This is a genomic window from Escherichia sp. E10V5 (assembly GCF_004212315.1).
Taxonomy (GTDB): Bacteria; Pseudomonadota; Gammaproteobacteria; order Enterobacterales; family Enterobacteriaceae; genus Escherichia.
The window spans coordinates 230015-287685 of record NZ_RHJM01000015.1 but is presented as its reverse complement, the minus strand read 5'-3'; the positions used below and the strand labels follow the sequence as shown (position 1 = coordinate 287685).

Below are 57671 nucleotides of genomic sequence, written 5' to 3'. Positions count from 1 at the left end.
TTCGTGCTCATCTTGTGCATCTAGCCACGGTTGAATATCGTCCTGTGGCTGTAAGGTGATATTGAGGCTGGCCGTGACGGCTTGCCATTGTTGAGTAAGTGCTTGCTCATCTTGTCGGAGGCTTTGCGCTTCGTTTTCATCACGCTGAAGCTGCTTCGTTAATGCATCCAGTTGCCCGCGCAGCGCCGCGCCTTCTTCGCCGAGCTTTTTCACTTCGTTTTCCAGCGTTAATAGCCGGGCCTGATTAACGCCCGGTTCCAGCGCCTGATACGCCTCGACCGCCGGGTGGCTGGTGGAACCACAAAGTGGACAAGGCTGACCTGCCTGTAACTGCGCGCGCTGGGCTTCCAGCGTTTTAATGCGAGCTTCCTGCTCGCAAATGGTTTTGACATCGGCAAGTTGCTGCGTCTTTTCTTTATAACGCTGGCGCATTTCGTTAAGTGCGGCATTACGTTGCGTCTGTTCCAGAGTGACATTCTGGATAGCGACCTGTAACTGCGCCAGACGTTTTTGTTGGGGAACAATCTGCCCATGCAGCGCAACCAGGCGTTGACGCAGTGGGCGTTGCTCAGCATATTGCGCCTGGGCGCTAGCAACTTCATCGGCGGTTAACGTCAACGTGATCGCCGCAAGCGCATTAAGTTTTTGCTCAGAATGGGTTAACTGTTGCTGCCATTGCCGCAGATGCTCGCGATCGCTGGTTTGTTGGGAGAACTGCGCACGCCAACCTGCCAGTTCGTTGTTCCACTGACGGAAGCGATCGTGTTCCTGTAACCAGGCATTCAGGCTTTGTTGCTGCTGCTGTAATTCTGCTGACTGCTTCGCCGCGTGGTAGCGAATGCTCGCGCGAAGCGCCATTGTGCTCTGTAAGCGAGTATTTACTTCTTCAATCTGCTGGCGAGTATGCGCCAGCGCCGCGCTGTGTTCTGCGATTCGTTCCCAGTGCGGACGAAGATTTCGTGCCGGTTGCGCCAGACTGAGGGCCGCCAGTTGCGGTTGTGCTTTTTCTTCCTCGGCTAACGCCTGTTGCAGTGCCTGCTGACGGCGACTGGCTTCCTGCTGCAACTCGTCCTTACGCGTTAACCAGTTAAGTGATTGTTGTTCTTGCTGCTGCGCACTGAGTAACCGTTTCTCTTCGTCAGTGAGTACCTGCAAACTATCTGTAAGCGATTGCAGCTGTTCTGGCGCTAATAACGCAACGCCGCTGGCCTGCGCTTGCAGTTTCTCCAGCTCAGTACGGGCCGATTTATGCTGTTCAAAAACCATTGCGGAGATTTGCCCGTAGATTTCGGTGCCGGTTAACTCCTCGAGCAATTCCGCGCGTTCTTTTGGTTTGGCATTCAGGAAGGCAGCAAATTGCCCTTGTGAAAGCAGCATCGAACGGGTGAAGCGCCCGTAATCAAGCCCGGTTAACGTCGCCGTCAGTTCCAGCTTATCTTTCACTTTGTCGGCGAGAATTTTGCCGTCTGCGCAGCGCGCCAGCTCTACGCGTGGCACCTGCAAATTACCGTCCGGCTGGTTACGCGCCCGATTCTGGCTCCAGAACGCGCGATACGCTTCACCTTTCACTTCAAATTCCACTTCCGCCAGACATTCGGCGGTATCGCGGGTCATGAGATCATTTTGTGATTGCGAAACGTTAGAGAGGCGCGGGGTTTCGTGATACAGCGCCAGACAAATGGCATCGAGTAGGGTCGTTTTTCCCGCACCTGTTGGGCCGGTAATGGCAAACAGCCCGTTGCTGGCGAACGGCTCGCGGGTGAAATCAATCTTCCATTCGCCTTTTAATGAGTTCAGGTTTTTCAGGCGCAGGCTGAGAATTTTCATGCTTCGTGTTCTCCGGCGAGGGTCTGCAACGTCGTGGCGAAAAGATTCTGTAGACGTTGCTGCTGCGATTCATCCAGTTCTTCCAGTGCCAGACGGCGATTGAACACCTCTTCGACGCTGAGTTCGCTGAGGGTTTCACGCTGTTGGCTGGCTAACACACGCTCGCGTTGTTCACGACTCCGGCGTACCAGCAATACTTCGACAGGTAGTGATTCGGTTAATGCCTGGATTTTGCGCTGAATATCATGCAGATACTCATCGGTAGTGATTTCGATATCCAGCCAGACAGGTGGCTCTTGTGATACATCGCGCCACTGTTCCAGCTGTTCGGTAATCGACGCCAGATCGCCTTTCAGCACCGCCATGGGTTGCGTTACCGGTACGTTCAGATTTTCCACGCTCTCTAATTTGCCGTTTGAAAATGTCACCAGATGGACATATTTACTCTTACCGCATTCATCAAAACTCAGTGGAATGGGGGAGCCGCAATAGCGAACATGTTCCATGCCGCCAATAATCTGCGCGCGGTGAATATGCCCGAGCGCGATGTAGTCGGCTGGCGGAAAGTTTTGTGCCGGAAACGCGTCCAGCGTGCCAATATAGATGTCACGCACGGCGTCACTTTTACTGGCACCCACGGTCGTTAAATGTCCCGTGGCGATGATGGGCAGAGGCTGATCGCCGCGCAGTTTGCAGGCATCGGCATAGTGTTGTTGATAATAATCAGTAATAGCTGCCAGCAAATGCTGCTGTTTTTCAATACCGTTAAGTCCCGCCTGGCTGGTAATAATGTCACGCGGGCGTAAAAAAGGAATGGGGCACAGCACTGCGCCTGGCGTCCCGTCGCGACGAGGCAAGATTTGCGGCGCATGTCCGGCGCTGGCGACCACGGTAGTATTGAGGAACGCCATGATATCGCGCGATTCATTCAGCGTGGCGACCGAATCATGGTTTCCCGCCAGTACCACCAGATGACAGCCAGTTTGCTGTAAATTGACAACAAAACGGTTGTATAACGTGCGGGCGTAACTGGGCGGCGAGCCGGTATCGAAAACATCACCGGCAACAATAATCGCATCCACCTGATGGGTTTGTGCTGTCTCCAGCAGCCAGTCAAGAAAAGCCTGATGCTCAGCTTCGCGGCTTTTACTGTAGAAGTTCTGGCCGAGATGCCAGTCTGAAGTGTGAAGGATGCGCATAACGATTCTCTGGCGAAAAAGCATGGGCGCGATTATACCCAAACAGGTGCGCTATTTGCTTTTTTCTGCACCACAGAAATCAATAACCTGAAAGGATGTGCGGCGTGCTTTTCATAAATCTGTCATAAATCTGACGCATAATGACGTCGCATTAATGATCGCAATCTATTTATTACAACAGGGCAAATCATGGCGAGACGTATTCTGGTCGTAGAAGATGAAGCTCCAATTCGCGAAATGGTCTGCTTCGTGCTCGAGCAAAATGGCTTCCAGCCGGTCGAAGCGGAAGATTATGACAGTGCTGTGAACCAACTGAATGAACCCTGGCCGGATTTAATTCTCCTCGACTGGATGTTACCCGGCGGCTCCGGTATCCAGTTCATCAAACATCTCAAGCGTGAGTCGATGACCCGTGATATTCCGGTTGTGATGTTGACCGCCAGAGGGGAAGAAGAAGATCGCGTGCGCGGCCTTGAAACCGGTGCGGATGACTATATCACCAAGCCGTTTTCGCCGAAGGAGCTGGTGGCGCGAATCAAAGCGGTAATGCGCCGTATATCGCCGATGGCGGTGGAAGAGGTAATTGAGATGCAGGGGCTAAGTCTCGACCCGACATCTCACCGGGTGATGGCGGGCGAAGAACCGCTGGAGATGGGGCCGACTGAATTTAAACTGCTGCACTTTTTTATGACGCATCCCGAGCGCGTGTACAGTCGCGAGCAACTGTTAAACCACGTCTGGGGAACCAACGTGTATGTGGAAGACCGCACGGTCGATGTCCACATTCGCCGCCTGCGTAAAGCACTGGAGCCCGGCGGGCATGACCGTATGGTGCAGACCGTGCGCGGTACAGGATATCGTTTTTCAACCCGCTTTTAACGCCTTGCTCATCGGACGCAGAGCAGGGCTTATGATTTCTTAACTGGAGTATCTTACGTGCTGGAACGGCTGTCGTGGAAAAGGCTGGTGCTGGAGCTGCTACTTTGCTGCCTCCCGGCTTTCATCCTGGGTGCATTTTTTGGTTACCTGCCCTGGTTTTTGCTGGCATCGGTAACAGGACTGCTTATCTGGCATTTCTGGAATTTATTGCGCCTTTCATGGTGGCTGTGGGTGGATCGCAGTATGACCCCGCCACCGGGGCGTGGTAGCTGGGAACCGCTGCTGTACGGTTTACACCAGATGCAACTGCGTAATAAAAAACGCCGCCGCGAGCTGGGTAATCTTATCAAACGCTTTCGTAGCGGCGCGGAGTCGCTACCCGATGCGGTGGTGCTGACCACGGAAGAGGGCGGTATTTTCTGGTGTAACGGTCTGGCGCAACAAATTCTTGGTCTGCGCTGGCCGGAAGATAATGGGCAGAACATCCTTAACCTGCTGCGTTATCCGGAGTTTACGCAATATCTGAAAACGCGTGATTTTTCTCGCCCGCTCAATCTGGTGCTCAACACCGGGCGGCATCTGGAAATTCGTGTCATGCCTTATACCCATAAACAGTTGCTGATGGTGGCGCGAGATGTCACGCAAATGCATCAACTGGAAGGGGCGCGACGCAACTTTTTTGCCAACGTAAGCCATGAGTTACGCACGCCATTGACGGTGTTACAGGGTTACCTGGAGATGATGGATGAGCAGCCGCTGGAGGGCGCGGTACGCGAAAAAGCGTTGCACACCATGCGTGAGCAGACTCAGCGGATGGAAGGGCTGGTGAAGCAGTTACTGACCTTGTCGAAAATTGAAGCCGCGCCGACGCAGTTGCTGAATGAGAAGGTTGATGTGCCGATGATGCTGCGCGTCGTTGAGCGTGAAGCTCAGACGCTGAGCCAGCAAAAACAGACATTTACCTTTGAGATTGATAACGGCCTCAAAGTGTCTGGCAGCGAAGACCAGTTACGCAGTGCGATTTCGAATCTGGTCTATAACGCCGTGAATCATACGCCGGAAGGTACGCATATCACCGTACGCTGGCAGCGAGTGCCGCACGGTGCCGAATTTAGTGTTGAAGATAATGGACCGGGCATCGCACCGGAGCATATTCCGCGCCTGACCGAGCGTTTTTATCGCGTTGATAAAGCGCGTTCCCGACAAACTGGCGGTAGCGGGTTGGGGTTAGCGATCGTGAAGCATGCGGTAAATCATCATGAAAGCCGGCTCAATATTGAAAGTACGGTGGGCAAAGGTACGCGTTTCAGTTTTGTTCTGCCGGAACGTTTAATTGCCAAAAATAGCGATTAATCCGCCTTTGTCATTTTTTGTTGCCATAAGCCAGCCGATGCTGGCTTTTTTTCTTTGCAGTCAAAAAACGGGCGCTGAATTTTACAATGTATGGTGATTTTTTGTTCGCATGATAAGCCATATCTTTTTCACGGAAATAGTGTTTTATACTGGTTTGTGATTTCTTATCGTTATATCCCTCTGGTTTTTAGATCCCTCCTTGCTTTAAAACGTTATAAGCGTTTAAATTGCGCTTCAGGTGCTGTCATACTGACTGCATTCACGCGGTAAATCGAAAAACTATTCTTCGCCGCGCCTGGTTGGGAGTATTTCCCGCTAAAATTGTTTAAATATACCGCTGTATCATCCCCAGGGATTGGCACAAAATTTAACGTTACAACACCACATCCACAGGCAGTATGATTTATGACCCATCAGTTAAGATCGCGCGATATCATCGCTCTGGGCTTTATGACATTTGCGTTGTTCGTTGGCGCAGGTAACATTATTTTCCCTCCTATGGTCGGCTTGCAGGCAGGCGAACACGTCTGGACTGCGGCATTCGGCTTCCTCATTACTGCCGTTGGTCTGCCGGTATTAACGGTAGTGGCGCTGGCGAAAGTTGGCGGCGGCGTTGACAGTCTGAGCACACCAATCGGTAAAGTCGCAGGCGTGCTGTTGGCAACAGTCTGCTACCTGGCGGTAGGGCCGCTGTTTGCAACACCGCGTACGGCAACAGTCTCCTTTGAAGTGGGCATTGCGCCGCTGACGGGTGACTCCGCACTGCCGCTGTTTATCTACAGCCTGGTCTATTTCGCTATCGTTATTCTGGTTTCGCTCTATCCGGGCAAGCTGCTGGATACCGTGGGCAACTTCCTTGCGCCGCTGAAAATTATCGCGCTGGTCATCCTGTCTGTTGCCGCGATTGTCTGGCCTGCGGGTTCTATCAGCACGGCAACTGAGGCTTATCAAAACGCTGCGTTTTCTAACGGCTTCGTTAACGGCTATCTGACCATGGATACGCTGGGCGCGATGGTGTTTGGTATCGTTATTGTTAACGCTGCGCGTTCTCGCGGCGTTACTGAAGCGCGTCTGCTGACCCGTTATACCGTCTGGGCTGGCCTGATGGCGGGCGTTGGTTTGACTCTGCTGTACCTGGCGCTGTTCCGTCTGGGTTCAGACAGCGCGTCGCTGGTTGATCAATCCGCGAACGGTGCGGCAATTCTGCATGCTTACGTTCAGCACACCTTTGGCGGCGGCGGTAGCTTCCTGCTGGCGGCGTTAATCTTCATCGCTTGTCTGGTAACGGCGGTTGGCCTGACCTGCGCTTGTGCGGAATTCTTCGCTCAATACATCCCGCTCTCATACCGTACGCTGGTGTTTATCCTCGGCGGCTTCTCGATGGTGGTCTCTAATCTGGGCTTAAGCCAGCTGATTCAGATCTCTGTACCGGTGCTGACTGCCATTTATCCGCCGTGTATCGCACTGGTTGTATTAAGTTTTACACGCTCATGGTGGCATAATTCGTCCCGCGTGATTGCTCCGCCGATGTTTATCAGCCTGCTTTTTGGTATTCTCGACGGGATCAAAGCATCTGCATTCAGCGATATTTTACCGTCCTGGGCGCAGCGTTTACCGCTGGCCGAACAAGGTCTGGCGTGGTTAATGCCAACGGTGGTGATGGTGGTTCTGGCCATTATCTGGGATCGCGCAGCAGGTCGTCAGGTGACCTCCAGCGCCCACTAAATCACTGTAAATTTGTTTTAACCACGGGGCTGCGATGCCCCGTGGTTTTTTATTGTGTTGATGGGTTAGGAATTGATGGAAAGTAAGAACAAGCTAAAGCGTGGGCTAAGTACCCGACACATACGCTTTATGGCACTGGGTTCAGCAATTGGCACCGGGTTGTTTTACGGTTCGGCGGACGCCATCAAAATGGCCGGACCGAGCGTGTTGTTGGCCTATATTATCGGTGGTGTCGCGGCATATATCATTATGCGTGCGCTGGGAGAAATGTCGGTACATAACCCGGCCGCCAGCTCTTTCTCGCGTTATGCGCAAGAAAACCTTGGCCCGCTGGCAGGTTATATCACCGGCTGGACCTACTGCTTTGAAATCCTTATTGTCGCCATCGCCGATGTGACCGCTTTCGGTATCTATATGGGCGTCTGGTTCCCGACGGTGCCGCACTGGATATGGGTGTTGAGCGTGGTGCTGATTATCTGCGCCATTAACCTGATGAGCGTGAAAGTGTTCGGTGAGCTGGAGTTCTGGTTCTCGTTCTTTAAAGTCGCCACCATTATCATCATGATCGTTGCTGGTTTCGGTATCATCATTTGGGGGATTGGCAACGGCGGGCAACCGACCGGTATCCATAACCTGTGGAGCAACGGCGGCTTCTTCAGTAACGGCTGGCTTGGCATGGTGATGTCGTTGCAAATGGTGATGTTTGCCTACGGTGGTATTGAAATTATTGGTATTACCGCCGGTGAAGCGAAAGAGCCGGAGAAGTCTATTCCGCGCGCGATTAACTCAGTGCCGATGCGTATTCTGGTTTTCTATGTTGGTACGCTGTTCGTCATTATGTCTATCTATCCGTGGAATCAGGTAGGTACTGCAGGTAGCCCGTTCGTGCTGACGTTCCAGCATTTGGGGATTACCTTTGCCGCTAGCATTCTTAACTTCGTTGTGCTGACAGCCTCTTTGTCGGCAATTAACAGCGACGTGTTTGGCGTAGGCCGTATGTTGCACGGCATGGCAGAGCAGGGCAGTGCGCCGAAAATTTTCAGCAAAACGTCGCGTCGCGGTATTCCGTGGGTCACGGTGCTGGTCATGACTACCGCGCTGCTGTTTGCGGTGTATCTGAACTACATCATGCCGGAAAACGTCTTCCTGGTGATTGCCTCGCTGGCGACCTTCGCTACCGTGTGGGTGTGGATTATGATCCTGCTGTCGCAGATTGCCTTCCGTCGCCGCCTGCCGCCAGAAGAAGTTAAAGCGCTGAAATTTAAAGTTCCTGGCGGGGTGGCAACGACCATCACTGGGCTGGTTTTCCTGGTCTTTATCATCGGACTGATCGGTTATCACCCTGAAACGCGTATCTCTCTGTACGTTGGTTTTGCGTGGATTGTGGTGCTGTTGATTGGCTGGATGTTTAAACGCCGCCACGATCGCCAGTTGGCAGAAAACCACTAATTCCTGCCTTTTGTCGCCGGATCAGGAGCAAAACCTGATCCGGCTATTCCGAAAGTTATCCACCCCCATCCTCATCCCCCAAATATCCTTCAGATGATGAGTGATCCTGCATTAGGCTATGGCAAGGTGAACACATTTTCATCACAGGGGAATTATGATGTTAAATGCATGGCACCTGCCGGTGCCCCCGTTTGTTAAGCAAAGCAAAGATCAACTGCTCATTACGTTGTGGCTGACGGGCGAAGAGCCGCCACAGCGCATTATGTTGCGCATGGAAAACGATAACGAAGAAACATCAATACCGATGCATAAACAGCGCAGCCAGCCGCAGCCAGGCGTGACGGCGTGGCGGGGAGCGCTCTCTCTCGCCACCGGGCAACCACGGCGGCGCTACAGTTTCAAATTGCTGTGGCACGATCGCCAGCGTTGGTTTACGCCGCAAGGTTTCAGCCCAATACCACCTTCGCGGCTGGAACAGTTTGCCGTCGATGTGCCGGATATCGGACCACAATGGGCGGCGGATCAGATTTTTTATCAGATCTTCCCGGATCGTTTTGCCCGGAGTCTGCCTCGTAATGCCGATCAGGATCATGTCTATTATCATCACGCCGCCGGGCGGGAAATAATATTGCGTGACTGGGATGAACCGGTCACGGCACAGGCGGGCGGATCAACGTTCTATGGCGGCGATCTGGACGGGATAAGCGAAAAACTGCCGTACCTGAAAAAACTCGGCGTGACGGCGCTGTATCTTAATCCGGTGTTTAAAGCACCCAGCGTGCACAAATACGATACCGAAGATTATCGCCACGTCGATCCGCAGTTTGGCGGCGACGGGGCGTTGCTGCGTTTGAGACACAACACGCAGCAGCAAGGAATGCGCCTGATGCTGGACGGCGTGTTTAACCACAGTGGCGATTCTCATGCCTGGTTTGACAGGCACAATCGCGGGACGGGCGGCGCTTGCCATAACCCCGAATCGCCCTGGCGCGACTGGTACTCGTTTCGCGATGACGGCACGGCGCTCGATTGGCTGGGCTATGCCAGCCTGCCAAAACTGGATTATCAGTCGGAAAGTCTGGTGAATGAAATTTATCGCGGTGAAGACAGCATTGTCCGTCACTGGCTGAAAGCGCCGTGGAATATGGACGGCTGGCGACTGGATGTGGTGCATATGCTGGGGGAAGCGGGTGGGGCGCGCAATAATTTGCAGCATGTCGCTGGCATCACTGAGGCGGCGAAAGAAACCCAGCCAGAAGCGTACATTGTCGGTGAATATTTTGGCGATGCGCGGCAATGGTTACAGGCCGATGTGGAAGATGCATCGATGAACTATCGGGGCTTTACTTTTCCGCTGTGGGGCTTTCTCGCTAATACCGATGTCTCTTACGATCCGCAGCAGATTGACGCTCAAATCTGTATAACCTGGATGGACAATTACCGTGCCGGGCTTTCTCATCAACAGCAACTGCGTATGTTTAACCAGCTCGATAGTCACGATACCGCGCGATTTAAAACGTTACTCGGACGGGATGTTGCGCGTCTGCCACTGGCGGTCGTCTGGCTGTTCACCTGGCCTGGTGTGCCGTGTATTTATTACGGCGATGAAGTGGGGCTGGACGGCAATAACGATCCATTTTGTCGTAAACCGTTTCCCTGGGACCCGGAAAAACAAGATACGGAACTATTCGCGCTGTACCAGCGAATGATTGCGCTGCGTAAGAAGAGCCTGGCATTGCGTCGTGGCGGCAGTCAGGTGTTGTATGCGGAAGATAACGTGGTGGTGTTTGTGCGTGTGCTCAATCAGCAGCGTGTGCTAGTGGCAATCAACCGTGGTGAAGCGTGTGAAGTGGTGCTACCCGCATCGCCGTTGCTTAATGTCGCGCAATGGCAATGCAAAGAAGGGAACGGACAACGGGTCGATGAGATCCTGACGTTGCCCGCGATATCAGCCACGGTGTGGATGAATTAATACCCTACAACGCTTTGCGTGACGCCTGCTCCATCATCCGCGGATAAAATTGCCAGAAGCGGGTTTCAAGGGCGTCGTAATGGGTGTCTAAATCGTACCAGGAGTCACGCAGAGCATCCAGACGTGGGCGACGGCTTGCCATGCCGTTTAACACGCTCTGGATGAAATCCATATCGCGATAGCGCACCAGCCATTGCTCTGACCATAAGTAATTATTCAGATTGATAAAGCGCGGCGGTGAGTCCGGCAAAATCGTCATCACTTGTTCGCGGGCATAACAGACAAATTTCTGTAGCGGAAAGTCCGGCGACAGCTGCGACCAGTGGCGGGAAAGAAAGTGATCCCACATCACATCCAGCGTAATAGGCGCAACGCGGCGAGTTTCGTTGCGAAACCACTCCCGCGCTTCGCGGACTTCCGGCAGATTGTCGGTTAACACATCGATACGCCGATGCATATGAATACCTGCAACCACGTCGGGCGGAAAACTTTCGTCAGGATTTCCGCGAACAAAATCAGCCAGTAAATTGCCGGAAAGCGAACTTTCAGCGAGATGGGCTAAATGCAGGTGAGCTAAAAAATTCATCGATTATATTCTATCCAAAGGGGGGTAAAGGTTGCAGGGAGAGCGCCCCGGCACTAGACTACCCGCCTCTTATTTTAGTCTGAGTCAGTGTCATGCGCGTTACCGATTTCTCCTTTGAATTGCCCGAATCCCTGATTGCCCACTATCCCATGCCTGAACGCAGTAGCTGTCGTTTACTGTCGCTGGACGGGCCGACGGGCGCGCTGACGCACGGTACTTTCACCGATTTACTCGATAAGCTCAACCCCGGCGATCTTCTGGTTTTTAACAATACCCGCGTGATCCCGGCGCGTCTGTTTGGGCGAAAAGCTAGCGGCGGTAAAATTGAAGTGCTGGTTGAGCGGATGCTCGACGACAAACGCATTCTTGCGCATATTCGCGCCTCGAAAGCGCCAAAACCGGGCGCTGAATTGCTGCTGGGCGATGACGAAAGCATCAAAGCAACAATGACCGCTCGTCACGGCGCGCTGTTTGAAGTCGAATTTAACGATGAGCGCTCGGTGCTGGATATTCTCAACAGCATCGGCCATATGCCACTGCCGCCGTACATCGACCGTCCGGACGAAGATGCAGACCGCGAACTTTATCAAACGGTTTATAGCGAAAAACCAGGCGCGGTAGCAGCACCGACCGCCGGACTGCACTTTGACGAACCGCTGCTGGAAAAATTACGCGCCAAAGGCGTGGAGATGGCATTCGTGACCCTGCATGTGGGGGCGGGTACGTTCCAGCCGGTACGCGTCGACACCATTGAAGACCACATCATGCACTCGGAATATGCAGAAGTGCCGCAGGATGTGGTTGACGCAGTGCTGGCTGCGAAAGCGCGTGGTAACCGGGTGATAGCGGTTGGCACCACCTCTGTTCGCTCGCTTGAGAGTGCGGCCCAGGCGGCGAAAAACGATCTGATTGAACCGTTTTTCGATGATACACAAATCTTTATCTATCCCGGCTTCCAGTACAAAGTAGTCGATGCGCTGGTGACTAACTTCCATCTGCCGGAGTCAACGCTGATTATGCTGGTTTCCGCATTTGCCGGTTATCAACACACCATGAACGCCTATAAAGCGGCAGTAGAAGAGAAATATCGCTTTTTTAGTTACGGTGATGCGATGTTTATCACGTACAATCCGCAGGCAATTAATGAGCGCGTCGGGGAGTAATTCCGCGGCGCTGGTTTAAACGTTGGACTGTTTTTCTGACGTAGTGGAGAAAAAATGAAATTTGAACTGGACACCACCGACGGTCGCGCACGCCGTGGCCGCCTGGTCTTCGATCGTGGCGTAGTGGAAACGCCTTGTTTTATGCCTGTTGGCACCTACGGCACCGTAAAAGGGATGACGCCGGAAGAAGTTGAAGCCACTGGCGCGCAAATTATTCTGGGTAACACCTTCCACCTGTGGCTGCGCCCGGGTCAGGAAATCATGAAACTGCATGGCGATCTGCACGATTTCATGCAGTGGAAAGGCCCGATCCTTACCGACTCCGGCGGCTTCCAGGTCTTCAGTCTTGGCGATATCCGTAAAATCACCGAACAGGGCGTGCACTTCCGTAACCCCATCAACGGCGACCCGATTTTCCTCGATCCCGAAAAATCGATGGAGATTCAATACGATCTTGGCTCAGACATCGTCATGATTTTTGACGAGTGTACGCCGTATCCTGCTGACTGGGATTACGCGAAGCGCTCTATGGAGATGTCGCTGCGTTGGGCGAAGCGTAGCCGCGAGCGTTTTGACAGCCTCGGCAACAAAAATGCGCTCTTTGGTATCATTCAGGGCAGCGTTTACGAAGATTTACGTGATATCTCTGTTAAAGGTCTGGTAGATATCGGTTTTGATGGCTACGCTGTCGGCGGTCTGGCAGTGGGTGAGCCGAAAGCAGATATGCACCGTATCCTGGAGCATGTGTGCCCGCAAATTCCGGCAGACAAACCACGTTACCTGATGGGCGTTGGTAAACCGGAAGACCTGGTTGAAGGCGTGCGCCGCGGTATAGATATGTTTGACTGCGTAATGCCAACACGTAATGCGCGTAACGGTCATCTGTTCGTGACCGATGGCGTGGTGAAAATCCGCAATGCGAAGTATAAGAGCGACACTGGCCCGCTCGATCCTGAGTGTGATTGCTACACCTGTCGCAATTATTCACGTGCCTACTTGCATCATCTCGACCGTTGCAACGAAATATTAGGCGCGCGACTCAACACCATTCATAACCTTCGTTACTACCAGCGTTTGATGGCGGGTTTACGCAAGGCTATTGAAGAGGGTAAATTAGAGAGCTTCGTAGCTGATTTTTACCAGCGTCAGGGGCGAGAAGTACCACCTTTGAACGTTGATTAATATTAATAATGAGGGAAATTTAATGAGCTTTTTTATTTCTGATGCGGTAGCGGCAACGGGTGCTCCGGCACAAGGTAGCCCGATGTCTTTGATTTTGATGCTGGTGGTATTCGGTCTGATTTTCTATTTCATGATCCTGCGCCCACAGCAGAAGCGCACCAAAGAACACAAAAAGCTGATGGACTCCATCGCGAAAGGTGATGAAGTGCTGACGAACGGTGGCCTGGTCGGTCGCGTAACCAAAGTAGCAGAAAACGGCTACATTGCTATCGCGCTGAATGACACCACTGAAGTAGTTATTAAACGTGACTTCGTAGCCGCCGTTCTGCCGAAAGGCACCATGAAGGCGCTGTAATTAAAATTTTTCCCTAAGGGAATTGCCGTGTTAAACCGTTATCCTTTGTGGAAGTACGTCATGCTGATCGTGGTGATTGTCATCGGTCTGCTGTATGCGCTTCCCAACCTGTTTGGTGAGGATCCGGCTGTTCAGATCACTGGCGCGCGCGGAGTCGCCGCCAGTGAGCAAACGCTGATCCAGGTCCAGAAAACGTTACAAGAAGAAAAAATAACTGCTAAGTCTGTGGCACTGGAAGAGGGCGCTATTCTTGCGCGCTTCGACTCCACTGACACCCAGCTACGCGCTCGTGAAGCATTAATGGGCATTCTGGGTGACAAATATGTCGTGGCGCTTAACCTTGCCCCGGCCACGCCGCGCTGGCTGGCAGCTATTCACGCTGAGCCGATGAAGCTCGGTCTTGACTTGCGTGGCGGCGTTCACTTCCTGATGGAAGTGGATATGGACACTGCGCTTGGCAAACTCCAGGAACAAAATATCGATAGCCTGCGCAGCGATCTGCGTGAAAAAGGCATCCCGTATACCACTGTTCGTAAAGAAAATAATTACGGTCTGAGCATCACTTTTCGCGATGGCAACGCCCGTGATGAAGCTATTGCATATCTGAGCAAGCGTCATCCCGATCTGGTCATTAGCAGCCAGGGTAGCAACCAGCTGCGTGCGGTCATGAGCGATGCGCGTCTCAGTGAAGCGCGTGAATATGCGGTGCAGCAGAACATTAACATCCTGCGTAACCGTGTAAACCAGCTTGGTGTGGCGGAGCCTGTAGTACAACGTCAGGGCGCAGACCGCATTGTCGTTGAGCTGCCAGGTATTCAGGATACTGCACGTGCGAAAGAAATTCTGGGCGCTACCGCGACGCTGGAATTCCGTCTGGTGAATACCAACGTTGACCAGGCTGCTGCTGCATCTGGACGCGTACCGGGCGACTCTGAAGTGAAACAGACCCGCGAAGGTCAGCCGGTTGTGCTGTACAAACGCGTGATTCTGACCGGTGACCATATCACCGATTCCACTTCCAGCCAGGACGAATACAACCAGCCGCAGGTTAACATCTCGCTCGACAGCGCAGGTGGTAACATCATGTCTAACTTCACTAAGGACAACATCGGCAAACCGATGGCGACCCTGTTTGTGGAGTATAAAGACAGCGGTAAGAAAGATGCTAATGGTCGTGCTGTTCTGGTGAAGCAGGAAGAGGTGATTAACATCGCGAATATCCAGTCTCGTCTGGGTAACAGCTTCCGTATCACTGGTATCAACAACCCGAACGAAGCGCGTCAGCTGTCGCTGCTGCTGCGTGCCGGTGCGTTGATTGCACCGATTCAGATTGTTGAAGAACGTACCATTGGTCCGACCCTGGGTATGCAGAACATTGAACAGGGGCTGGAGGCATGTCTCGCCGGTCTGCTGGTTTCTATTCTGTTCATGATCATCTTCTATAAGAAGTTTGGTCTGATTGCGACCAGTGCTCTGATTGCGAACTTGATCTTGATTGTCGGCATTATGTCGCTGCTGCCTGGCGCGACGCTGAGTATGCCGGGGATCGCGGGTATCGTCTTAACCCTTGCGGTAGCGGTCGATGCGAACGTACTGATCAACGAACGTATTAAAGAAGAGTTAAGCAACGGGCGTACTGTTCAGCAGGCAATTGATGAAGGTTATCGTGGCGCGTTCAGTTCCATCTTCGATGCGAACATCACCACGCTGATTAAAGTCATCATCCTGTACGCAGTGGGTACCGGGGCAATTAAAGGGTTCGCGATTACTACCGGTATCGGTGTGGCGACGTCGATGTTTACCGCGATTGTCGGTACGCGTGCCATCGTAAACCTGCTATATGGCGGCAAGCGCGTCAAGAAGCTGTCAATCTGAGGAGTGCGATGTGGCACAGGAATATACTGTTGAACAACTAAACCACGGCCGTAAAGTCTATGACTTTATGCGCTGGGACTACTGGGCTTTCGGCATCTCTGGTCTGCTGTTAATCGCCGCGATCGTCATTATGGGCGTGCGCGGTTTTAACTGGGGGCTGGATTTCACCGGTGGTACGGTTATTGAAATTACGCTCGAAAAACCGGCTGAAATTGATGTAATGCGTGATGCATTGCAAAAAGCGGGTTTTGAAGAGCCGATGCTGCAAAACTTCGGTAGCAGCCACGACATCATGGTCCGCATGCCGCCAGCTGAAGGCGAAACCGGTGGTCAGGTGCTGGGCAGCAAAGTTCTGAAGGTGATTAACGAAGCTACCAATCAGAACGCGGCGGTGAAGCGTATTGAGTTCGTCGGTCCGAGCGTAGGGGCAGACCTTGCGCAAACCGGTGCGATGGCGCTGATGGCGGCACTGCTGTCTATCCTTGTATATGTCGGTTTCCGCTTTGAGTGGCGACTGGCGGCAGGGGTAGTAATCGCGCTGGCGCACGACGTTATCATTACGCTGGGTATTTTGTCGTTATTCCATATCGAGATTGACCTGACCATTGTGGCATCGTTGATGTCGGTTATCGGTTACTCGCTTAACGACAGTATCGTGGTATCGGACCGTATTCGTGAAAACTTCCGCAAAATCCGTCGCGGTACGCCTTACGAAATCTTTAACGTGTCCTTGACCCAGACGCTGCACCGTACCTTGATCACATCCGGTACCACCTTGATGGTTATCCTGATGCTGTATCTCTTCGGTGGCCCGGTGCTGGAAGGCTTCTCGCTGACCATGCTGATTGGTGTAACCATCGGTACCGCATCTTCCATCTATGTTGCATCTGCGCTGGCCCTGAAACTGGGTATGAAGCGTGAGCATATGCTGCAACAGAAAGTGGAAAAAGAAGGGGCGGACCAGCCGTCAATTCTGCCGTAAGGGTGTTTTTAAATCCGTTCAGTTAAAAAACCGTGGCGTATTTACGCTGCGGTTTTTTTTCGATTGTTGCTTATTGTACTGAATACAGCTTTGGTTGTAGAAAGAGTTCTGACATATACTTTGTATTAATAGTTAATACGTGGAGATCGCTTATGCGCAAAATTACCTCAGTAAGCGTTGGCGAACAATTAGATAGTTTTATTACCCGGATGGTTCAGTCTGGTCGTTATGGCTCGGCCAGTGAAGTGATGCGTTCGGCGCTTCGTCTATTGGAACAACAAGAATCCAGGGATGAAGCTGTCAGAAATGCTGTTATTGAAGGTCTTGAGAGCGGTGAAAGTTCGATGACGCTTCGTGATATCGCAGCAGAAAGGAAGCAAAAACATCGTGTATAAGCTTAGCGGAAAAGCTGTTGAAGATTTCAGAGGGATCTATGACTACACGCTGGGAAAGTTTGGTGAGGAGCAGGCGGATCGCTATACCGACTCTCTCGGCATTTTTCTGGATACACTCTCTCAAATGCCCGAGATAGGGCAAGACTATGATGCGATTCCAGAGGTAAAGAAGATCGCATTCAGGTTTCACACTGTTTATTACGTTATAAGAGTAGATGACATTCTCATTGCGCGTATTCTTCATCAGCAGATGGAACCTCGCCGTCACTGGTAATGTGAGAATTTCTTTACTCAGGATTGCGAAAATCCCCGCATCTTGGGAAACTGCGCGTAACCCTACATTTCATCCAGGTAACTTTTCATGGCTATCATCCCAAAAAACTATGCGCGGTTAGAAAGCGGCTATCGCGAAAAAGCGCTGAAACTCTATCCGTGGGTCTGCGGTCGCTGTTCCCGCGAGTTTGTCTATTCCAACCTGCGTGAACTTACCGTTCACCATATTGATCACGACCATACCAATAATCCGGAAGATGGTAGTAACTGGGAATTGCTTTGTCTCTATTGCCATGATCATGAGCATTCGAAATATACCGAAGCGGATCAGTATGGTACGACGGTTATCGCAGGGGAAGATGCGCAGAAAGATGTCGGTGAAGCGAAATACAACCCGTTTGCTGATTTAAAAGCGATGATGAATAAGAAGAAGTAATAAAAAATGCCGGATATAAAATCCGCTATTTGAGCTTTGTGACAAACGAAAAATTGCCTGATACGCTACGCTTGTCAGGCCTACGTAATCTCAGCAATGTATTGAATTTTCGTGCTTTTGTAGACCAGATAAGGCGTTTACTCCGCATCCGGCATGAACAAAGCGCACGTTGTCGACAATCTGAAATGCCGGGAATAAATCCCGGCATTTTCATAATCAGAAGTTGTAACCTACCACCAGGTAACCACCCCAGCCGGTAGAGCGAACGTTGAAGTTGCCGTTACCGAAGTTCAGCTCTGCATCATCGTTCCACTGACCACCGTCATGCCAGTAACGTGCAACGACAGAGTAGTGCCAGTGATCGTAGTTCAGCGCCAGAATATGGCTGGAAGCGATGGAGTTATTGCTGCGCGTCTTAATACCGTTGATTGCGTTACCGCTGTCATCACCCAGATCGGAACCCCAGTCGAAGTTGGTGAAGCCGATGTAGCTCAGCTGACCGCCCCACAGATCGGTAATCGGCACAAAGTATTTAATTTTGAAACGGTAACCGTCCCACTCGTTTTCGTTCGCTGCGCCGTAGTTCTGCCACTGGTATTTCGCATACACGTTCATGGACAGGCTCATCGGCAGGCCAGTGTCGATGTCAGTACCCAGACCCATATACCAGGTGCTCTGGCGACCATCTTTGTTACGGCCCATGTCGTAAATGTAGTTGTTCGCGAAGTACCACTCTTTGAACGGACCGAAGCTAAGGTCAGTATTGGTCAGCTTATCGATGGAGAAACGCGGTTCGATTTCCATAAACAGCGGAGAACCGTGGTTCCAGATACCTTTGGCATCGGAGTTACCGCCGAAGAATACCGGCGCATCCGCGTAACCATAGAAATCGAACCAGTCTTTTTTAGCGAATGCTTCATACTCCAGGTAAGTATCGTTACGGATCTGCGGTCCGAAACGGGTGTGATAGCTACCAACTACGTTAACGCTCTGGTGCCACCAGTCGGAAAGGTACTGCGGTTTATCGTTTTCAGCTGCGTTGACAGTAAAAGACGAAGAGAGCGCCAGTACCGCACCGGCTGCCAGTAATGTTTTTTTCATATGTATGCCACTGTTTGAAAATCCCTTACGGGAGTGAAAAAGGCGCAAATTGCGTTTCTAAATATTTCCTATACAGAGGAGCCTATTATAAAAATCATTGCTCACAAAAATATGTTGTATTTCACAGTTCTATCATTTACGTAATCGATTGCGTTCACGAATACACATATTCGGGCGGGAATTGTACTGACTTTCACCCTTGTTGCAAACTTTTACTATCAATCTGGGTGATGTAAGCAGAGTAACAAAATGATGGGGGAGGATGTTGCGGGACGCACAAAACGCCCCGAAAAACGTTTACTGCATAACAGGTTGAATGTCGTGGATGCGTACAAAGCCTAACTGATCCACAGAAATGCCCTTTAACTGTAACGGAATGTCAACATCACTGGGCGCGAGGAGGCTGGCCGGCGCGTTAATCAATTGATTCTGCACATTGATTTCCTGAAAGCTGTCGATTGTTCCCTGAATTTGCCCATATTCAACGGTTCCGCTGAAAGCGGGTAAGGGATCATTGGACTCACCCTGAATACGCAGCGTCAGAGTGGTGCCATCTGCAATTGGCGTAATATTCACCAGCGACATACGTAAAGTGCCAATTTGGCTTTCCAGCCGTGCCGGTGTATTTGCACCAGGCAACAGGTAAACCCCACTGCTGGATTTTGCATTCAGCGTATTTTGCTGGGTGATTTTGACGGTTTCTTTGTTGAGCTGAGTCATCTCTTTATTCAACGTGTTGACGCTGTGTTTCATCTGGCGCACTTCGCTTTGCTGTACGCAGGCGCTCAGGCTGAACAGGCTTCCCAGCAGGAATAGTCGAAAACATACTTTAATGTTCATAGGTCGTCCCTTTCTCATCTCAATAAGTCTAATGGTAGAGGCTTAAAGCCGTGAAAGCATCGATCCTTTATCTCAAAAGCGTTGCGCCTTTGTTGTATCGTCAGTTCAGGGTAAAATAGATTTCTATTAACCACCTGGTCAGGACGCCGTATGCATTGCCCATTCTGTTTCGCCGTGGACACTAAGGTAATTGACTCTCGTCTCGTGAGCGAGGGCTCTTCCGTACGCCGCCGTCGGCAGTGTCTGGTGTGTAATGAACGTTTCACTACTTTTGAAGTTGCGGAACTGGTTATGCCGCGTGTCGTGAAAAGCAACGACGTGCGCGAACCGTTTAATGAAGAAAAATTGCGTAGCGGAATGCTGCGGGCGCTGGAAAAACGTCCGGTGAGTTCCGATGACGTCGAAATGGCGATCAACCATATTAAATCGCAACTCCGCGCCACCGGTGAGCGCGAAGTGCCGAGCAAAATGATTGGCAATCTGGTGATGGAGCAATTGAAAAAGCTCGATAAAGTCGCCTATATCCGTTTTGCCTCTGTCTATCGCAGTTTCGAAGATATCAAAGAATTTGGCGAAGAGATTGCGCGCCTGGAGGATTAAACCGTGCAGGACGAGTTATACATGGCGCGGGCGCTAAAGCTGGCGCAACGAGGGCGCTTCACCACTCACCCTAACCCGAATGTCGGTTGCGTCATTGTGAAAGATGGCGAAATTGTCGGTGAAGGTTACCATCACCGCGCGGGCGAACCGCATGCAGAGGTACACGCGTTGCGCATGGCAGGTGAAAAAGCCAAAGGCGCAACGGCGTATGTGACACTCGAACCTTGTAGTCATCATGGTCGTACGCCACCGTGTTGTGACGCATTAATTGCTGCTGGCGTGGTGCGCGTTGTGGCTGCGATGCAGGACCCTAATCCGCAGGTCGCTGGGCGTGGACTTTACCGTTTGCAACAAGCTGGCATTGACGTCAGCCACGGCCTGATGATGAGCGAAGCCGAGCAATTGAATAAAGGCTTCCTCAAGCGCATGCGCACCGGCTTTCCTTATATACAGTTGAAACTCGGCGCGTCGCTAGATGGCCGCACTGCGATGGCCAGCGGTGAAAGCCAGTGGATCACTTCACCTCAGGCTCGACGCGATGTACAACGACTGCGCGCGCAAAGTCATGCCATTTTAACCAGCAGCGCCACGGTGCTGGCGGACGATCCAGCCTTAACGGTGCGTTGGTCTGAACTGGATGAACACACTCAGGCGCTCTATCCGCAACAAAATCTCCGTCAGCCGGTACGTATTGTGATTGATAGCCAAAATCGCGTGACGCCGGAACACCGCATCGTGCAACAGCCGGGCGAAACCTGGTTCGCGCGTACGCAGGAAGATTCTCGTGAATGGCCGGAAACGGTGCGTACTTTGCTGATTCCAGAGCATAAAGGTCATCTGGATCTGGTTGTGCTGATGATGCAACTCGGCAAGCAACAGATTAACAGTATCTGGGTGGAAGCGGGGCCAACGCTCGCTGGCGCATTGCTACAGGCGGGTTTAGTCGATGAGCTGATTGTCTATATCGCACCTAAACTATTAGGCAGCGACGCCCGCGGATTATGTACGCTGCCGGGGCTTGAGAAATTAGCCGACGCGCCCCAATTTAAATTCAAAGAGATACGTCATGTAGGCCCGGATGTTTGCCTGCATTTAGTGGGTGCATGATCTCCCGGCTCGAAAGGGAAGCAGCGCACGAAATATTATGCTAAAATCCGCCCCCCTGCGGGGCCATACTCGAACCCGAAGGAAGAAAATGAACATTATTGAAGCTAACGTTGCTACCCCGGACGCTCGCGTCGCCATCACCATTGCGCGTTTCAACAACTTTATCAATGACAGCCTGCTGGAAGGTGCAATTGACGCACTGAAACGTATCGGTCAGGTAAAAGATGAAAATATTACCGTTGTTTGGGTGCCTGGTGCCTATGAGCTGCCGCTGGCGGCGGGTGCACTGGCTAAAACCGGTAAATACGACGCGGTGATTGCGCTGGGGACGGTTATTCGTGGTGGCACTGCCCACTTTGAATATGTCGCTGGTGGTGCAAGCAACGGCCTGGCGCATGTTGCCCAGGACAGCGAAATTCCGGTTGCTTTTGGGGTTTTGACCACTGAAAGCATTGAACAAGCGATCGAACGTGCTGGCACCAAAGCTGGTAACAAAGGTGCAGAAGCTGCACTGACCGCGCTTGAAATGATTAATGTATTGAAAGCCATCAAGGCCTGAAATTAGTAAGGGGAAATCCGTGAAACCTGCTGCTCGTCGCCGCGCTCGTGAGTGTGCCGTCCAGGCGCTCTACTCCTGGCAGTTGTCCCAGAACGACATCGCTGATGTTGAATACCAGTTCCTGGCTGAACAGGATGTAAAAGACGTTGACATCCTGTACTTCCGTGAGCTGCTGGCCGGGGTGGCGACTAACACCGCATACCTCGACGGACTGATGAAGCCATATCTGTCTCGCCTGCTGGAAGAGCTGGGCCAGGTAGAAAAAGCGGTACTGCGCATTGCGCTGTACGAGCTGTCTAAACGTAGCGATGTGCCGTACAAAGTGGCCATTAACGAAGCGATCGAACTGGCGAAATCGTTCGGCGCAGAAGACAGCCATAAGTTCGTCAATGGCGTACTGGATAAAGCAGCACCTGTGATTCGCCCTAACAAAAAGTGATATCCAGGCCGGCAGAGTAACGGAAAACAGTTCCGCACTCGCCGGCCTTTTCTTTTTTACCTGCTGAGGCATAACGTATGGCATGTGGCGAGTTCTCCCTGATTGCCCGTTATTTTGACCGTGTAAGAAGCTCTCGTCTTGATGTCGAACTTGGCATTGGCGACGATTGCGCACTTCTCAATATCCCCGAGAAACAGACCCTGGCGATCAGCACCGATACGCTGGTGGCGGGCAACCATTTCCTCCCTGATATCGATCCTGCGGATCTGGCATATAAAGCACTGGCGGTAAACCTAAGCGATCTGGCAGCGATGGGCGCCGATCCGGCCTGGCTGACGCTGGCATTAACCTTACCGGACGTAGACGAATCGTGGCTTGAGTCCTTCAGCGACAGTTTGTTTGAGCTCCTCAATTATTACGATATGCAACTCATTGGCGGCGACACCACGCGTGGGCCATTATCAATGACGTTGGGTATCCACGGCTTTGTTCCGATGGGACGAGCCTTAACGCGCTCTGGGGCGAAACCGGGTGACTGGATTTATGTGACCGGTACACCGGGCGATAGCGCCGCCGGGCTGGCGATTTTGCAAAATCGTCTCCACGTGGCGGATGGCAAAGATGCTGACTACTTGGTCAAACGTCACCTCCGTCCGTCGCCGCGTATTTTACAGGGACAGGCATTGCGCGATCTGGCAAATTCAGCCATCGATCTCTCTGACGGTCTGATTTCCGATCTCGGGCATATCGTGAAAGCCAGCGACTGCGGCGCACGCATTGACCTGGCGTTGTTACCATTCTCTGACGCACTTTCACGTCATGTTGAACCGGAACAGGCGCTGCGCTGGGCGCTCTCTGGTGGCGAAGATTACGAGTTGTGTTTCACTGTGCCGGAACTGAACCGTGGTGCGTTGGATGTCGCTTTGGGACATCTGGGCGTACCATTTACCTGTATCGGGCAAATGACCGCCGATATAGAAGGGCTTTGTTTTATTCGTGACGGCGAACCTGTCACGTTAGACTGGAAAGGATATGACCATTTTGCCACGCCATAAAGATGTCGCGAAAAGTCGCCTGAAGATGAGTAATCCGTGGCATTTGCTTGCTGTCGGATTCGGAAGTGGATTAAGCCCGATTGTTCCTGGCACGATGGGATCGCTGGCGGCGATTCCGTTCTGGTATCTGATGACCTTTTTACCCTGGCAGCTTTATTCGCTGGTAGTCATGCTGGGGATCTGTATTGGCGTTTATCTTTGTCATCAGACCGCGAAAGATATGGGCGTGCACGATCATGGCAGCATTGTCTGGGACGAATTTATCGGCATGTGGATCACTCTGATGGCGCTGCCGACCAATGACTGGCAGTGGGTCGCCGCCGGGTTTGTGATTTTCCGTATTCTGGATATGTGGAAACCGTGGCCGATCCGCTGGTTTGATCGCAATGTACATGGCGGCATGGGGATCATGATCGACGATATTGTCGCTGGGGTGATTTCCGCAGGCATCCTGTACTTTATTGGACATCACTGGCCGCTGGGTATTCTGTCGTAGTTGTGCACCGATGCCTGATGTGACGCTTGTCACGTCTCATCAGGCCTGCATACCTATTTAAATCCTACGACCGGATGCGGTTTATACGGCGTTTCCAGCTCGGCGATCTGTTCCGGCTTCAAGGTGATATCCACCGCGTTCAGTAGTTCATCAAGCTGTTCTTCCCGCGAAGTTCCGATAATCGGCGCGGCAATGCCCGGCTTACTCAACAACCAGGCCAACGCAACTTGTGCTCGTGTCGCACCAAGTTCTTCACTGACGCCCGTTAACCGCTCTGCGATCTGCGCGTCATTTTCATCGCTTTCTTGATAGAGATTTTTCCCAACCTCATCAGACACCAGCCGTGCAGTGGTTTCTCCCCACGGACGAGTCAGACGTCCCCGTGCCAGCGGGCTCCACGGAATCACCGCCACGCCCTCCTGATAACACAGCGGCAGCATCTCACGCTCTTCTTCGCGATAAATCAGATTGTAGTGATCCTGCATACTGACAAACTGCGCCCAGCCGTGCTGTTTTTGCAGTTCCAGCGCCTGAGCAAACTGCGAGGCGTGCATTGATGACGCGCCGATATAACGTGCTTTCCCGGCTTTTACCACGTCGTTCAGGGCTTCCAGCGTCTCTTCGATCGGCGTGTTGTAATCCCAGCGATGAATTTGCAGGATATCGACATAATCCATGCCGAGACGGCGCAGGCTGTCGTCGATAGAGCGTAAAATTTGCGCACGGGATAATCCTTCCGGTAAATCACCAACGCGATGGAACACTTTGGTGGCAACGACCACGTCTTCACGACGGGCGAAATCCCGCAGTGCGCGACCGACGATCTCTTCGCTGCTTCCATCGGAATAGCTATTGGCGGTATCAACGAAATTTATGCCGCCTTCCAGCGCGCGTTTAATGATGGGACGGCTGCTCTCTTCCGGCAGTGTCCATGCGTGATTACCGCGATCTGGCTCGCCAAAGGTCATACAGCCGAGGCAAAGTCGGGAAACGCGAAGGTCGGTTTTTCCTAAGGGGTTGTATTGCATGCTGCCACTCCTGCCATGAATAATTTCTTAAGCATAGCAGGAGTGGAGTAGGGATTATGCCAGCCAGACCTTGATTTTGGCTTCCATACCGGCGGCATCGAGGCCGAGTTCGGCGCGCATTTCTTCCTGAGTTCCTTGCGGAATAAAGAAATCCGGCAGGCCAATGTTCAGCACGGGTACTGGTTTACGATGGGCCATTAGCACTTCGTTCACGCCGCTGCCTGCACCACCCATAATGGCGTTTTCTTCAACGGTAACCAGCGCCTCATGGCTGGCGGCCATTTCCAGAATTAACGCTTCATCAAGCGGCTTCACAAAACGCATATCGACCAGCGTAGCGTTCAGCGATTCGGCGACTTTCGCCGCTTCTGGCATCAGCGTACCAAAGTTAAGGATCGCCAGTTTCTCGCCACGACGCTTCACAATGCCTTTGCCAATTGGCAGTTTTTCCAGTGGCGTCAGCTCCACGCCGACCGCGTTGCCGCGCGGGTAGCGCACCGCTGACGGGCCATCGTTATAGTGATAGCCGGTATAGAGCATCTGGCGACATTCGTTTTCATCGCTCGGGGTCATAATGACCATTTCCGGAATGCAGCGCAGGTAAGAGAGATCAAAAGCACCCTGATGGGTTTGACCGTCAGCACCAACAATGCCCGCACGGTCGATGGCGAAAAGGACCGGAAGCTTTTGAATTGCCACGTCATGCAGCACCTGATCATAGGCGCGTTGCAGGAAGGTGGAGTAGATCGCGACAATGGGTTTGTATCCACCAATCGCCAGACCCGCAGCAAAGGTCACCGCGTGTTGCTCGGCAATCGCCACGTCGAAGTAGCGATCCGGGAATTTACGTGAAAACTCGACCATGCCGGAGCCTTCACGCATCGCCGGAGTAATCGCCATCAGCTTGTTGTCTTTCGCTGCCGTTTCGCACAGCCAGTCGCCAAATATTTTTGAATAGCTCGGCAGGCCGCCGCTACTTTTCGGCAAACAACCGCTGGAGGGATCAAATTTAGGCACGGCGTGGAAAGTGATTGGGTCTTTCTCTGCAGGTTCATAACCACGACCTTTTTTGGTCATGATATGCAGGAACTGCGGGCCTTTCAGGTCGCGCATGTTCTTAAGTGTGGTGATAAGCCCCAGCACATCGTGACCGTCAACCGGGCCGATGTAGTTAAAGCCCAGCTCTTCAAACAATGTGCCAGGCACTACCATGCCTTTAATATGTTCTTCGGTACGTTTGAGTAGCTCTTTAATTGGCGGCACGCCAGAGAAAACTTTTTTCCCGCCTTCGCGCAGCGAAGAGTAAAGCTTACCGGAAAGCAGCTGCGCCAGATGGTTGTTGAGCGCGCCAACATTTTCGGAAATCGACATTTCATTGTCGTTGAGGACCACCAGCATATCAGGACGGATATCGCCCGCGTGATTCATCGCTTCAAACGCCATGCCAGCGGTAATCGCGCCATCGCCAATGACACAGACGGTGCGGCGATTTTTGCCTTCTTTCTCGGCAGCAACCGCAATACCAATTCCGGCACTGATGGAGGTTGATGAATGCCCGACGCTTAAAACGTCATATTCGCTTTCGCCGCGCCACGGGAACGGATGCAGGCCACCTTTCTGACGGATGGTGCCGATTTTGTCGCGGCGTCCGGTCAAAATTTTATGCGGATAAGCCTGATGCCCCACATCCCAAATCAATTGGTCAAACGGGGTGTTGTAGACATAGTGCAGCGCCACGGTCAGTTCGACCGTGCCCAGCCCGGAGGCGAAGTGCCCGCTGGAACGGCTCACGCTGTCGAGTAAATAGCGGCGCAGTTCGTCGCAGAGTTTCGGTAAACTCTCTTTTGGCAACAGTCGTAACTCCTGGGTGGAGTCGACCAGTGCCAGGGTCGGGTATTTGGCAATATCAAAACTCATCAGGGGCCTATTAATACTTATTGTTTATTTATTACGCTGGATGATGTAGTCCGCTAGCGCTTCCAGTGCCGAGGTATCGAGTGACTGTTCAGCCAGTTGTTTCAGCGACTGACGGGCATCGTCGATCAGATCCCGGGCTTTCTTCCGGGCTTGCTCAAGACCCAGAAGTGCAGGGTAGGTACTTTTACCAAGTTGCTGGTCGGCACCCTGGCGTTTTCCCAACGTTGCAGTATCTCCCACCACATCCAGGATGTCATCCTGAACCTGGAAGGCAAGGCCGATGCTCTCTGCGTACTTGTCGAGTACTGGCAGAGCATGACGTCCTTTATCTCCGGCGCTTAATGCACCAAGGCGAACGGCGGCGCGAATCAATGCGCCGGTTTTATGACGATGAATACGCTCGAGTGCGTCCAGAGGTACGTGTTTGCCTTCCGCATCTAAATCTAATGCCTGACCACCGCACATTCCGGCAATACCGCTGGCGCTCGCCAGTTCAGAAATCATCGAAATCCTGTCGCGGTCCGACACTTCCGGCATATCGGCATCGCTTAAAATCGAGAACGCCAGCGTTTGTAAAGCGTCGCCAGCGAGAATCGCGTTCGCTTCGCCAAACTTCACATGACAGGTCGGCAAGCCGCGACGCAGATCGTCATCATCCATTGCCGGTAAATCATCATGAATTAATGAGTAAGCGTGGATACACTCTACGGCGGCGGCGGGTGCGTCCAGAGTATTCAGACTTACGCCGAGCATTTGACCGGTGGCATAAACCAGGAAAGGTCGCAGGCGCTTACCACCTAATAATGTGCCATACTGCATGGTTTCTACCACGGGAGTGTTCTGAAAGGGCAGTGGGGCGATAAAACGGCTCAGCGCCTGGTTGGCCTGCTTAACGCAGGCTTCGAGTTGCTGCGGAAAGTCCATTACTCATTGTCCGGTGTAAAAGGGGTTAGAGAGGCGTCTTCATTGTCAGACAGCAGAATTTGTACGCGTTGTTCGGCTTGTTGTAATTTGGCCTGCCCCTGACGTGCCAGCTGCACGCCGCGTTCGAACTCGTTCAGCGCCTCTTCCAGCGGCAGGTCGCCACTTTCCAGACGGGTTACAATCTGTTCCAGCTCGCTCAGCGCCTTTTCAAAGCTGGCGGGCGCCTCATTTTTCTTCGGCATAATGAATGTCTGACTCTCAATATTTTTCGCCCCGTCATGGTAACGGACTCAGGGCAAATAGCAAATAACGCGCAATGGTAAGGTGATGTGCGCAGCAAAGCGATGTTAGTGGTATACTTCCGCGCCTGGATGCAGCCGCAGGTGTGGGCTGCTGTATTTTTCCCTATACAAGTCGCTTAAGACTTGCCAACGAACCATTGCCGCCATGAAGTTTATCATTAAATTGTTCCCGGAAATCACCATCAAAAGCCAATCTGTGCGCTTGCGCTTTATAAAAATCCTTACCGGGAACATTCGTAACGTTTTAAAGCACTATGATGAGACGCTCGCTGTCGTCCGCCACTGGGATAACATCGAAGTTCGCGCGAAAGATGAAAACCAGCGTCTGGCCATTCGCGACGCCCTGACCCGTATTCCGGGTATCCACCATATTCTCGAAGTTGAAGACGTGCCGTTTACCGACATGCACGATATTTTCGAGAAAGCGTTGGTTCAGTATCGCGATCAGTTGGAAGGCAAAACCTTCTGCGTGCGCGTGAAGCGCCGCGGTAAGCATGATTTTAGTTCGATTGATGTGGAACGTTACGTCGGCGGCGGTTTAAATCAGCATATTGAATCCGCGCGCGTGAAGCTGACCAATCCGGAAGTGACTGTCCATCTGGAAGTGGAAGACGATCGTCTCCTGCTGATCAAAGGTCGCTACGAAGGTATTGGTGGTTTCCCGATCGGCACCCAGGAAGATGTACTGTCGCTCATTTCCGGCGGTTTCGACTCCGGTGTATCCAGCTATATGTTGATGCGTCGCGGCTGCCGTGTGCATTACTGCTTCTTTAACCTCGGCGGCGCGGCGCATGAAATCGGCGTTCGCCAGGTGGCGCATTATCTGTGGAACCGCTTTGGCAGCTCCCACCGCGTGCGTTTTGTCGCTATTAATTTCGAACCGGTCGTCGGGGAAATTCTCGAGAAAATCGACGACGGTCAGATGGGTGTTATTCTCAAACGTATGATGGTGCGTGCCGCGTCGAAAGTGGCTGAACGTTACGGCGTACAGGCGCTAGTCACCGGCGAAGCACTGGGTCAGGTGTCCAGCCAGACGCTGACCAATCTGCGCCTGATTGATAACGTCTCCGATACGCTGATCCTGCGTCCGCTGATCTCTTACGACAAAGAGCACATCATCAACCTGGCTCGCCAGATTGGCACCGAAGATTTTGCCCGTACGATGCCGGAATATTGCGGTGTGATCTCCAAAAGCCCGACGGTGAAAGCGGTTAAATCGAAGATTGAAGCGGAAGAAGAGAAGTTCGACTTCAGCATTCTCGATAAAGTGGTTGAGGAAGCGAATAACGTTGATATCCGCGAAATCGCCCAGCAGACCGAGCAGGAAGTGGTGGAAGTGGAAACCGTCAATGGCTTCGGTCCGAACAACGTGATCCTCGATATCCGTTCTATCGATGAACAGGAAGATAAGCCACTGAAAGTCGAAGGGATTGATGTGGTTTCTCTGCCGTTCTATAAACTGAGCACCAAATTTGGCGATCTCGACCAGAACAAAACCTGGCTGCTGTGGTGTGAGCGCGGGGTGATGAGCCGTCTGCAGGCGCTCTATCTGCGCGAGCAGGGCTTTAACAATGTGAAGGTGTATCGCCCGTAATTTGTGGTTTTTACGTCGCATCTGGTCAGATGCGACGTTTACCGCATCCGACACTACTCGTAATAATTATAAATCCCTGCCGCCATCACCAGTTGTGATGCCACTTCATGGGCTTTCTCGCGCCCAACCAGCAGGTCGATAATTTTCAGACCAAAGTCGATAGCTGTACCCGGCCCCTGGCTGGTCAGCAATTTTACCCGTGCATCCCAGACGACGCGCTTGTCCTGCCATTGTTCGGCGGGAATTTTATCTTTCAGCGTCGGGAAGCCGGTCATATTGCCAATCGGGAAGATATCGTGCGGCACCAGCACGGTGGCTGGCGCGGCGCAAATAGCCGCGACGATACGCCCGGAACGGTGGAACTGTTTAACAGTTTCAACCAGCAGGGTGCTATCGCGAAAACATTCCGCGCCTTTAATGCCACCAGGCAGCACAATCACATCATATTCGCCATCGGCAACTTCGACCAGCGGCGCATCCGCCAGCAGCTTCACGCCGCGCGAGCAGGTAATTGCCAGGTTGCCATCGCTGGCGACGCTGGCAGTGGTGACTTTGATCCCGCCGCGAACCAGCAGATCGATAGTGGTGACGGCTTCAGTCTCTTCACTACCAGGGGCGAGGCAAACCAGTGCCGATGCGCTCATATTCACTCTCCTTTCTTTTTACCATTTCAAACAGGCGGGTGTTTTCCGGTACGGCAATCCCATGCGCGCGGGCGCGACGTAAGAGAAAACCATTGATATAGTCGATTTCAGTGTGGCGCAGCGCGTGGATATCCTGCAACATCGACGAGATATTTTCCGCTGTGGCATCAATCACCTGCATCACGTAATCACGCAAATCTTCTGCTGAAGTATGATGCCCTTCGCGTTCAATCACTGCCGCGACTTCTTCGCATATCTGCATAATTTCTTGCGGATGATGACGTAATTCACCGTTCGGGCAATTCCAGATGGCGGTTAGTGGATTAATCACACAGTTGACTGCCAGCTTGCGCCACAGCTCGGCGCGAATATTGTTATGCCAGGCAACGTCAGGTAATACGGTTTGTAAAATATCCGCCAGATAACTGTAATCGCCGTCCTGTTGCCGTGCCGGACCAATATGCGTGATACCGTTTGCCACATGAATAATGACATTTCCGTCGCGGCGCGCCGCATGGGTGGTAGTGCCCATCAGTAACGGCTGCTCAATGCTTTGCAACTCTTCGATGGTACCCATGCCGTTGTGAATTAACAGTATTGGCGTGGTTACAGGCAGTGTGGACGCGAGGCTTTTGACGGCATCGGAAACCTGCCAGGCTTTCAGCGTCACCAGTAACAGGTCGCTGGTGGCTAGAAAATCGGGATCGTTAGCGGTCAGAGACTCGTTAAATATCGAACCGTCAGTCTCAACCAGATTCACGCTACAATAAGGTTGCGGTACGCGCAGCCAGCCCTGAACTTCGTGACCCTGTTTGCAAAGTGCTGTAAGCCATAATTGCCCTAAGGCACCGCATCCCAATACGGTAATTTTCATTGTTCCTCCTCACCCGCAACCACTCCGGGTGTTCAATAAGGCTATCCCTTAATTGTGCATGCTGTTGCGACTATGCACAATTAAGGGATACGTCCTGGTGCAGGACTGTTGGTTATTTAACTTTGCAGGTATTATGCTTCGCATCAAAAATGAAGGGAGAGGAAAAGATGCCATCTTTCGATATTGTTTCTGAAGTTGATCTTCAGGAAGCGCGTAACGCGGTCGATAACGCGAGCCGCGAAGTGGAGTCCCGTTTTGACTTCCGTAACGTTGAAGCCTCATTTGAGCTGAACGACGCCAGCAAAACCATCAAAGTGTTGAGCGAGTCCGATTTCCAGGTCAATCAGTTGCTGGATATTCTGCGTGCCAAGCTGCTGAAGCGCGGCATTGAAGGCAGTTCGCTGGATGTACCGGAAAATATCGTTCATAGCGGTAAAACCTGGTTTGTGGAAGCGAAACTGAAACAGGGCATTGAGAGCGCGACCCAGAAGAAAATCGTCAAGATGATCAAAGACAGCAAACTGAAAGTGCAGGCGCAAATTCAGGGCGATGAGATCCGCGTAACGGGTAAATCTCGTGATGATTTGCAGGCTGTCATGGCGATGGTACGCGGTGGCGATCTCGGTCAGCCGTTCCAGTTCAAAAACTTCCGCGATTAATCGCGACAACATGCGCTTTGTTCATGTCAGATGCGGCATGAACGCCTAATTCGGCCTACAAAGGTTTGTAACTCAGAAGCTTTGTAGGCCTGATAAGCGTAGCGCAGCAGGCAATTCGCCTCGTTTTTTATGCCTGACGAATTGCCTGTTCAACCTCAAAGCGATTCGTCACTTTGCTGTCGATTTTCACATAAGCTGAATGTTCTTCTTCTGCAATCAACACTTCTTTGACGCCTGCGGTTTCCAGTAAACGCACTTTTAACGCCTCGTTTGCGGCAATGTCCGCCGGGATTTCAATGCGCAAACTGCTAACATACGGCGGTTCTTTCATGGTACCGGCGACTGCCAGCCACACTGCTGCCAGCATTGCGCCAGCGAGAAATACGCCCTGACCGTCAAACATGCCGTCAATCCAGCCGCCCAGCGCACCGCCAATCGCCACGCCAAGAAACTGGCTGGTGGAGTAAACACCCATCGCCGTACCTTTGTAACCAGCTGGCGACTCTTTACTGATAAGTGAGGGCAGAAGGGCTTCCATCAAATTAAACGCCACAAAGAAAAGCTGCACGCCGACCACCAGTTGCCAGAACTGCGTTTGTGCGCTCCACAACACAAATTCCGCAACCACGATCAACCCGACGCAGAAGACAAAGACTTGCTTCATTTTGCGCTTAACTTCAGCGTAGATAATGAAAGGCACGACAGAGCCAAAGGCGATTAACATCGTTGCCAGATAGACCTTCCAGTGTTCAGCCGCCGGGAAACCCGCATCAGCCAGTTGCCCTGGCAGGGCAACAAACGTCGACATCAGCAGCATGTGCAGACACATAATGCCAAGGTTGAGTTTCAGCAGCCGCGGTTCTGCCAGCACTTTGCTGAAACTGCCTTTCACCATCCCGGATTCACGGTTGAGTACGTGCGTGCTGCTGTTAGGTACAACCCAAATGGTCAACGCAATGCCGATCGTTGCCAGAATAGCGATCATCCAGAACAGCGCGTGCAGCCCAAGTTTGTGAGTAATGATCGGGCCAAGCACCATCGCAATGGCGAAGGTAATGCCGAAGCTCACGCCAATAAACGCCATCGCTTTGGTGCGATTTTGTTCGCGAGTGAGATCGGAAAGCAACGCCATAACGGCTGCGGCTATGGCGCCGGAACCTTGTAGCGCCCGACCCAGAATAATTCCCCAGATGGAGTCAGAGAGCGCAGCAATAACGCTACCGGCAGCAAACACTGCCAGTCCGCCGACAATTAATGGTTTGCGACCAATGCGGTCGGAAAGCAGGCCAAACGGAATCTGAAAAACGGCCTGGGTCAAACCATAAATACCAATGGCAATACCGATTAACGCTTCGCTGGCCCCTTGCAGTGCCATACCGTACGTAGTCAGAACCGGCAGTACCATAAACATGCCCAGCATGCGCAATGAAAATACGGTCCCTAAACCCCAGGTCGCGCGCCGCTCACCTGGCGTCATTTTATAATCGTTCATTACCACCTCTTAAAAAATTGCCCACATAGTGTAGTGCGGAGCGCATGTTGGGTAAACAGAGTGTTAATGAGTAAATATTACATAAGAGAGTGGTTTTTACGTCAGGTATGAGCTTCTTTCGTATTCTTGCCATTAATACTTTGTGCGTTAAATATAACAAATGAAAAGCTCACATGATTTTATCCTCCAGGCAATGACATTATTTTTGGCTTTATTGAGTGGCATGTAACTTTTTATCAAAGGATGATGTTATTTTAACTCAATAAATAGAGGCGTAGGAGGCACTGATTATGATGTTTCAGCTTAAATGCTTGCTTATTACCTGAGCCGTTATGGCAGTGTATTTATTCATGAAGTGGATGTTTGGTGGTTAGGTATAATAAGGGGTTATATATGTGGTCTGGTAAAGTTATTTTATTATCATTGGGTTTATCTCTGGCTTCTTTTTGTCATGCTTCAACAGATATTGATCAACTGTGTGAACGTATTGTCAATAAAGATGAGACGGCGTTAAAAGAACTGCAAAAATTAGCTGACTCCAATAACACGCAGGCGCTAGTGCTACTGGGATTTATTTATGAACACGGAGTGACAGTATCTGTTGACATCCCAAAGGCGATTCAGTGGTATGAGAAAGCCTGTAACCAGGGGGGCGAATACGGTTGTTATAATGCACGTTATTTCTTTCAATATGGTAAAGGCGTAACCCTGGACGTGACACGAGCACAGATGTATGCCAGTAAGTCGAAAACTGACGATCTTAATATTTCTCCTGATTTGATGAATAAAATAATCAATCAGGCCTATGAATTGAAATCCGGGGCCGAGACAGACAAAACGAAACGGGCGAGTTTAATTGAATTTGTCAGTCGTTATGTCGGTCAGGCACCCGAGAATGATTTGCTTTTTTGGGGGCGAATTGGTTTCAGTAAACCAGAAATTTTGCGTCTGGCGACTCTATGGGCGCAGGAAGACGACCCAAAAATGGATTATATTGTCGGAAATCTTTATCTCGATGATTTTTCACCTTCTGATGATAGACGTTCTTTAGACACCAAAAAGAAAGCACTGCAATGGTTTCGCACTGCGGCAGAAAAAGGTTATCCGATGGCGCAGTATACCATGGGCGATGCCTACGAAAATGGCAGTGCTGGTTTAAAGATTGATGCTGTCGAAGCCAAAAAATGGTACGAATTAGCTGCAAATAAGAATGACGAAAAAGCATTAGTAGCCCTGGGGAATATATACTATTCTGGGTTGACCGGCGAAGTTGATTATTCTAAAGCGAGCGTGCTTTTTAACAAGGCTGAACAGCAAGGGGCAAAAAAAGCCGCATTGTGGTTAAGTTGGATGTATTACAACGGATTAGGTGAAAGGCTTGATTGTGATAAGGCCTGGGATTATTACGAAAAAGGTGCGGGGAAATATTCATTGAAATTCAGTAAGGATGAATATTTAAACCGTTGTAATCAAGATCAGAAAATCCGAGAAACACAGGGTGATATTTTACCTTATCTCACGTTAAAACATTACGGGACCTATGGTTTTAACGCAAATGAAAAACCAAAAATATGCGATGTCAGTATTAAAATTAATGCTGATAAAATCAGTGGTGTAACTAATTTGCAGTTGACGCTTGAGCTAAAGGGAAGTGAAGGAATCAGTGAAGAATATACCATTGTCGTACCGCCTTTTAGTCTAAATACACTTGGCGTGGATATGTATAATAACTCCACTCATATAAGACAGACCTATATAGATATCCCAGTTTATAATCGTAATTTATGCGATTTTCATGATTTAACTTATTCTGTTAAATCTGCGACGACGATACTGAATGGGAAACAACGCGACTTGTTAAAAGAAGAGCATATTCAGGTGCAAGATAAATAAGGGATATTTTATGTTGCCTAAAAGAATATTATTTTCTTTAATGCTGATAGTTCCACCAGGCGTGGTGGCAAGCGAGAAAGCGCATGAATTGTATGACAGCATATACAGTAAAAAGCCAGCCCCCGATGTTATAAGTACACTACATAAAATGGCTGAGTCGGGGGATGTCGACGCGCAAAGCCTGTTAGGCTGGGAATATCATCAGCCCCGCTACGATACGAAACCCAACGTTCAGGAAGCCATTAAATGGTTCGAGTTAGCCGCTAAACAAGGTGACAGAGAAGCTCCGTTAGCGCTGGGGGATATCTACTACGACGGTGAGCAGGTGCGGGTGGATTATGCCAAAGCGTATGTGTTATTTAATCAGGCCGCGCAACACGGTATAAATTTAGCATGGTCCAGATTGGGCATGATGTACGCCAATGGTCAGTATGTTGAGGTAGATTGTAAGAAAGCGAAGGAATATCTTGATAAGGGTGTCCACATTTATGGTGGCCCGCAGAACTTTCTTGCCGCCTGTCGAAAAGACATGATTGACAGAAAAACGGTTGATGATATGTTGCCAGCCATCACAATTACCCATTCTGGAATGCGGGATAATTTTTTAGATGAGAGCTTTTCCTGTATGGACAGTCTCTTTGCCGAAACCAATAAATTAGGCGAAGTGGCCAATCTTCGTGTTACGTACAACATTAAGAGTCCGTCTGGTAAAGAAATTATCCAAACGGTTGGTTTCAAGCCTTTCGGCTTAAACCGGCTGAATATTAACTTTACTGATTACATAATCGGTTCGTTTAGCAGCAATTCATTGCTTCTTCTTTATAGATCCGATTTTGAGTCGAAAATGTGTTCACAGGTGAAGACTCGCATTATTGCCGCAACGGCAACGATAAAGGGTAAAGAAGTGGATCTGCTAAAAGTGGGGGCAATAAAAAACCCGCCAGAGTAAGCGGGTTTTTTGATGACGATAAGATTTACCAAACAGACGCCAGCAGCGTATGCGAGTCCGGCACCATAAAATCAACGGACATCATTACCGAGAGGGCGGTGATGGCGATGATAGAGAAGCCGAACAGCTTACGCGCCCAGATTCTGTCATCAGCGACTTTATAACCGCGTAGGGCCATGCCTAACCACCAGACGCTAACCGCTGCGGCGACCACCAGATATTTATACCCAGCGTAACCGCCAAGAGAGAGCATCAGCGTGGCAACGGCAAAGGCGATGATATACAGCGTAATGTGGTTCTTCGCTACCGAAATGCCTTTTACCACCGGCAGTACCGGAATGTTTGCCGCCTGATAATCCTTAAAGCGGAAAATGGCGATGGCATAGGAGTGAGGCATCTGCCATAGGCTGAAGATAGCCAGCAGGATCGCTGCGCCGCTATCGAACTCGCCGGTTACCGCACAGTAGCCAATCACCGGCGGCGCAGCGCCGGAGAGCGAACCAATCAACGTGCCGTAGACTGAGTGGCGTTTCATGTACAGGCTATAAACGCCGACATAAACCACGAAGCCCATCACCCCCAGCCAGCAGGCCAGCGGATTCGCGCCAAACCACAGCAGCATAAAGCCAGCAATACCCAGCAAGGTGGCGTACACCAGCGAGACAGCAGGAGAGATCAGGCCTTTAACCAGCACCCGATTCTTCGTCCTTTCCATCTTTCTGTCGATATCCCTGTCGATGTAGTTGTTAAACACACAACCCGACGCCACAACCAGTGACACCCCAACCAGCGTGTAGATAAACAGGGGATAATCAATGCTGCCCTTTGAGGCCAACAGGAATCCCCCAATCACCGAGATCAGGTTGCCAAAGATGATGCCTGGTTTCGTTACTTGCAGGTATTGCTTAAACATCATAACCGCCGCTCTTAGTGCATCATCATGTTGTAGTTGAGGTTCCACATAATCCAGATGGAGCCTACAACCAGGATAGCGATGATTAGCACGGTGAAGACAAACGCCGTCATGTTCCAGCCTTCATCTGATTTGGTATTCATGTGCAGGAAGCACACCAGATGCACCAGAACCTGTACCACTGCCATTGCCAGGATTGTTCCCAGAATTACGGCCGGAGAGGCAGCTCCTGTCATTACCATCCAGAACGGAATCACCGTCAGGATTACCGACAGGATAAAGCCTGTCATGTAGGTTTTTACGCTGCCATGGGATGCGCCGCTATGTTCGTTAGAATGACTCATTACATCGCCCCCATCAGATAAACAACAGTGAACACACAGATCCAAACCACATCCAGGAAGTGCCAGAACAAGCTCAGGCACATGATGCGGGTACGGTTAGTGCTGGTCAGGCCGCGACGGGCGATTTGCACCATCAGCACCGCCATCCAGATAAGGCCGGAAGTGACGTGCAGACCGTGGGTACCAACCAGCGCAAAGAACGCTGACAGGAAGCCGCTGCGATCCGGGCCCATGCCGTTAACAATCAGGTGATGGAATTCATAGAGTTCCATCCCGATAAATCCGGCACCAAACAACCAGGTCAACGCCAGCCAGGAGATAACCTGGCTTTTGTTGTTTTTGTACATGGCGATAGCCGCCATGCCGTAGGTGATGGAGCTGAACAACAGCAAGAAAGTTTCAACCAGAACGAACGGCAGTTCGAAAATGTCCTTACCTGTCGGGCCGCCTGCGGTGCCGTTCACCAGAACGGCATAGGTAGCAAACAAAATAGAGAACAGAATGCAGTCGCTCATCAGGTAGATCCAAAATCCGAAGATTTTGGTTCCGCCTGCATCGTGGTGCCCGTGTTCGTGCGCGTGGGCAGTCGCGTGCGTCAAAGTATCAGTTGCCATTTTTCAGCCCTGCCTTAGTAATCTCATCGAAATGCTGGTTTTCCAGTTTTTCGATTTCTGCCACCGGCACGTAGTAATCCACGTCCTCGTCGAAGCTTTTCACGATCCAGGTGATGATCATGCCTGCGAAGCCAACAATCGCCAGCCACCAGATATGCCAGATCATGGCGAAACCGAAGATGGTGGAGAAAGCCGCAATGACGATACCGGCGCCGCTGTTTTTCGGCATATGAATTTCTTCATAGTGGTCAGGCTGTTTGTACGCTTCGCCTTTCTCTTTCATTTCCCAGAATGCATCACGCTCGTGAACGTGCGGCACAATGGCAAAGTTATAGAACGGAGGCGGGGAAGAGGTTGCCCACTCCAGCGTACGGCCACCCCACGGGTCGCCAGTCAGGTCACGGTTCTGGTCGCGGTCACGAATAGAAACGTACATCTGAATAACGAGGCAGAGAATACCCAGCGCAATCAGTACTGCACCGCTGGCTGCAATCATCAGCATGGTGTGGAACTGCGGGTCAATCTGCTGGCTCAAACGACGAGTCATACCCATGAAGCCCAGCGCATACAGCGGCATAAAGGCAACGAAGAAGCCGATGATCCAGAACCAGAACGCGCGTTTACCCCAGGTTTCGTTCAGTTTGAAACCGAACGCTTTAGGCCACCAGTAGGTCATCCCTGCGAAGCAGCCGAAGACCACGCCGCCGATGATAACGTTATGGAAGTGCGCAATCAGGAACAGGCTGTTATGCAGAACGAAGTCCGCGCCCGGTACTGCCAGCAGCACACCCGTCATACCGCCCACCGAGAAGGTGACGATAAAGCCGATGGTCCACAGCATCGCAGAATGGAACACGATACGGCCCTGATACATGGTGAACAGCCAGTTGAAGATCTTCACCCCGGTCGGGATGGCGATAATCATGGTGGTGATACCAAAGAAGGCGTTTACGTTCGCGCCCGCACCCATCGTAAAGAAGTGGTGCAGCCAGACGATGAACGACAGCACGGTGATACAGACGGTTGCCCATACCAGCGAGGTATAACCAAACAGGCGTTTACGCGAGAAGGTTGCCGCAATTTCGGAGAACACACCGAAAACAGGCAGGATCAGGATGTAAACTTCCGGATGGCCCCAGGCCCAAATCAGGTTGATGTACATCATCATGTTGCCACCCATATCGTTGGTAAAGAAATGGGTGCCCAGATAGCGATCCAGGGTCAACAACGCGACGGTAACCGTCAGAATTGGGAAGGAAGCAATAATCAGAATGTTTGCGCACAGTGATGCCCAAGTAAATACCGGCATCTTAAACATGGTCATGCCCGGTGCACGCATCTTCAGAATGGTAACGAAGAAGTTGATACCGGTTAGCGTCGTACCTATACCGGATAGCTGGAGACTCCATATCCAGTAATCGACACCGACTCCCGGACTGTACTCTATTCCCGATAGTGGTGGATAGGCCAGCCAGCCGGTCTGCGCAAATTCGCCCACGCCGAGAGAAACGTTAACCAGAATCACACCAACAACGGTAAACCAGAAGCTTAAGTTGTTGAGGAACGGGAACGCAACGTCACGCGCGCCGATCTGCAGCGGAACCACCAGGTTCATCAGACCGATAACGAAAGGCATCGCCACGAAGAAGATCATAATCACGCCGTGCGCGGTGAAGATCTGATCGTAGTGGTGAGGTGGCAGGAAGCCCGCTTCACCCGCCGAGGCAAGGGCCTGCTGGCTACGCATCATAATGGCGTCAGCAAAACCACGCAGCAACATCACAATCGCCACGATGATATACATGATACCGAGGCGTTTATGGTCGACGGAGGTCAGCCACTCTTTCCACAGGTAGGTCCACTTACCGAAGTAAGTGATCAGGCCAACGAGCGCCAGACCTCCCAAAATAATGCCAGCGATCGTAACCATGACGATAGGTTCATGGTACGGGACTGCATCAAGTGATAATTTTCCGAACATCTTTATTCTTCCTCAACCCCTTTAATGGGCGGATTCCGCGTGGCTCATGTCCATGCCTTCCATACCTTCGTGTGCGCTGTGCTCACCTTCTGGCTGGGTCATGTCCATGCTCTTACCGTGAGCCATAAACTTATTAATCACATCGGCAAACAAGTCTGGTTTCACGTTGGAGAAATATTCCACCTGGTTGTATTCGCTAGGCGCGGCCAGTTTTTCGAACGCTGCCATGTCAGACATGCTGTTCGGCGACTGTTTCGCTTTTGCGACCCACTGGTCGAATTCGGCGCGATCCGGCGTTGCGATAGCTTTGAACTTCATGCCTGAGAAGCCCGGACCGCTGTAGCTGGCGGAGATACCGTCATAAGTACCGGGTTCGTTGGCGATCAGATGCAGGCGAGTCTGCATACCGGCCATGGCATAAATCTGGCTACCCAGACGCGGAATGAAGAAGGAGTTCATCACGGAGTTGGAGGTCACTTTGAAGTACACCGGAGTGTTCGCCGGGAAAGCGATTTCATTCACGGTAGCAATTCCCTGTTCCGGGTAGATGAAGAACCATTTCCAGTCCATGGAAACCACTTCGATGGTAATGGGCTTCTCGTCATGTGCCAGCGGCTTGCTAGGCTCAAGAGCGTGAGTAGTTTTCCAGGTCAGTACCGCAAGGAAGATGATGATTAAGATAGGTACCGTCCAGACCACAGCTTCCACTTTATTGGAGTGTGACCAGTTCGGGCTGTACTTAGCATCTTTATTGCTCGCACGGTACTTCCAGGCGAAACCAACAGCCATCAAGATTGCGGGAATAACGACAATCAACATCAGGCCAAATGCCGTCAGTATCAGTGAACGTTGCTCCAGACCAATCTGTCCTTTGGGATCTAACAGCGCAGAATTACAACCACTGAGCAATACAGTGCCTGCAAATAATGACAACCATCCCAAACTTTTATTGTATTTCCTGAGTCTCATTTAACGACCTCAATTCCACGGGATCTGGTGGCGTTTAAAGTGTGTGGGCATTTTACGGGAAGGTTACATTACTGTAAACATGATTAAATTCCTGTTACTTGGATTTGGCTGCCAGGTCACATATGTTGCAAAACATATCAAGTTGGTTTTAAGAAGCTGTTGCAAAAGGGCGTTATAACGAAAGGGGCGCGCGGAAGGGGGGTAGCAGGGCAATTGGTATAACCAATCTCAAAATAAAACAATTATTTAACAAATAATTATCATTGAAGTGACAACTCAGGTGAGGGGAAATAAAGTGTCATTAGCTGAATCGTGTAAGAAAAATAGAATCTATAAATGTCGTCAATAATTTTAGAAATCTAAGCCGCACAAAAGAACAAATATTATTAAGCGATGCTGATGTTTATTTAGCCGTAATAATTACGCCGGGTGATTACTACAGCTAAATAATATTCACAGATTACGTCAGATGTGTTTTTCGTAGTGCCAGATAATCCAGCAAACCACCAAGCACGACTCCGCCCAGGGCGACTAAAACGCCGACTTCCAGCAGAGCAGGCAGGAAAGAGAAGTGGGTCAAATCCAGCGCGTCCATCGTCAATAGCAGTAACCACACGGCTAACAGACTGACGCCCGTTGCCAGCGTCGACATGGCAAAGGCATAACCTGCCGGATACCCGGTACGAGGGATAAAGTCGTTATTGACCCATGTGTACTCCAGCGTGCGACGGCAAACCAGCAGCAAAATAAGCCCAGGTACGGCGGCGGCAACAGAGAACAGATAGAACGTCGGCCAGCCGTGAGCTTCAACAAACCAACCTGCTACTGGCCCTACATAAACCCGTCCTACAGCAGAAAGCGCCGAGAGCAGGGCGAACTGGGTAGCGGAAAATGACTTATTACACAGGGTCATTAATAGCGCCACAAATGCTGATGTTCCCATCCCGCCACACAGATTTTCGAAAAAGACAGCCGCGCCCATGCTGTAGAGATGCTTATCAGTCACGGAAAGTAGCCAGTAACCGGCGTTGGACGCACCTTGTAAAAGGCCGAAAATCATGAGCGCACGGAACAATGACAGGCGCTGCATCAAAATTCCGCCGAACAATGCGCCGATGATGGTCGCCAGTAGACCGAGCGTTTTGTTAACTACACCCACTTCGCCGGCATCAAATCCGACGCCGCGAATCAAAAACGTGGTTGTCAGGCTCATGGCGAAAGCATCGCCCAGTTTGTACAGTACGATTAAAAGCAGAATCAGCCATGCGTTATTGCGGCCAAAGAAATCACGCAATGGTGCTACAACGGCCCGTTCCAGCGTTTTGGGTACAGGAATGGTGTCGGTGGGTTCTGGTGCAAGCAGTGTCGCGATAATACAGGGGATCAACAGCGCTGCCATCAACCAGTACATGCCTTGCCAGCCCAGCCATTTATCCGCTAGCCATAAAGCCAGGCCGCCGGATACCAGCATCCCCAGGCGATACCCCAGCACGCTGATTGCCGCACCTGCGCCGCGTTCTTCCGCTGGCAGCACATCCGTTTTCCAGGCATCAAAGACGATATCCTGGGAGGCGGAGCAAAAAGCGATCACCACCGCCAGAGCTGCCATCCAGCGTAATTGGGTGCCAGGTTCGAGAAAACCCATCGCCGCAATGGACAGCAACAATAGAGTTTGTGTCGCGAGCAGCCAACCGCGCCGACGTCCGAGGAACGGTGGGGTGTAGCGGTCCATCAGCGGGGACCAGAGAAATTTAAATACATAAGCCTGGCCTACCAGAGAGAAGAAACCGATGGTTTTAAGATCGATATTCTCAACGGTCATCCACGCCTGTAACGTGCCGGATGTCAGGGCTAGCGGTAGCCCAGAAGCAAACCCCAGGATCAGCAAAATGGCTGAACGCGGCTGTTGGAAAATACGTAAATATTGACTGGACATGGGCGTCTACAGGCCCGGCTTGCACCGGGCCAGAGGGCAGAAATTAACGCGCGTTCTGCTTGATGAATTCGTGAATGCTGGTGTCCTGAGACATGTCAGCAATGGTGTCGGTCAGCACACTGTTAACCGCATCGGCGATATTTTTGTTGGAAGCCTGAAAAGCGCCTTCAACGTTGTAGCTGGCACGATAGTTTTTGGTCATCTTGTTGCCATTCTGCGCGGTGGCGATGATGGCGATATCTGCTTTAGTGGCGATGTTGTAACGCACGTTACCCTGGGACACGTCAGCATACAGTTGGCTAACGATGATTTGCAGATTAACCGGACCATTTGGGCCGACCATGTAACCACGCGCGGTCATTTGTTTTTCCAGCACTTCTTGCAGCAGGAAACGCAAATCGCGAGAGGCGGTCAGGGTGACAATCTGATTATCGCGGGTCACTTTCGCCAGCGCCTGATCGGTACGTTGATCGGCACCATTAATGCTAACGGTGACGCCCATCAGGCTTGGATCCTGCTGCGGCAGCGTCATCGTTGGGGAAACGTCAATCGTCGTTGGTGGTGTTGCGCATCCTGCAAGCATAAACAGAGCAACTAATGGGAAGAGGATTTTTTTGAACATGTTCTGGCTCTCAGAGACTGGTAAGCGTGTTTGGTAAAAAATTCTCGCCATCATAACATTGCCAACGACGAGGGGAAGTGGGTAAGGCATGTAAATTCATCGTGTTGACGAAATAATCACCGTGAGTAAAAGAATCACTCGTGCGCAGCCTGCGAATTAATCTTTAAATCAGTAAACTTCATACGGTTGACTGAAAAACTGGGACGAAAGCTAAATATTTGTTGCTAAGCTGTAATGGTAACGGTAAAAGCGGCTAGTATTTAAAGGGATGGGTGACATCTCAGCGTTGTCGGAGGAGATATTTCATGATGATACGTGAGCGGATAGAAGAAAAATTAAGGACGGCGTTCCAACCCGTATTCCTCGAAGTTGTGGATGAAAGCTATCGTCACAATGTCCCAGCCGGCTCTGAAAGCCATTTTAAAGTTGTGCTGGTCAGCGATCGTTTTACGGGTGAACGTTTTCTGAATCGTCATCGAATGATTTACAGTACTTTAGCGGAGGAACTCTCTACTACCGTTCATGCGCTGGCTCTGCATACTTACACTATTAAGGAATGGGAAGGGTTGCAGGATACCATTTTTGCCTCTCCTCCCTGTCGTGGAGCAGGAAGCATCGCGTAAAAACGCATTTGCAACCGTCAGCGCTTTTCCAGTATGTTGCTAAAGATTTTATGAAAAACGGCCTGCGGGCCGTTTTGTTTTGTCTGGATTTTGTGCTTTTTGCCCAGCATTCAGACGAAAATTCCCCGGGAATTGTGAAAAAATACGCGGTAGCGCGCAATAACCGTTCTCGACTCATAAAAGTGATGCCGCTATAATGCCGCGTCCTATTTGAATGCTTTCGGGATGATTCTGGTAACAGGGAATGTGATTGATTATAAGAACATCCCGGTACCGCGAAGCCAACAACCTGTGCTTGCGGGGTAAGAGTTGACCGAGCACTGTGATTTTTTGAGGTAACAAGATGCAAGTTTCAGTTGAAACCACTCAAGGCCTTGGCCGCCGTGTAACGATTACTATCGCTGCTGACAGCATCGAAACCGCTGTTAAAAGCGAGCTGGTCAACGTTGCGAAAAAAGTACGTATTGACGGCTTCCGTAAAGGCAAAGTGCCAATGAATATCGTTGCTCAGCGTTATGGCGCGTCTGTACGCCAGGACGTTCTGGGCGACCTGATGAGCCGTAACTTCATTGACGCCATCATTAAAGAAAAAATCAATCCGGCTGGCGCACCGACCTATGTTCCGGGCGAATACAAGCTGGGTGAAGACTTCACCTACTCTGTAGAGTTTGAAGTGTATCCGGAAGTTGAACTGCAGGGCCTGGAAGCGATCGAAGTTGAAAAACCGATCGTGGAAGTGACCGACGCTGACGTTGACGGCATGCTGGATACTCTGCGTAAACAGCAGGCTACCTGGAAAGAAAAAGACGGCGCTGTTGAAGCAGAAGACCGCGTAACCATCGACTTCACCGGTTCAGTTGACGGCGAAGAGTTCGAAGGCGGTAAAGCGTCTGATTTCGTACTGGCGATGGGCCAGGGTCGCATGATCCCGGGCTTTGAAGACGGTATCAAAGGCCACAAAGCTGGCGAAGAGTTCACCATCGACGTGACCTTCCCGGAAGAATACCACGCAGAAAACCTGAAGGGTAAAGCAGCGAAATTCGCTATCAACCTGAAGAAAGTTGAAGAGCGTGAACTGCCGGAACTGACTGCAGAATTCATCAAACGTTTCGGCGTTGAAGATGGTTCTGTAGAAGGTCTGCGCGCTGAAGTGCGTAAAAACATGGAGCGCGAGCTGAAGAGCGCCATCCGTAACCGCGTTAAGTCTCAGGCGATCGAAGGTCTGGTAAAAGCTAACGACATCGACGTACCGGCTGCGCTGATCGACAGCGAAATCGACGTTCTGCGTCGTCAGGCTGCACAGCGTTTCGGTGGCAACGAGAAACAAGCGCTGGAACTGCCGCGTGAACTGTTCGAAGAACAGGCTAAACGCCGCGTAGTTGTTGGCCTGCTGCTGGGCGAAGTTATCCGCACCAACGAGCTGAAAGCTGACGAAGAGCGTGTGAAAGGTCTGATCGAAGAGATGGCTTCTGCGTACGAAGATCCGAAAGAAGTTATCGAGTTCTACAGCAAAAACAAAGAACTGATGGACAACATGCGCAATGTTGCTCTGGAAGAACAGGCTGTAGAAGCTGTACTGGCGAAAGCGAAAGTGACTGAAAAAGAAACCACTTTCAATGAGCTGATGAACCAGCAGGCGTAATTTACGCAGCATAACGCGCTAAATTCGCACAAAGGCCCGTCACCGCCAGGTGGTGGGCTTTTTTTTGTCATGAATTTTGCATGGAACCGTGCGAAAACGCTCTTTCGGTGTTAGCGTAACAACAAAAGATTGTTATGCTTGAAATATGGTGATGCCGTACCCATAACACAGGGACTAGCTGATAATCCGTCCATAAGGTTACAATCGGTACAGCAGGTTTTTTCAATTTTATCCAGGAGACGGAAATGTCATACAGCGGCGAACGAGATAACTTTGCACCCCATATGGCGCTGGTGCCGATGGTCATTGAACAGACCTCACGCGGTGAGCGCTCTTTTGATATCTATTCTCGTCTACTTAAGGAACGCGTCATTTTTCTGACTGGCCAGGTTGAAGACCACATGGCTAACCTGATTGTGGCGCAGATGCTGTTCCTGGAAGCGGAAAACCCAGAAAAAGATATCTATCTGTACATTAACTCCCCAGGCGGAGTGATCACTGCCGGGATGTCTATCTATGACACCATGCAGTTTATCAAGCCTGATGTCAGCACCATCTGTATGGGCCAGGCGGCCTCGATGGGCGCATTCCTGCTGACCGCAGGGGCAAAAGGTAAACGTTTCTGCCTGCCGAACTCGCGCGTGATGATTCACCAGCCGCTGGGCGGCTATCAGGGCCAGGCGACCGATATCGAAATTCATGCCCGTGAAATTTTGAAAGTTAAAGGGCGCATGAATGAACTTATGGCGCTCCATACGGGTCAATCATTAGAACAGATTGAACGAGATACCGAGCGCGATCGCTTCCTTTCCGCCCCTGAAGCGGTGGAATACGGTCTGGTCGATTCGATTCTGACCCATCGTAATTGATGCCAGAGGCGCAACTGTGCCGCTATACTTATCCAGGGCGGCACAACGCTATAAGCGACTTGCGCTTGAGAATGGCATTTGCGTCGTCGTGTGCGGCACAAAGAACAAAGAAGAGGTTTTGACCCATGACAGATAAACGCAAAGATGGCTCAGGCAAACTGTTGTACTGCTCTTTTTGCGGCAAAAGCCAGCATGAAGTGCGCAAGCTGATTGCCGGACCATCCGTGTATATCTGCGACGAATGTGTTGATTTATGTAACGACATCATTCGCGAAGAGATTAAAGAAGTTGCACCGCATCGTGAACGCAGTGCGCTACCGACGCCGCATGAAATTCGCAACCATCTGGACGATTACGTAATCGGTCAGGAACAGGCGAAAAAAGTGCTGGCGGTCGCGGTATACAACCACTACAAACGTCTGCGCAATGGCGATACCAGCAATGGCGTCGAGTTGGGTAAAAGTAACATTCTGCTGATCGGTCCGACCGGTTCCGGTAAAACGCTGTTGGCTGAAACGCTGGCACGCCTGCTGGATGTTCCGTTCACTATGGCCGATGCGACTACACTGACCGAAGCCGGTTATGTGGGCGAAGACGTTGAAAACATCATTCAGAAGCTGTTGCAGAAGTGCGACTACGACGTACAGAAAGCGCAGCGCGGGATTGTCTACATCGATGAAATTGACAAGATTTCACGCAAGTCTGACAACCCGTCTATTACCCGTGACGTTTCCGGTGAAGGCGTACAGCAGGCACTGTTGAAACTGATCGAAGGTACAGTTGCTGCCGTTCCACCGCAGGGCGGGCGTAAGCATCCGCAGCAGGAGTTCTTGCAGGTAGATACCTCTAAGATACTGTTTATCTGTGGTGGTGCGTTTGCTGGTCTGGATAAAGTGATTTCCCATCGTGTAGAAACCGGCTCTGGCATTGGTTTTGGCGCGACGGTAAAAGCGAAGTCCGACAAAGCAAGTGAAGGCGAACTGCTGGCGCAGGTAGAACCGGAAGATCTGATCAAATTTGGTCTGATCCCTGAGTTCATCGGTCGTCTGCCAGTTGTAGCAACGCTGAATGAACTGAGCGAAGAAGCCTTGATTCAGATCCTTAAAGAGCCGAAAAACGCTCTGACCAAGCAGTATCAGGCGCTGTTTAATCTGGAAGGCGTGGATCTGGAATTCCGTGACGAGGCGCTGGATGCTATCGCTAAGAAAGCGATGGCGCGTAAAACCGGTGCCCGTGGCCTGCGTTCCATCGTAGAAGCCGCACTGCTCGATACCATGTACGATCTGCCGTCCATGGAAGATGTCGAAAAAGTGGTTATCGACGAATCGGTAATTGATGGTCAGAGCAAACCGCTGCTGATTTATGGTAAGCCGGAAGCGCAACAGGCATCTGGTGAATAATTAACCATTCGCATACAGTCAGTTAACCAAAAAGGGGGGATTTTATCTCCCCTTTCATTTTTCCTCTATTCTCGACGTTGAATGTGGGGGAAACATCCCCATATACTGACGTACATGTTAATAGATGGCGTGAAGCACAGTCGTGTCATCTGATTACCTGGCGGAAATTAAACTAAGAGAGAGCTCTATGAATCCTGAGCGTTCTGAACGCATTGAAATCCCCGTATTGCCGCTGCGCGATGTGGTGGTTTATCCGCACATGGTCATCCCCTTATTTGTCGGGCGGGAAAAATCTATCCGTTGTCTGGAAGCGGCGATGGACCATGATAAAAAAATTATGCTGGTCGCGCAGAAAGAAGCTTCAACGGATGAGCCGGGTGTAAACGATCTTTTCACCGTCGGGACCGTGGCCTCTATATTGCAGATGCTGAAGCTGCCTGACGGCACCGTCAAAGTGCTGGTCGAGGGGTTACAGCGCGCGCGTATTTCTGCGCTCTCTGACAATGGCGAACACTTTTCTGCGAAGGCGGAGTATCTGGAATCGCCGACCATTGAGGAGCGGGAACAGGAAGTGCTGGTGCGTACTGCAATCAGCCAGTTCGAAGGCTACATCAAGCTGAATAAGAAAATCCCACCAGAAGTGCTGACGTCGCTTAACAGCATCGACGATCCTGCGCGTCTGGCAGATACCATTGCCGCGCATATGCCGCTGAAACTGGCTGACAAACAGTCTGTTCTTGAGATGTCCGACGTTAACGAGCGTCTGGAATATCTGATGGCGATGATGGAATCGGAAATCGATCTGCTGCAGGTTGAGAAACGTATTCGTAACCGCGTGAAAAAACAGATGGAGAAATCCCAGCGTGAGTACTATCTGAACGAGCAGATGAAAGCCATTCAGAAAGAACTCGGCGAAATGGACGACGCACCGGACGAAAACGAAGCCCTGAAGCGCAAAATCGACGCGGCGAAAATGCCGAAAGAGGCAAAAGAAAAAGCGGAAGCAGAACTGCAGAAGCTGAAAATGATGTCTCCGATGTCGGCAGAAGCAACCGTGGTGCGTGGTTATATCGACTGGATGGTACAGGTGCCGTGGAATGCGCGTAGCAAGGTCAAAAAAGACCTGCGTCAGGCGCAAGAAATCCTCGATACCGATCATTATGGTCTGGAGCGCGTGAAAGATCGTATCCTTGAGTACCTCGCGGTTCAAAGCCGTGTAAACAAAATCAAGGGGCCGATCCTCTGCCTGGTAGGGCCGCCGGGGGTAGGTAAAACGTCCCTGGGTCAGTCCATCGCCAAAGCCACAGGACGTAAATATGTTCGTATGGCACTGGGTGGCGTGCGTGATGAAGCGGAAATCCGCGGTCACCGCCGTACTTACATCGGTTCTATGCCGGGTAAATTGATCCAGAAAATGGCGAAAGTGGGCGTGAAAAACCCGCTGTTCCTGCTCGATGAGATCGACAAAATGTCTTCTGACATGCGTGGCGATCCGGCCTCCGCACTGCTTGAAGTGTTGGATCCAGAGCAGAACGTGGCGTTCAGCGACCATTACCTGGAAGTGGATTACGACCTGAGTGACGTGATGTTTGTCGCGACGTCGAACTCCATGAACATTCCGGCACCGCTGCTGGATCGTATGGAAGTGATTCGCCTCTCCGGTTATACCGAAGATGAAAAACTGAACATCGCCAAACGTCACCTGCTGCCGAAGCAGATTGAACGTAATGCGCTGAAAAAAGGTGAGCTGACCGTCGACGATAGCGCCATTATCGGCATTATTCGTTACTACACCCGTGAGGCAGGCGTGCGTGGTCTGGAGCGTGAAATCTCCAAACTGTGCCGTAAAGCGGTTAAGCAGTTACTTCTCGATAAGTCATTAAAACATATCGAAATTAACGGCGATAACCTGCATGACTACCTCGGCGTACAACGTTTCGACTATGGTCGCGCGGATAACGAAAACCGCGTCGGTCAGGTAACGGGTCTGGCGTGGACAGAAGTCGGCGGCGACTTGCTGACCATCGAAACTGCGTGTGTACCAGGCAAAGGTAAACTCACTTATACCGGTTCGCTGGGCGAAGTGATGCAAGAGTCCATTCAGGCGGCGTTAACGGTGGTTCGTGCGCGTGCGGAAAAACTGGGGATCAATCCAGATTTTTACGAAAAACGCGACATCCACGTGCACGTACCGGAAGGTGCGACGCCGAAAGATGGTCCGAGCGCTGGTATTGCCATGTGCACTGCGCTGGTTTCTTGCCTGACCGGTAACCCGGTTCGCGCCGATGTGGCGATGACGGGCGAGATAACCTTGCGTGGCCAAGTGTTACCAATCGGCGGTTTGAAAGAAAAACTGCTGGCGGCGCATCGTGGCGGAATTAAAACTGTGTTAATTCCGTACGAAAATAAACGCGATCTGGAAGAGATTCCAGACAACGTGATAGCCGATCTGGACATTCATCCGGTGAAACGTATTGAGGAAGTTCTGACTCTCGCGTTGCAAAATGAACCGTCTGGCATGCAGGTTGTAACCGCAAAATAGTGACCTCGCGCAAAATGCACTAATAAAAAAAGGGCTGGCAGGTAAATTCGGACTTGCCAGCCTTTTTTTGTCTCGTTAAGTTAGAGGGCGGATTAGGCTTGCCCTTATTAAGGGGTGTTGTAAGGGGATGGCTGGCCTGATATAACTGCTGCGCGTTCGCACCTTGAAGGATTCAAGTGCGAGATAAATTATAAAGAGGAAGAGAAGAGTGAATAAATCTCAATTGATTGACAAGATTGCTGCAGGGGCTGATATCTCTAAAGCTGCGGCTGGCCGTGCGTTAGATGCTATTATTGCTTCCGTAACTGAATCCCTGAAAGAAGGGGATGATGTAGCACTGGTAGGTTTTGGTACTTTTGCCGTTAAAGAGCGTGCTGCCCGTACTGGTCGCAACCCGCAGACCGGTAAAGAGATCACCATCGCTGCAGCTAAAGTACCGAGCTTCCGTGCAGGTAAAGCACTGAAAGACGCGGTAAACTAAGTGTTGTCCCCATTGGGGATGTGACGAAGTTCAAGGGCGCATCTACTGATGTGCCTTTTTTATTTGTATTCCGTGACTTTCTGCGCATTGTGGGCTGACAATTGCCCCCGTTTCTTGTCACAATAGGCCTTTGCGCGCAGCGATAAGTTGCGTGAGGTATACAGTCATCTACAGCGGAGTGTTGTTACACCATGATGGACAGCTTACGCACGGCTGCAAACAGTCTCGTGCTCAAGATTATTTTCGGTATCATTATCGTGTCGTTCATATTGACCGGCGTGAGTGGTTACCTGATTGGCGGAGGCAATAACTACGCCGCAAAAGTGAATGACCAGGAAATCAGCCGTGGGCAGTTCGAGAACGCCTTCAACAGCGAGCGTAATCGCATGCAGCAACAGCTGGGCGATCAATACTCCGAGCTGGCGGCGAACGAAGGCTATATGAAAACCCTGCGTCAACAGGTGCTGAATCGTCTTATCGACGAGGCTCTACTGGATCAGTACGCTCGCGAACTGAAACTGGGTATCAGCGATGAGCAGGTCAAGCAGGCTATTTTCGCGACCCCGGCTTTCCAGGTTGACGGCAAGTTCGATAACAGCCGCTACAACGATATCCTCAACCGAATGGGAATGAGTGCCGATCAGTACGCGCAGGCGCTGCGTAACCAGCTCACCACCCAACAGCTGATTAATGGCGTTGCTGGCACCGATTTTATGCTGAAAGGTGAAACTGACGAACTGGCTGCACTGGTCGCTCAACAACGTGTAGTGCGTGAAGCGACTATCGACGTTAATGCGCTGGCGGCTAAGCAAGCCGTGACCGAACCAGAAATCGCCAGCTACTACGAGCAAAACAAAAACAATTTCATGACTCCGGAACAGTTCCGCGTGAGCTACATCAAGCTGGATGCTGCCACGATGCAGCAACCGGTTAGCGATGCGGATATCCAGAGCTACTACGATCAGCATCAGGATCAATTCACCCAGCCGCAGCGCACGCGCTACAGCATCATCCAGACCAAAACTGAAGATGAAGCGAAAGCTGTACTTGATGCGCTGAACAAAGGCGGTGATTTTGCCGCGTTAGCAAAAGAAAAATCTGCTGATATTATCTCTGCCCGTAACGGCGGTGATATGGGTTGGTTAGAAGACTCCACCACCCCAGACGAACTGAAAAATGCCGGTCTGAAAGAAAAAGGCCAGCTTTCTGGTGTGATCAAATCCTCGGTAGGTTTCCTGATCGTCCGTCTGGATGACATTCAGCCAGCAAAAGTGAAGTCGTTAGACGAAGTGCGTGACGAAATCGCAGCGAAAGTGAAACACGAAAAAGCGCTGGATGCATACTACGCCTTGCAACAGAAAATAAGCGATGCAGCAAGCAACGACACTGAATCTCTGGCAGGTGCAGAGCAGGCAGCGGGCGTTAAAGCTACTCAGACTGGCTGGTTCAGCAAAGATAAGCTGCCGGAAGAGTTAAACTTCAAACCGGTGGCGGACGCTATCTTTAACGGCGGTCTGATTGGTGAAAATGGCGCACCGGGCATCAACTCTGACATCATCACCGTAGACGGCGATCGTGCATTCGTTCTGCGTATCAGTGAGCATAAACCGGAAGCGGTTAAACCGCTGGCAGATGTTCAGGAACAGGTTAAAGCGATGGTTCAGCACAACAAAGCTGAACAGCAAGCGAAAGTGGATGCTGAAAAACTGCTGGTTGATCTGAAAGCGGGCAAAGGTGCGGAAGCTATGCAAGCTGCCGGTGTAAAATTTGGTGAGCCGAAAACCTTAAGCCGTTCTGGCCGTGACCCGATTAGCCAGGCGGCATTTGCTCTGCCTCTGCCAGCGAAAGACAAACCGAGCTACGGTATGGCGACCGATATGCAGGGCAATGTCGTTCTGCTGGCGCTGGACGAAGTGAAACAAGGTTCAATGCCGGAAGAGCAGAAAAAAGCGATGGTGCAGGGTATTACCCAAAACAACGCACAAATCGTCTTTGAAGCTCTGATGAGTAACCTGCGCAAAGAGGCGAAAATCAAAATTGGCGATGCGCTGGAACAGCAATAATCCTGAAGCCGCCTCGCAAAAAAATGCTTTGCAGCTGTAACAAGAAAAGGTCGCTTTCGCGGCCTTTTCCATTTCTGAACATTGCCATTTGTTTACTGTTTTCACTGCCGTTAAGGTGATTCCACTGTTAACAAATAAGGAGAAAACAGTATGAAACACGGAATCAAAGCACTGCTCATTACCCTGTCCCTGGCCTGTGCTGGAATGTCTCACTGTGCGCTGGCGGCAGCTCCTGCAGCGAAACCGGCGGCGGTCGAAACCAAAGCGGAATCACCTGCAGCACAAAGCAAAGCGGCAGTACCGGCGAAAGCCAGTGATGAAGAAGGCACCAGAGTCAGCATTAATAATGCCAGCGCGGAAGAGCTAGCCCGCGCGATGAATGGCGTTGGCCTGAAGAAAGCGCAGGCGATTGTCAGTTATCGCGAAGAGTATGGCCCGTTTAAAACGGTGGAGGATCTAAAGCAGGTGCCGGGGATGGGCAATTCGCTGGTGGAACGTAATCTGGCGGTATTAACCCTGTAATTAATTTGCATAGTGGCAATTTTTTGCCAGACTGAAGAGGTCATACCAGTTATGGCCTCTGTACTTATAACAACAACGTAAGGTTATTGCGCTATGCAAACACAAATCAAAGTTCGTGGATATCATCTCGACGTCTACCAGCACGTAAACAACGCCCGCTACCTTGAGTTTCTCGAAGAAGCCCGCTGGGATGGACTGGAAAACAGCGACAGTTTTCAATGGATGACCGCCCATAACATCGCTTTCGTGGTGGTGAATATCAATATCAACTATCGCCGCCCGGCGGTATTAAGCGACCTGTTAACCATTACGAGCCAGTTACAGCAATTAAACGGTAAAAGCGGCATCTTAAGCCAGGTTATTACTCTGGAGCCGGAAGGGCAGGTGGTGGCGGATGCGCTTATCACGTTTGTTTGTATTGATCTTAAAACGCAGAAGGCTTTAGCTCTGGAAGGGGAGCTGCGCGAAAAGTTGGAGCAGATGGTTAAGTAAACGTTTTGTTGTGCCGGATGCTCATGCCGCATCCGGCAACATCCCGAATAATTACTTCAACCCGGTCTTTTGCTTCATCGCCGCCATCACCGCTGGTTTATCGGACAGATAATGATTCAACCCATTACTGCGCAGATTACACGCCGCACATTGACCGCAACCGTCGCCTTTAATGCCGTTATAGCAGGTCAGTGTTTCGTTACGCACTAAATCCAGCTTGCCGTAATAATCCGCCAGCGCCCAGGTTTCCGCTTTATCAATCCACATCAGCGGCGTTTCAAAACGAATATCTTTCGCCATGCCCAAACTGACGGCATGGTTTAGTGCTTTGACAAATTCATCGCGGCAATCCGGGTAACCGGAGAAATCTGTTTCGCAGACGCCGGTGATCACCGCTTCGGCTTTCACCTGATATGCGTAAATCGCCGCGAGCGTCAGGAACAAAATATTACGCCCTGGAACAAACGTATTCGGGATGCCATCGGCTTCAGGTTCATAATCTGGCACTGGAATGCTGTCACGCGTCAGACTGCTGACTGCCAGCTCGTTAAGCAGGGTGACATCCAGCACCTTATGCGCGCGTGCGCCCAGTTTCAGCGCCAGCTCGCGCGCGACGTCGATCTCTGCGCGATGGCGCTGACCGTAATCAAACGTCACGCAATGGACTTCATCATATTGTTGCAATGCCTGCACCAGACAGGTTGTAGAGTCCTGGCCCCCACTGAATACAACGACAGCACGTTTCATAAATCATCCTGCTAAATCGATAAAACGTTATGGTAACGCCTGCGGTTAACCCGGGCCAGCTCTTCATTGCGACGGTGCGGGTAGCCAGGCCTCGGTAAATTCAAACCAGCCGCGCGGTGTCAGTCGCACACCGTTCACGCCTGGCGGCGCACTAATGCGATAGTGATAGTTGAACAGTGGTGTCAGCGTTGCGTCAGCCATTAACTGGCTAAACACCGTTTTCAGGGCATTAAATCGGTTTTCTTCATCAGGCATTATTTGCACGGCATCCAGTGTCGATTGTAGATGTGCGTATTTACTGGCAGTAAAAACATGTGGCCACAGCGGATCGCAGCGCAGCCACTGTTCAAGGGTATATTCCGGCGCTTCGCCAATTAATCTGTCGCCCATCATGAGGTCTGCTTGCTCCAGTGGCGTGGCTCGATCCCAGTTTTTCGCGTTATGAAAAATAATCTTTAGCTCGCAACCTTCTGCTGCCAGCTTCGTTCGTAGCTGTTCTGCCATGGCATGAAGTTCCACCGGCAGGTGATAAACCAGCGTCAAAGTTTCCGGTAGTTTGACCTCATCCGGTACTTGCCATTGCGGAATAGTCCAGCCTGGCAGCAATGCATGACTGGCGGTGATCAGGTTTTCTCCGACTTCTAACGTTTGTAGTAAACCGGATTGATGAATAATGGTGATCACTTTTCGTGCCTGCCAGAGAGTCAGTCGGGGGCTTTTGCGCAACGTTAAATAGCAAAAACCTAAACTGATGCCGCTACTGACCTGACTGACCCGTGGCAATTCCTCTGGTTTGCCGATGGTGATTTGGACGGGATGCCGACAACTCGTACCCAAATCTTTTTCAAAAAGCGGCGGGGTTATCCAGTACTCAACCGCTTTTAGTAGCGGATGACGTAAATGGTAATAATCATGGCTTTCGAGTCGCACCAGTTCCGGTGTGAATTGTGTTAAGCGGAAAGGTCCGGTTCCTACCAGTGGTAATTGCGGATGCGCCAGATGGCAGCAATAGCTCGCCAGTCGGTGTGCCAGCCAGTAATCGGGGCGATTTAAAAAGAAGGTCAGACACTGCGGGTGGGTGACTTCAATACGCTGCACGCTAATAAATAACTGCCTCAGGGCAGGCAACTGTAGCAGCATCAGCAAGCGTTGATGTAGCTGTGTTGCTTTTACTGCATCACCGTTATGCCAGTGTAGGGTTGAGCGAAGATAAAAATCCCAGCGTAACCCGTCAGCAGACGTTTCCCAGTGATGCGCTAAATCGCCAATTGGGCGTTGGGAGTTATTGTCGAAACGGCTCAGGCCGGAAAAAATTTGCCCGGCGAGATGCTGTTCGGCACGTCCGGCTAAAAAACCCGGTTGCAGTGGTTCGAGCGGGCGATAATAAGGAATACGCAATGTCGGGGTATCGTTTTGCCATTGCCCGCCCATAAACGGTTGTAACATGGTACGCAGTTCGCCAGGCGCCAGCTGCGCGAGTTCCAGCACATCCTGTTGTTTTCCACTTTCCAGCGCCTGTTCCATCATCGTATTGCGCAAGGATTCCGGCGTCACCAGAAAGCGCAGTTGCCCGCGTTTTCCGCGCCCGGATTGTGCCTGCCACTCCAGCCATCCCGCATCCTGCGCCTGACGTAACAATGTGCGTACATGGCGTTCGCTGCAAAAGCAACGTTCCGCCAGTTCGCTGACGGTAACGGATTGTGGTGCTCCGGCGGAAGGTTGCCACAAACGTTGATACTGGTTAAGACGATTAAGCAGTCGCATATAAACCCGGAACAATATTTTTTATCTATTCACTATTACTTCCGTATATATCAAGTGATACTCAATCACCATTAACCGTGTCACTGAGTGGAGAAAGAAATGGCTCGTCTGGCAGCATTTGATATGGACGGCACTTTATTGATGCCTGACCATCATTTAGGTGAGAAAACTCTCTCTACTCTGGCGCGCCTGCGTGAACACGATATTACCCTTACATTTGCTACGGGTCGTCATGCGTTGGAGATGCAGCATATTCTCGGGGCGCTATCGCTGGATGCGTATTTAATTACCGGCAACGGCACGCGTGTGCACTCTCTGGAAGGCGAACTTTTACATCGTGATGATTTACCTGCGGATGTGGCGGAGCTGGTGTTGTATCAGCAATGGGATACCCGAGCCAGCATGCATATCTTCAATGACGATGGTTGGTTTACCGGGAAAGAGATCCCTGCGCTGTTGCAGGCATTTGTCTATAGCGGTTTTCGTTATCAGATAATCGATGTCAAAAAAATGCCACTCGATCGAGTCACCAAGATCTGTTTCTGTGGCGATCACGACGATCTTGCACGCTTGCAGATCCAACTACACGAAGCTTTAGGTGAGCATGCACATTTGTGTTTTTCCGCGACTGATTGCCTGGAAGTGCTGCCGGTGGGCTGCAATAAAGGCGCTGCGTTGACGGTGCTGACCCAACATTTAGGTTTTTCGCTGCGTGACTGTATGGCCTTTGGTGACGCGATGAATGATCGCGAAATGTTAGGCAGCGTCGGTAAGGGCTTCATTATGGGTAATGCGATGCCGCAATTGCGTGCGGAACTCCCTCATTTACCGGTGATTGGACACTGCCGTAATCAGGCTGTCTCTCACTTTTTGACGCACTGGCTGGATAATCCACATCTACCTTATTCCCCCGAATAACGAGATCCCTTCCCGCACCGGGCAACTGCCCGGTTTTTTTTGCCCCGAATTTGTCATTTTGTGCATTCTCTGTGAAATCGCACGGAATAAATTGTCGCTATTTGG

At 51.1% G+C, this 57671-nt stretch carries 54 protein-coding genes (1 of these 54 cut by a window edge); 33 read left to right on the top strand and 21 right to left on the bottom strand.

Annotated features, from left to right (window positions below; translation table 11 throughout):
* Positions 1-1827, bottom strand: partial view of an exonuclease subunit SbcC gene (gene sbcC, locus D9738_RS12815; protein WP_130260314.1) — the 5' portion only. Its footprint begins 1317 nt before the window's first position; 1827 of the gene's 3144 nt are visible here — the first part of the coding sequence; it begins with the start codon at positions 1825-1827; its stop codon lies beyond the left edge, outside the window.
* Entirely contained in the window at positions 1824-3026 is a 1203-nt protein-coding gene (gene sbcD, locus D9738_RS12810) for an exonuclease subunit SbcD (protein ID WP_130206213.1), read from the bottom strand. Before sbcD ends, sbcC begins: the two co-directional genes overlap by 4 nt.
* A 189-nt stretch (positions 3027-3215) precedes the next feature.
* On the opposite strand from sbcD, the gene phoB reads away from it, so the two are divergent.
* From phoB to malZ, 5 genes are all read left to right on the top strand, one after another.
* Entirely contained in the window at positions 3216-3905 is a 690-nt protein-coding gene (gene phoB, locus D9738_RS12805; protein WP_000113933.1) for a phosphate response regulator transcription factor PhoB, read from the top strand.
* Positions 3906-3962: 57 nt separating this feature from the next.
* Positions 3963-5258, top strand: coding sequence for a phosphate regulon sensor histidine kinase PhoR (gene phoR, locus D9738_RS12800; protein WP_130206215.1), 1296 nt, complete (start codon positions 3963-3965; stop codon positions 5256-5258).
* Positions 5259-5663: 405 nt separating this feature from the next.
* Complete coding sequence (gene brnQ / locus D9738_RS12795) at positions 5664-6983, top strand: branched-chain amino acid transporter carrier protein BrnQ (RefSeq protein ID WP_130206217.1); 1320 nt, start codon at positions 5664-5666, stop codon at positions 6981-6983.
* A 75-nt stretch (positions 6984-7058) separates the two neighbouring features.
* Entirely contained in the window at positions 7059-8432 is a 1374-nt protein-coding gene (gene proY / locus D9738_RS12790; RefSeq protein WP_130223251.1) for a proline-specific permease ProY, read from the top strand.
* 154 nt (positions 8433-8586) lie between these two features.
* The gene (gene malZ / locus D9738_RS12785; RefSeq protein WP_130260313.1) at positions 8587-10404 is read left to right on the top strand and encodes a maltodextrin glucosidase; all 1818 of its coding nucleotides are present in this window, start codon (positions 8587-8589) and stop codon (positions 10402-10404) included.
* A 4-nt stretch (positions 10405-10408) separates the two neighbouring features.
* Here the strand turns inward: malZ and acpH are convergent, their stop codons facing one another.
* Entirely contained in the window at positions 10409-10990 is a 582-nt protein-coding gene (gene acpH, locus D9738_RS12780) for an ACP phosphodiesterase (RefSeq protein ID WP_130206223.1), read from the bottom strand.
* 92 nt (positions 10991-11082) lie between these two features.
* On the opposite strand from acpH, the gene queA reads away from it, so the two are divergent.
* The 8 genes from queA to yajD all read left to right on the top strand — a co-directional run bounded on the left by queA (position 11083) and on the right by yajD (position 17651).
* Entirely contained in the window at positions 11083-12153 is a 1071-nt protein-coding gene (queA, locus tag D9738_RS12775) for a tRNA preQ1(34) S-adenosylmethionine ribosyltransferase-isomerase QueA (protein WP_130206226.1), read from the top strand.
* 54 nt (positions 12154-12207) lie between these two features.
* A complete protein-coding gene (gene tgt / locus D9738_RS12770) occupies positions 12208-13335 on the top strand; it encodes a tRNA guanosine(34) transglycosylase Tgt (RefSeq protein ID WP_000667317.1) in 1128 nt (375 codons plus the stop codon).
* Positions 13336-13357: 22 nt separating this feature from the next.
* Positions 13358-13690, top strand: coding sequence for a preprotein translocase subunit YajC (gene yajC / locus D9738_RS12765; protein WP_000007629.1), 333 nt, complete (start codon positions 13358-13360; stop codon positions 13688-13690).
* 27 nt (positions 13691-13717) lie between these two features.
* Entirely contained in the window at positions 13718-15565 is a 1848-nt protein-coding gene (gene secD / locus D9738_RS12760) for a protein translocase subunit SecD (RefSeq protein ID WP_130206228.1), read from the top strand.
* Between the two features lie 10 nt (positions 15566-15575).
* Positions 15576-16547 carry a protein translocase subunit SecF gene (secF, locus tag D9738_RS12755; RefSeq protein ID WP_130206230.1) on the top strand — a complete coding sequence of 324 codons (972 nt, stop codon included), beginning with the start codon at positions 15576-15578 and terminating at the stop codon, positions 16545-16547.
* A gap of 152 nt (positions 16548-16699) precedes the next feature.
* Positions 16700-16942 (top strand): type II toxin-antitoxin system ParD family antitoxin, encoded by a 243-nt coding sequence (locus D9738_RS12750; RefSeq protein ID WP_001226938.1) that lies wholly within the window; start codon positions 16700-16702, stop codon positions 16940-16942.
* Entirely contained in the window at positions 16935-17216 is a 282-nt protein-coding gene (locus tag D9738_RS12745; protein ID WP_130260312.1) for a type II toxin-antitoxin system RelE/ParE family toxin, read from the top strand. The genes D9738_RS12750 and D9738_RS12745 overlap by 8 nt, the downstream gene beginning before the upstream one ends.
* Positions 17217-17303: 87 nt before the next feature.
* Positions 17304-17651 (top strand): HNH nuclease YajD, encoded by a 348-nt coding sequence (yajD, locus tag D9738_RS12740; RefSeq protein ID WP_000974823.1) that lies wholly within the window; start codon positions 17304-17306, stop codon positions 17649-17651.
* 216 nt (positions 17652-17867) lie between these two features.
* On the opposite strand, the gene tsx is transcribed toward yajD, so the two are convergent.
* Both tsx and D9738_RS12730 read right to left on the bottom strand, forming a co-directional pair.
* Positions 17868-18752 (bottom strand): nucleoside-specific channel-forming protein Tsx, encoded by an 885-nt coding sequence (tsx, locus tag D9738_RS12735; protein ID WP_116836751.1) that lies wholly within the window; start codon positions 18750-18752, stop codon positions 17868-17870.
* 297 nt (positions 18753-19049) lie between these two features.
* Positions 19050-19592: a DUF3251 domain-containing protein gene (locus tag D9738_RS12730; RefSeq protein ID WP_130206232.1), complete on the bottom strand. Its 543-nt coding sequence runs from the start codon at positions 19590-19592 to the stop codon at positions 19050-19052.
* A 150-nt stretch (positions 19593-19742) separates the two neighbouring features.
* Between D9738_RS12730 and nrdR the strand changes: the two genes are divergently transcribed.
* From nrdR to pgpA, 6 genes are all read left to right on the top strand, one after another.
* Positions 19743-20192: a transcriptional regulator NrdR gene (gene nrdR, locus D9738_RS12725; RefSeq protein ID WP_064527125.1), complete on the top strand. Its 450-nt coding sequence runs from the start codon at positions 19743-19745 to the stop codon at positions 20190-20192.
* Between the two features lie 3 nt (positions 20193-20195).
* Complete coding sequence (gene ribD / locus D9738_RS12720; RefSeq protein WP_130206234.1) at positions 20196-21299, top strand: bifunctional diaminohydroxyphosphoribosylaminopyrimidine deaminase/5-amino-6-(5-phosphoribosylamino)uracil reductase RibD; 1104 nt, start codon at positions 20196-20198, stop codon at positions 21297-21299.
* A gap of 88 nt (positions 21300-21387) precedes the next feature.
* Positions 21388-21858, top strand: coding sequence for a 6,7-dimethyl-8-ribityllumazine synthase (gene ribE, locus D9738_RS12715; RefSeq protein ID WP_001021161.1), 471 nt, complete (start codon positions 21388-21390; stop codon positions 21856-21858).
* A 19-nt stretch (positions 21859-21877) separates the two neighbouring features.
* On the top strand, positions 21878-22297 hold the full coding sequence (gene nusB, locus D9738_RS12710; protein WP_000801121.1) for a transcription antitermination factor NusB: 420 nt from the start codon (positions 21878-21880) through the stop codon (positions 22295-22297).
* A gap of 77 nt (positions 22298-22374) precedes the next feature.
* A complete protein-coding gene (gene thiL, locus D9738_RS12705; RefSeq protein WP_130260311.1) occupies positions 22375-23352 on the top strand; it encodes a thiamine-phosphate kinase in 978 nt (325 codons plus the stop codon).
* Positions 23330-23848 (top strand): phosphatidylglycerophosphatase A, encoded by a 519-nt coding sequence (pgpA, locus tag D9738_RS12700; protein ID WP_000154044.1) that lies wholly within the window; start codon positions 23330-23332, stop codon positions 23846-23848. The genes thiL and pgpA overlap by 23 nt, the downstream gene beginning before the upstream one ends.
* A 53-nt stretch (positions 23849-23901) precedes the next feature.
* Here pgpA and yajO read toward each other — a convergent pair whose 3' ends face one another.
* From yajO to xseB, 4 genes are read right to left on the bottom strand one after another with little or no spacing between them, the layout of a single operon-like run.
* Positions 23902-24876 carry a 1-deoxyxylulose-5-phosphate synthase YajO gene (gene yajO / locus D9738_RS12695; protein WP_130260310.1) on the bottom strand — a complete coding sequence of 325 codons (975 nt, stop codon included), beginning with the start codon at positions 24874-24876 and terminating at the stop codon, positions 23902-23904.
* 54 nt (positions 24877-24930) lie between these two features.
* The gene (gene dxs, locus D9738_RS12690; protein WP_123178148.1) at positions 24931-26793 is read right to left on the bottom strand and encodes a 1-deoxy-D-xylulose-5-phosphate synthase; all 1863 of its coding nucleotides are present in this window, start codon (positions 26791-26793) and stop codon (positions 24931-24933) included.
* A gap of 24 nt (positions 26794-26817) precedes the next feature.
* Positions 26818-27717: a (2E,6E)-farnesyl diphosphate synthase gene (gene ispA, locus D9738_RS12685; protein ID WP_130260309.1), complete on the bottom strand. Its 900-nt coding sequence runs from the start codon at positions 27715-27717 to the stop codon at positions 26818-26820.
* Positions 27717-27959 carry an exodeoxyribonuclease VII small subunit gene (gene xseB / locus D9738_RS12680; RefSeq protein ID WP_001124935.1) on the bottom strand — a complete coding sequence of 81 codons (243 nt, stop codon included), beginning with the start codon at positions 27957-27959 and terminating at the stop codon, positions 27717-27719. The genes ispA and xseB overlap by 1 nt, the downstream gene beginning before the upstream one ends.
* Before the next feature lie 205 nt (positions 27960-28164).
* On the opposite strand from xseB, the gene thiI reads away from it, so the two are divergent.
* On the top strand, positions 28165-29613 hold the full coding sequence (thiI, locus tag D9738_RS12675; protein ID WP_130260308.1) for a tRNA uracil 4-sulfurtransferase ThiI: 1449 nt from the start codon (positions 28165-28167) through the stop codon (positions 29611-29613).
* A 53-nt stretch (positions 29614-29666) separates the two neighbouring features.
* Here thiI and yajL read toward each other — a convergent pair whose 3' ends face one another.
* Together yajL and panE are read right to left on the bottom strand one after the other, a co-directional pair.
* On the bottom strand, positions 29667-30257 hold the full coding sequence (gene yajL, locus D9738_RS12670) for a protein deglycase YajL (RefSeq protein ID WP_001276309.1): 591 nt from the start codon (positions 30255-30257) through the stop codon (positions 29667-29669).
* Entirely contained in the window at positions 30220-31131 is a 912-nt protein-coding gene (gene panE / locus D9738_RS12665) for a 2-dehydropantoate 2-reductase (protein WP_130206244.1), read from the bottom strand. Before panE ends, yajL begins: the two co-directional genes overlap by 38 nt.
* Positions 31132-31298: 167 nt before the next feature.
* On the opposite strand from panE, the gene yajQ reads away from it, so the two are divergent.
* A complete protein-coding gene (yajQ, locus tag D9738_RS12660; RefSeq protein ID WP_001138904.1) occupies positions 31299-31790 on the top strand; it encodes a nucleotide binding protein YajQ in 492 nt (163 codons plus the stop codon).
* A 127-nt stretch (positions 31791-31917) separates the two neighbouring features.
* Here the strand turns inward: yajQ and D9738_RS12655 are convergent, their stop codons facing one another.
* Positions 31918-33282 (bottom strand): MFS transporter, encoded by a 1365-nt coding sequence (locus D9738_RS12655; RefSeq protein WP_130260307.1) that lies wholly within the window; start codon positions 33280-33282, stop codon positions 31918-31920.
* Positions 33283-33675: 393 nt separating this feature from the next.
* On the opposite strand from D9738_RS12655, the gene D9738_RS12650 reads away from it, so the two are divergent.
* Both D9738_RS12650 and D9738_RS12645 read left to right on the top strand, forming a co-directional pair.
* Entirely contained in the window at positions 33676-35175 is a 1500-nt protein-coding gene (locus tag D9738_RS12650; RefSeq protein ID WP_130260306.1) for an SEL1-like repeat protein, read from the top strand.
* Between the two features lie 10 nt (positions 35176-35185).
* Complete coding sequence (locus tag D9738_RS12645; RefSeq protein WP_130206250.1) at positions 35186-36124, top strand: tetratricopeptide repeat protein; 939 nt, start codon at positions 35186-35188, stop codon at positions 36122-36124.
* Between the two features lie 25 nt (positions 36125-36149).
* Here the strand turns inward: D9738_RS12645 and cyoE are convergent, their stop codons facing one another.
* The 7 genes from cyoE to D9738_RS12610 all read right to left on the bottom strand — a co-directional run bounded on the left by cyoE (position 36150) and on the right by D9738_RS12610 (position 43503).
* Positions 36150-37040 carry a heme o synthase gene (gene cyoE, locus D9738_RS12640; RefSeq protein ID WP_130206252.1) on the bottom strand — a complete coding sequence of 297 codons (891 nt, stop codon included), beginning with the start codon at positions 37038-37040 and terminating at the stop codon, positions 36150-36152.
* A gap of 11 nt (positions 37041-37051) precedes the next feature.
* Positions 37052-37381, bottom strand: coding sequence for a cytochrome o ubiquinol oxidase subunit IV (locus tag D9738_RS12635; protein ID WP_130206254.1), 330 nt, complete (start codon positions 37379-37381; stop codon positions 37052-37054).
* Positions 37381-37995 carry a cytochrome o ubiquinol oxidase subunit III gene (locus D9738_RS12630; protein ID WP_032328763.1) on the bottom strand — a complete coding sequence of 205 codons (615 nt, stop codon included), beginning with the start codon at positions 37993-37995 and terminating at the stop codon, positions 37381-37383. Before D9738_RS12630 ends, D9738_RS12635 begins: the two co-directional genes overlap by 1 nt.
* Positions 37985-39976, bottom strand: coding sequence for a cytochrome o ubiquinol oxidase subunit I (cyoB, locus tag D9738_RS12625; RefSeq protein ID WP_130260305.1), 1992 nt, complete (start codon positions 39974-39976; stop codon positions 37985-37987). The genes D9738_RS12630 and cyoB overlap by 11 nt, the downstream gene beginning before the upstream one ends.
* 21 nt (positions 39977-39997) lie before the next feature.
* Positions 39998-40945 carry a cytochrome o ubiquinol oxidase subunit II gene (gene cyoA / locus D9738_RS12620; protein WP_001239440.1) on the bottom strand — a complete coding sequence of 316 codons (948 nt, stop codon included), beginning with the start codon at positions 40943-40945 and terminating at the stop codon, positions 39998-40000.
* Between the two features lie 460 nt (positions 40946-41405).
* A complete protein-coding gene (ampG, locus tag D9738_RS12615; protein WP_130260304.1) occupies positions 41406-42881 on the bottom strand; it encodes a muropeptide MFS transporter AmpG in 1476 nt (491 codons plus the stop codon).
* A 43-nt stretch (positions 42882-42924) separates the two neighbouring features.
* A complete protein-coding gene (locus D9738_RS12610; RefSeq protein ID WP_130206262.1) occupies positions 42925-43503 on the bottom strand; it encodes a lipoprotein in 579 nt (192 codons plus the stop codon).
* Positions 43504-43808: 305 nt separating this feature from the next.
* Between D9738_RS12610 and bolA the strand changes: the two genes are divergently transcribed.
* The 9 genes from bolA to fadM all read left to right on the top strand — a co-directional run bounded on the left by bolA (position 43809) and on the right by fadM (position 54137).
* A complete protein-coding gene (gene bolA, locus D9738_RS12605; protein WP_000973459.1) occupies positions 43809-44126 on the top strand; it encodes a transcriptional regulator BolA in 318 nt (105 codons plus the stop codon).
* Between the two features lie 343 nt (positions 44127-44469).
* The gene (gene tig / locus D9738_RS12600; RefSeq protein WP_001198386.1) at positions 44470-45768 is read left to right on the top strand and encodes a trigger factor; all 1299 of its coding nucleotides are present in this window, start codon (positions 44470-44472) and stop codon (positions 45766-45768) included.
* Positions 45769-46013: 245 nt separating this feature from the next.
* The gene (gene clpP / locus D9738_RS12595; protein ID WP_000122253.1) at positions 46014-46637 is read left to right on the top strand and encodes an ATP-dependent Clp endopeptidase proteolytic subunit ClpP; all 624 of its coding nucleotides are present in this window, start codon (positions 46014-46016) and stop codon (positions 46635-46637) included.
* Positions 46638-46762: 125 nt separating this feature from the next.
* On the top strand, positions 46763-48037 hold the full coding sequence (clpX, locus tag D9738_RS12590; protein WP_000130305.1) for an ATP-dependent protease ATP-binding subunit ClpX: 1275 nt from the start codon (positions 46763-46765) through the stop codon (positions 48035-48037).
* Between the two features lie 187 nt (positions 48038-48224).
* Positions 48225-50579, top strand: coding sequence for an endopeptidase La (lon, locus tag D9738_RS12585; protein WP_064527151.1), 2355 nt, complete (start codon positions 48225-48227; stop codon positions 50577-50579).
* Positions 50580-50769: 190 nt separating this feature from the next.
* Complete coding sequence (gene hupB, locus D9738_RS12580; protein WP_254892905.1) at positions 50770-51060, top strand: nucleoid-associated protein HU-beta; 291 nt, start codon at positions 50770-50772, stop codon at positions 51058-51060.
* A 191-nt stretch (positions 51061-51251) separates the two neighbouring features.
* Complete coding sequence (ppiD, locus tag D9738_RS12575; protein ID WP_130206268.1) at positions 51252-53123, top strand: peptidylprolyl isomerase; 1872 nt, start codon at positions 51252-51254, stop codon at positions 53121-53123.
* A 150-nt stretch (positions 53124-53273) separates the two neighbouring features.
* Complete coding sequence (locus tag D9738_RS12570; protein ID WP_130260303.1) at positions 53274-53645, top strand: helix-hairpin-helix domain-containing protein; 372 nt, start codon at positions 53274-53276, stop codon at positions 53643-53645.
* A 93-nt stretch (positions 53646-53738) separates the two neighbouring features.
* Positions 53739-54137, top strand: a complete 399-nt coding sequence (gene fadM, locus D9738_RS12565; protein ID WP_001194534.1) for a long-chain acyl-CoA thioesterase FadM — start codon at positions 53739-53741, stop codon at positions 54135-54137.
* A gap of 51 nt (positions 54138-54188) precedes the next feature.
* On the opposite strand, the gene queC is transcribed toward fadM, so the two are convergent.
* Together queC and D9738_RS12555 are read right to left on the bottom strand one after the other, a co-directional pair.
* Entirely contained in the window at positions 54189-54884 is a 696-nt protein-coding gene (queC, locus tag D9738_RS12560; protein WP_130260302.1) for a 7-cyano-7-deazaguanine synthase QueC, read from the bottom strand.
* 63 nt (positions 54885-54947) lie between these two features.
* On the bottom strand, positions 54948-56648 hold the full coding sequence (locus D9738_RS12555; RefSeq protein WP_130260301.1) for an SgrR family transcriptional regulator: 1701 nt from the start codon (positions 56646-56648) through the stop codon (positions 54948-54950).
* 99 nt (positions 56649-56747) lie between these two features.
* On the opposite strand from D9738_RS12555, the gene cof reads away from it, so the two are divergent.
* On the top strand, positions 56748-57566 hold the full coding sequence (gene cof / locus D9738_RS12550; RefSeq protein WP_130260300.1) for an HMP-PP phosphatase: 819 nt from the start codon (positions 56748-56750) through the stop codon (positions 57564-57566).
* Positions 57567-57671: the final 105 nt, after the last annotated feature.

What these genes read in the sequence shown, in the direction of transcription:
- sbcD (WP_130206213.1), bottom strand. Translation starts at nt 3,026, where the DNA reads ATGCGCATCCTTCACACTTCAGACTGGCATCTCGGCCAGAACTTCTAC.
- phoB (WP_000113933.1), top strand. Translation starts at nt 3,216, where the DNA reads ATGGCGAGACGTATTCTGGTCGTAGAAGATGAAGCTCCAATTCGCGAA.
- brnQ (WP_130206217.1), top strand. Translation starts at nt 5,664, where the DNA reads ATGACCCATCAGTTAAGATCGCGCGATATCATCGCTCTGGGCTTTATG.
- proY (WP_130223251.1), top strand. Translation starts at nt 7,059, where the DNA reads ATGGAAAGTAAGAACAAGCTAAAGCGTGGGCTAAGTACCCGACACATA.
- malZ (WP_130260313.1), top strand. Translation starts at nt 8,587, where the DNA reads ATGATGTTAAATGCATGGCACCTGCCGGTGCCCCCGTTTGTTAAGCAA.
- acpH (WP_130206223.1), bottom strand. Translation starts at nt 10,990, where the DNA reads ATGAATTTTTTAGCTCACCTGCATTTAGCCCATCTCGCTGAAAGTTCG.
- queA (WP_130206226.1), top strand. Translation starts at nt 11,083, where the DNA reads ATGCGCGTTACCGATTTCTCCTTTGAATTGCCCGAATCCCTGATTGCC.
- tgt (WP_000667317.1), top strand. Translation starts at nt 12,208, where the DNA reads ATGAAATTTGAACTGGACACCACCGACGGTCGCGCACGCCGTGGCCGC.
- yajC (WP_000007629.1), top strand. Translation starts at nt 13,358, where the DNA reads ATGAGCTTTTTTATTTCTGATGCGGTAGCGGCAACGGGTGCTCCGGCA.
- D9738_RS12750 (WP_001226938.1), top strand. Translation starts at nt 16,700, where the DNA reads ATGCGCAAAATTACCTCAGTAAGCGTTGGCGAACAATTAGATAGTTTT.
- yajD (WP_000974823.1), top strand. Translation starts at nt 17,304, where the DNA reads ATGGCTATCATCCCAAAAAACTATGCGCGGTTAGAAAGCGGCTATCGC.
- tsx (WP_116836751.1), bottom strand. Translation starts at nt 18,752, where the DNA reads ATGAAAAAAACATTACTGGCAGCCGGTGCGGTACTGGCGCTCTCTTCG.
- D9738_RS12730 (WP_130206232.1), bottom strand. Translation starts at nt 19,592, where the DNA reads ATGAACATTAAAGTATGTTTTCGACTATTCCTGCTGGGAAGCCTGTTC.
- nrdR (WP_064527125.1), top strand. Translation starts at nt 19,743, where the DNA reads ATGCATTGCCCATTCTGTTTCGCCGTGGACACTAAGGTAATTGACTCT.
- ribE (WP_001021161.1), top strand. Translation starts at nt 21,388, where the DNA reads ATGAACATTATTGAAGCTAACGTTGCTACCCCGGACGCTCGCGTCGCC.
- thiL (WP_130260311.1), top strand. Translation starts at nt 22,375, where the DNA reads ATGGCATGTGGCGAGTTCTCCCTGATTGCCCGTTATTTTGACCGTGTA.
- pgpA (WP_000154044.1), top strand. Translation starts at nt 23,330, where the DNA reads ATGACCATTTTGCCACGCCATAAAGATGTCGCGAAAAGTCGCCTGAAG.
- yajO (WP_130260310.1), bottom strand. Translation starts at nt 24,876, where the DNA reads ATGCAATACAACCCCTTAGGAAAAACCGACCTTCGCGTTTCCCGACTT.
- dxs (WP_123178148.1), bottom strand. Translation starts at nt 26,793, where the DNA reads ATGAGTTTTGATATTGCCAAATACCCGACCCTGGCACTGGTCGACTCC.
- ispA (WP_130260309.1), bottom strand. Translation starts at nt 27,717, where the DNA reads ATGGACTTTCCGCAGCAACTCGAAGCCTGCGTTAAGCAGGCCAACCAG.
- xseB (WP_001124935.1), bottom strand. Translation starts at nt 27,959, where the DNA reads ATGCCGAAGAAAAATGAGGCGCCCGCCAGCTTTGAAAAGGCGCTGAGC.
- thiI (WP_130260308.1), top strand. Translation starts at nt 28,165, where the DNA reads ATGAAGTTTATCATTAAATTGTTCCCGGAAATCACCATCAAAAGCCAA.
- yajL (WP_001276309.1), bottom strand. Translation starts at nt 30,257, where the DNA reads ATGAGCGCATCGGCACTGGTTTGCCTCGCCCCTGGTAGTGAAGAGACT.
- panE (WP_130206244.1), bottom strand. Translation starts at nt 31,131, where the DNA reads ATGAAAATTACCGTATTGGGATGCGGTGCCTTAGGGCAATTATGGCTT.
- yajQ (WP_001138904.1), top strand. Translation starts at nt 31,299, where the DNA reads ATGCCATCTTTCGATATTGTTTCTGAAGTTGATCTTCAGGAAGCGCGT.
- D9738_RS12655 (WP_130260307.1), bottom strand. Translation starts at nt 33,282, where the DNA reads ATGAACGATTATAAAATGACGCCAGGTGAGCGGCGCGCGACCTGGGGT.
- D9738_RS12650 (WP_130260306.1), top strand. Translation starts at nt 33,676, where the DNA reads ATGTGGTCTGGTAAAGTTATTTTATTATCATTGGGTTTATCTCTGGCT.
- D9738_RS12645 (WP_130206250.1), top strand. Translation starts at nt 35,186, where the DNA reads ATGTTGCCTAAAAGAATATTATTTTCTTTAATGCTGATAGTTCCACCA.
- cyoE (WP_130206252.1), bottom strand. Translation starts at nt 37,040, where the DNA reads ATGATGTTTAAGCAATACCTGCAAGTAACGAAACCAGGCATCATCTTT.
- D9738_RS12635 (WP_130206254.1), bottom strand. Translation starts at nt 37,381, where the DNA reads ATGAGTCATTCTAACGAACATAGCGGCGCATCCCATGGCAGCGTAAAA.
- D9738_RS12630 (WP_032328763.1), bottom strand. Translation starts at nt 37,995, where the DNA reads ATGGCAACTGATACTTTGACGCACGCGACTGCCCACGCGCACGAACAC.
- cyoB (WP_130260305.1), bottom strand. Translation starts at nt 39,976, where the DNA reads ATGTTCGGAAAATTATCACTTGATGCAGTCCCGTACCATGAACCTATC.
- cyoA (WP_001239440.1), bottom strand. Translation starts at nt 40,945, where the DNA reads ATGAGACTCAGGAAATACAATAAAAGTTTGGGATGGTTGTCATTATTT.
- ampG (WP_130260304.1), bottom strand. Translation starts at nt 42,881, where the DNA reads ATGTCCAGTCAATATTTACGTATTTTCCAACAGCCGCGTTCAGCCATT.
- D9738_RS12610 (WP_130206262.1), bottom strand. Translation starts at nt 43,503, where the DNA reads ATGTTCAAAAAAATCCTCTTCCCATTAGTTGCTCTGTTTATGCTTGCA.
- bolA (WP_000973459.1), top strand. Translation starts at nt 43,809, where the DNA reads ATGATGATACGTGAGCGGATAGAAGAAAAATTAAGGACGGCGTTCCAA.
- tig (WP_001198386.1), top strand. Translation starts at nt 44,470, where the DNA reads ATGCAAGTTTCAGTTGAAACCACTCAAGGCCTTGGCCGCCGTGTAACG.
- clpP (WP_000122253.1), top strand. Translation starts at nt 46,014, where the DNA reads ATGTCATACAGCGGCGAACGAGATAACTTTGCACCCCATATGGCGCTG.
- clpX (WP_000130305.1), top strand. Translation starts at nt 46,763, where the DNA reads ATGACAGATAAACGCAAAGATGGCTCAGGCAAACTGTTGTACTGCTCT.
- lon (WP_064527151.1), top strand. Translation starts at nt 48,225, where the DNA reads ATGAATCCTGAGCGTTCTGAACGCATTGAAATCCCCGTATTGCCGCTG.
- ppiD (WP_130206268.1), top strand. Translation starts at nt 51,252, where the DNA reads ATGATGGACAGCTTACGCACGGCTGCAAACAGTCTCGTGCTCAAGATT.
- D9738_RS12570 (WP_130260303.1), top strand. Translation starts at nt 53,274, where the DNA reads ATGAAACACGGAATCAAAGCACTGCTCATTACCCTGTCCCTGGCCTGT.
- fadM (WP_001194534.1), top strand. Translation starts at nt 53,739, where the DNA reads ATGCAAACACAAATCAAAGTTCGTGGATATCATCTCGACGTCTACCAG.
- queC (WP_130260302.1), bottom strand. Translation starts at nt 54,884, where the DNA reads ATGAAACGTGCTGTCGTTGTATTCAGTGGGGGCCAGGACTCTACAACC.
- D9738_RS12555 (WP_130260301.1), bottom strand. Translation starts at nt 56,648, where the DNA reads ATGCGACTGCTTAATCGTCTTAACCAGTATCAACGTTTGTGGCAACCT.
- cof (WP_130260300.1), top strand. Translation starts at nt 56,748, where the DNA reads ATGGCTCGTCTGGCAGCATTTGATATGGACGGCACTTTATTGATGCCT.